At 65.0% G+C, this 41,021-nt stretch carries 45 protein-coding genes and 1 tRNA gene (1 of these 46 cut by a window edge); 30 read left to right on the forward strand and 16 right to left on the reverse strand.

Features of this window, described 5'->3' with window-relative positions; all coding sequences use genetic code 11:
• The 3 genes from J7396_RS12245 to J7396_RS12255 all read left to right on the forward strand — a co-directional run.
• Positions 1 to 353 carry the 3' portion of a DUF47 family protein gene (locus tag J7396_RS12245; RefSeq protein WP_008571222.1) on the forward strand. 274 nt of this gene lie to the left of the window's left edge, so the window shows 353 of its 627 coding nt (coding positions 275-627); its start codon lies beyond the left edge, outside the window; it ends in the stop codon at positions 351 to 353.
• 9 nt (positions 354 to 362) lie between these two features.
• Positions 363 to 1,490, forward strand: coding sequence for an inorganic phosphate transporter (locus J7396_RS12250; protein ID WP_209261511.1), 1,128 nt, complete (start codon positions 363 to 365; stop codon positions 1,488 to 1,490).
• Positions 1,491 to 1,596: 106 nt separating this feature from the next.
• A complete protein-coding gene (locus J7396_RS12255; RefSeq protein ID WP_008571224.1) occupies positions 1,597 to 2,358 on the forward strand; it encodes a YdcF family protein in 762 nt (253 codons plus the stop codon).
• A gap of 193 nt (positions 2,359 to 2,551) precedes the next feature.
• Here J7396_RS12255 and J7396_RS12260 read toward each other — a convergent pair whose 3' ends face one another.
• Entirely contained in the window at positions 2,552 to 4,051 is a 1,500-nt protein-coding gene (locus tag J7396_RS12260) for a S10 family peptidase (protein ID WP_209261512.1), read from the reverse strand.
• 369 nt (positions 4,052 to 4,420) lie between these two features.
• Positions 4,421 to 6,310, reverse strand: a complete 1,890-nt coding sequence (gene parE / locus J7396_RS12265; protein WP_003481816.1) for a DNA topoisomerase IV subunit B — start codon at positions 6,308 to 6,310, stop codon at positions 4,421 to 4,423.
• Positions 6,311 to 6,474: 164 nt separating this feature from the next.
• On the opposite strand from parE, the gene J7396_RS12270 reads away from it, so the two are divergent.
• From J7396_RS12270 to truD, 9 genes are all read left to right on the forward strand, one after another.
• Positions 6,475 to 6,717 (forward strand): hypothetical protein, encoded by a 243-nt coding sequence (locus J7396_RS12270; protein ID WP_008571226.1) that lies wholly within the window; start codon positions 6,475 to 6,477, stop codon positions 6,715 to 6,717.
• Positions 6,718 to 7,031: 314 nt separating this feature from the next.
• Entirely contained in the window at positions 7,032 to 8,696 is a 1,665-nt protein-coding gene (locus J7396_RS12275; protein ID WP_008571227.1) for a CTP synthase, read from the forward strand.
• A gap of 220 nt (positions 8,697 to 8,916) precedes the next feature.
• Positions 8,917 to 9,747, forward strand: coding sequence for a 3-deoxy-8-phosphooctulonate synthase (kdsA, locus tag J7396_RS12280; RefSeq protein WP_003481823.1), 831 nt, complete (start codon positions 8,917 to 8,919; stop codon positions 9,745 to 9,747).
• 116 nt (positions 9,748 to 9,863) lie between these two features.
• Positions 9,864 to 10,106 carry a hypothetical protein gene (locus J7396_RS12285; protein WP_041470058.1) on the forward strand — a complete coding sequence of 81 codons (243 nt, stop codon included), beginning with the start codon at positions 9,864 to 9,866 and terminating at the stop codon, positions 10,104 to 10,106.
• Between the two features lie 124 nt (positions 10,107 to 10,230).
• Entirely contained in the window at positions 10,231 to 11,523 is a 1,293-nt protein-coding gene (eno, locus tag J7396_RS12290; RefSeq protein WP_071118464.1) for a phosphopyruvate hydratase, read from the forward strand.
• Positions 11,524 to 11,526: 3 nt separating this feature from the next.
• Positions 11,527 to 11,892, forward strand: a complete 366-nt coding sequence (gene ftsB, locus J7396_RS12295; RefSeq protein ID WP_008577317.1) for a cell division protein FtsB — start codon at positions 11,527 to 11,529, stop codon at positions 11,890 to 11,892.
• Positions 11,889 to 12,683, forward strand: coding sequence for a 2-C-methyl-D-erythritol 4-phosphate cytidylyltransferase (gene ispD / locus J7396_RS12300; RefSeq protein WP_011347101.1), 795 nt, complete (start codon positions 11,889 to 11,891; stop codon positions 12,681 to 12,683). The genes ftsB and ispD overlap by 4 nt, the downstream gene beginning before the upstream one ends.
• 3 nt (positions 12,684 to 12,686) lie before the next feature.
• On the forward strand, positions 12,687 to 13,187 hold the full coding sequence (gene ispF / locus J7396_RS12305) for a 2-C-methyl-D-erythritol 2,4-cyclodiphosphate synthase (RefSeq protein ID WP_071118462.1): 501 nt from the start codon (positions 12,687 to 12,689) through the stop codon (positions 13,185 to 13,187).
• A 113-nt stretch (positions 13,188 to 13,300) separates the two neighbouring features.
• Positions 13,301 to 14,410, forward strand: a complete 1,110-nt coding sequence (gene truD / locus J7396_RS12310) for a tRNA pseudouridine(13) synthase TruD (RefSeq protein ID WP_008577321.1) — start codon at positions 13,301 to 13,303, stop codon at positions 14,408 to 14,410.
• A 249-nt stretch (positions 14,411 to 14,659) separates the two neighbouring features.
• Here the strand turns inward: truD and J7396_RS12315 are convergent, their stop codons facing one another.
• Complete coding sequence (locus J7396_RS12315) at positions 14,660 to 15,202, reverse strand: Smr/MutS family protein (protein WP_011347103.1); 543 nt, start codon at positions 15,200 to 15,202, stop codon at positions 14,660 to 14,662.
• A 99-nt stretch (positions 15,203 to 15,301) separates the two neighbouring features.
• Here J7396_RS12315 and surE point away from each other — a divergent pair, with 99 nt between their 5' ends.
• Genes surE through J7396_RS12335 form a run of 4 tightly spaced genes read left to right on the forward strand, consistent with a single transcriptional unit; the run spans position 15,302 to position 18,164 of the window.
• On the forward strand, positions 15,302 to 16,081 hold the full coding sequence (gene surE, locus J7396_RS12320) for a 5'/3'-nucleotidase SurE (protein WP_011347104.1): 780 nt from the start codon (positions 15,302 to 15,304) through the stop codon (positions 16,079 to 16,081).
• The gene (locus J7396_RS12325; protein ID WP_127167516.1) at positions 16,078 to 16,755 is read left to right on the forward strand and encodes a protein-L-isoaspartate(D-aspartate) O-methyltransferase; all 678 of its coding nucleotides are present in this window, start codon (positions 16,078 to 16,080) and stop codon (positions 16,753 to 16,755) included. Before surE ends, J7396_RS12325 begins: the two co-directional genes overlap by 4 nt.
• A gap of 18 nt (positions 16,756 to 16,773) precedes the next feature.
• Positions 16,774 to 17,388 carry a YqaA family protein gene (locus tag J7396_RS12330; RefSeq protein ID WP_003481846.1) on the forward strand — a complete coding sequence of 205 codons (615 nt, stop codon included), beginning with the start codon at positions 16,774 to 16,776 and terminating at the stop codon, positions 17,386 to 17,388.
• Positions 17,385 to 18,164: a peptidoglycan DD-metalloendopeptidase family protein gene (locus J7396_RS12335; protein ID WP_029819211.1), complete on the forward strand. Its 780-nt coding sequence runs from the start codon at positions 17,385 to 17,387 to the stop codon at positions 18,162 to 18,164. The genes J7396_RS12330 and J7396_RS12335 overlap by 4 nt, the downstream gene beginning before the upstream one ends.
• A 190-nt stretch (positions 18,165 to 18,354) precedes the next feature.
• On the opposite strand, the gene J7396_RS12340 is transcribed toward J7396_RS12335, so the two are convergent.
• On the reverse strand, positions 18,355 to 18,729 hold the full coding sequence (locus J7396_RS12340) for an Mth938-like domain-containing protein (protein WP_029819212.1): 375 nt from the start codon (positions 18,727 to 18,729) through the stop codon (positions 18,355 to 18,357).
• A 15-nt stretch (positions 18,730 to 18,744) separates the two neighbouring features.
• Complete coding sequence (gene yhbY, locus J7396_RS12345; RefSeq protein ID WP_005915020.1) at positions 18,745 to 19,050, reverse strand: ribosome assembly RNA-binding protein YhbY; 306 nt, start codon at positions 19,048 to 19,050, stop codon at positions 18,745 to 18,747.
• A gap of 65 nt (positions 19,051 to 19,115) precedes the next feature.
• Here yhbY and rlmE point away from each other — a divergent pair, with 65 nt between their 5' ends.
• From rlmE to recA, 10 genes are all read left to right on the forward strand, one after another.
• On the forward strand, positions 19,116 to 19,748 hold the full coding sequence (gene rlmE, locus J7396_RS12350) for a 23S rRNA (uridine(2552)-2'-O)-methyltransferase RlmE (RefSeq protein ID WP_005915021.1): 633 nt from the start codon (positions 19,116 to 19,118) through the stop codon (positions 19,746 to 19,748).
• 60 nt (positions 19,749 to 19,808) lie between these two features.
• Positions 19,809 to 21,749, forward strand: a complete 1,941-nt coding sequence (gene ftsH, locus J7396_RS12355) for an ATP-dependent zinc metalloprotease FtsH (RefSeq protein WP_014089977.1) — start codon at positions 19,809 to 19,811, stop codon at positions 21,747 to 21,749.
• Positions 21,750 to 21,875: 126 nt separating this feature from the next.
• Positions 21,876 to 22,778, forward strand: a complete 903-nt coding sequence (gene folP, locus J7396_RS12360) for a dihydropteroate synthase (protein WP_209261513.1) — start codon at positions 21,876 to 21,878, stop codon at positions 22,776 to 22,778.
• The gene (miaA, locus tag J7396_RS12365; RefSeq protein WP_029819215.1) at positions 22,778 to 23,761 is read left to right on the forward strand and encodes a tRNA (adenosine(37)-N6)-dimethylallyltransferase MiaA; all 984 of its coding nucleotides are present in this window, start codon (positions 22,778 to 22,780) and stop codon (positions 23,759 to 23,761) included. The genes folP and miaA overlap by 1 nt, the downstream gene beginning before the upstream one ends.
• A gap of 77 nt (positions 23,762 to 23,838) precedes the next feature.
• Positions 23,839 to 24,117 (forward strand): RNA chaperone Hfq, encoded by a 279-nt coding sequence (gene hfq, locus J7396_RS12370; RefSeq protein WP_005915027.1) that lies wholly within the window; start codon positions 23,839 to 23,841, stop codon positions 24,115 to 24,117.
• 11 nt (positions 24,118 to 24,128) lie between these two features.
• On the forward strand, positions 24,129 to 25,448 hold the full coding sequence (gene hflX / locus J7396_RS12375) for a ribosome rescue GTPase HflX (protein ID WP_071118459.1): 1,320 nt from the start codon (positions 24,129 to 24,131) through the stop codon (positions 25,446 to 25,448).
• A gap of 427 nt (positions 25,449 to 25,875) precedes the next feature.
• Positions 25,876 to 26,370, forward strand: coding sequence for a CinA family protein (locus J7396_RS12380; RefSeq protein WP_008574640.1), 495 nt, complete (start codon positions 25,876 to 25,878; stop codon positions 26,368 to 26,370).
• A 467-nt stretch (positions 26,371 to 26,837) separates the two neighbouring features.
• Positions 26,838 to 28,514, forward strand: coding sequence for a 2-polyprenylphenol 6-hydroxylase (ubiB, locus tag J7396_RS12385; RefSeq protein ID WP_209261514.1), 1,677 nt, complete (start codon positions 26,838 to 26,840; stop codon positions 28,512 to 28,514).
• Between the two features lie 87 nt (positions 28,515 to 28,601).
• Positions 28,602 to 29,243, forward strand: a complete 642-nt coding sequence (gene lexA, locus J7396_RS12390) for a transcriptional repressor LexA (RefSeq protein ID WP_008574637.1) — start codon at positions 28,602 to 28,604, stop codon at positions 29,241 to 29,243.
• A gap of 172 nt (positions 29,244 to 29,415) precedes the next feature.
• Positions 29,416 to 30,450, forward strand: coding sequence for a recombinase RecA (recA, locus tag J7396_RS12395; protein ID WP_008574635.1), 1,035 nt, complete (start codon positions 29,416 to 29,418; stop codon positions 30,448 to 30,450).
• A 17-nt stretch (positions 30,451 to 30,467) separates the two neighbouring features.
• Here the strand turns inward: recA and J7396_RS12400 are convergent, their stop codons facing one another.
• Positions 30,468 to 30,731, reverse strand: coding sequence for a hypothetical protein (locus J7396_RS12400; protein ID WP_008574633.1), 264 nt, complete (start codon positions 30,729 to 30,731; stop codon positions 30,468 to 30,470).
• 16 nt (positions 30,732 to 30,747) lie between these two features.
• Between J7396_RS12400 and recX the strand changes: the two genes are divergently transcribed.
• From recX to J7396_RS12420, 4 genes are all read left to right on the forward strand, one after another.
• Positions 30,748 to 31,236, forward strand: a complete 489-nt coding sequence (recX, locus tag J7396_RS12405) for a recombination regulator RecX (RefSeq protein WP_057681521.1) — start codon at positions 30,748 to 30,750, stop codon at positions 31,234 to 31,236.
• A 101-nt stretch (positions 31,237 to 31,337) separates the two neighbouring features.
• Complete coding sequence (gene alaS / locus J7396_RS12410) at positions 31,338 to 33,986, forward strand: alanine--tRNA ligase (protein WP_008574630.1); 2,649 nt, start codon at positions 31,338 to 31,340, stop codon at positions 33,984 to 33,986.
• A gap of 139 nt (positions 33,987 to 34,125) precedes the next feature.
• Positions 34,126 to 34,338, forward strand: a complete 213-nt coding sequence (csrA, locus tag J7396_RS12415; RefSeq protein ID WP_003481884.1) for a carbon storage regulator CsrA — start codon at positions 34,126 to 34,128, stop codon at positions 34,336 to 34,338.
• Between the two features lie 83 nt (positions 34,339 to 34,421).
• Positions 34,422 to 34,514, forward strand: a tRNA-Ser gene (locus J7396_RS12420).
• Between the two features lie 44 nt (positions 34,515 to 34,558).
• Here the strand turns inward: J7396_RS12420 and J7396_RS12425 are convergent.
• From J7396_RS12425 to J7396_RS12470, 10 genes are all read right to left on the reverse strand, one after another.
• On the reverse strand, positions 34,559 to 34,783 hold the full coding sequence (locus J7396_RS12425) for an AlpA family phage regulatory protein (RefSeq protein ID WP_033482667.1): 225 nt from the start codon (positions 34,781 to 34,783) through the stop codon (positions 34,559 to 34,561).
• Positions 34,770 to 35,132 carry a hypothetical protein gene (locus tag J7396_RS22560; protein WP_244669635.1) on the reverse strand — a complete coding sequence of 121 codons (363 nt, stop codon included), beginning with the start codon at positions 35,130 to 35,132 and terminating at the stop codon, positions 34,770 to 34,772. The genes J7396_RS12425 and J7396_RS22560 overlap by 14 nt, the downstream gene beginning before the upstream one ends.
• Complete coding sequence (locus tag J7396_RS12435) at positions 35,125 to 35,337, reverse strand: hypothetical protein (RefSeq protein WP_209261515.1); 213 nt, start codon at positions 35,335 to 35,337, stop codon at positions 35,125 to 35,127. Before J7396_RS12435 ends, J7396_RS22560 begins: the two co-directional genes overlap by 8 nt.
• Positions 35,337 to 35,777: a hypothetical protein gene (locus J7396_RS12440; protein WP_209261516.1), complete on the reverse strand. Its 441-nt coding sequence runs from the start codon at positions 35,775 to 35,777 to the stop codon at positions 35,337 to 35,339. Before J7396_RS12440 ends, J7396_RS12435 begins: the two co-directional genes overlap by 1 nt.
• Entirely contained in the window at positions 35,774 to 36,991 is a 1,218-nt protein-coding gene (locus tag J7396_RS12445; RefSeq protein ID WP_209261517.1) for a hypothetical protein, read from the reverse strand. Before J7396_RS12445 ends, J7396_RS12440 begins: the two co-directional genes overlap by 4 nt.
• A 3-nt stretch (positions 36,992 to 36,994) precedes the next feature.
• Positions 36,995 to 37,903 carry a recombination-associated protein RdgC gene (locus J7396_RS12450; protein WP_209261518.1) on the reverse strand — a complete coding sequence of 303 codons (909 nt, stop codon included), beginning with the start codon at positions 37,901 to 37,903 and terminating at the stop codon, positions 36,995 to 36,997.
• A gap of 2 nt (positions 37,904 to 37,905) precedes the next feature.
• Entirely contained in the window at positions 37,906 to 38,175 is a 270-nt protein-coding gene (locus J7396_RS12455; RefSeq protein WP_343237465.1) for a hypothetical protein, read from the reverse strand.
• A complete protein-coding gene (locus tag J7396_RS12460) occupies positions 38,172 to 40,688 on the reverse strand; it encodes a DNA methyltransferase (protein ID WP_209261519.1) in 2,517 nt (838 codons plus the stop codon). The genes J7396_RS12455 and J7396_RS12460 overlap by 4 nt, the downstream gene beginning before the upstream one ends.
• Positions 40,681 to 40,830 carry a hypothetical protein gene (locus J7396_RS12465; protein ID WP_209261520.1) on the reverse strand — a complete coding sequence of 50 codons (150 nt, stop codon included), beginning with the start codon at positions 40,828 to 40,830 and terminating at the stop codon, positions 40,681 to 40,683. The genes J7396_RS12460 and J7396_RS12465 overlap by 8 nt, the downstream gene beginning before the upstream one ends.
• Before the next feature lie 2 nt (positions 40,831 to 40,832).
• Positions 40,833 to 41,021 (reverse strand): hypothetical protein (locus J7396_RS12470; RefSeq protein WP_209261521.1); only part of this gene is annotated, 189 nt, incomplete at its 5' end.

Below are 41,021 nucleotides of genomic sequence, written 5' to 3' on the forward strand. Positions count from 1 at the left end.
AGGTCGAGAAATTCGCCGACCGCTACTCGCTGGCGACCAAGCACCTGGAACACATCGACTTCGCTCCGCGCGCGGCGATGCTGGAGCAGGCCGCCGCGGTGGTGGTGGAGATGGTGGCCGACCTGCCGCACATGAACATCGACCGCATGACCGCGCTCAACGACAAGCTGCGCATGCTCGAAAACGAAGCCGACCGGCTGATGCTGGAGCTGTATCGCGACATCTATTCCGGCCGGCTGGACACGTTGCAGATGTTCCTGCTCAAGGAGTTCTTCGAGATTCTGGAAAAGGCCATCGACCGCTGCCGCGAGGCCGGTGTGGTGGTCTACCAGATCGTGCTGAAGAACAGCTGAGGTCGCCGCGTGCTTACCTTAGTTCTGGTGGTGATCCTGGCCGCGTTGGTGTTCGAGTTCATCAACGGCTTCCACGACACCGCCAACTCCATCGCCACCGTGGTCGCCACCAAGGTGCTCTCGCCCGGTTGGGCGGTGATGCTGGCCGCCGGCATGAACCTGATCGGCGCGCTGACCGGCACCGCCGTGGCGCTGACGATTGCTTCCGGCCTGCTCAACACCAACGTGGTCGACGTCACTCCGCAGGTGATCCTGTGCGCCCTGCTGGGCGGCATCATCTGGAACCTGATCACCTGGTGGAAGGGCCTGCCGTCGTCGTCCTCGCATGCCTTGATCGGTGGCTTGTGCGGCGCCGGCCTGGCCGCGGCGCACAACAACTGGGACGCGCTGATCTGGTCGGAAAACATCGGCAACTGGGCCAAGAACAAGGGCCTGTTGTGGAAGGTGTTCGTCCCGATGATCACCTCGCCGATCGCCGGTTTCGTGCTCGGCATCGTGGTGATGGTGCTGCTGTGGGCGATCATCGCCGGCATGTCCAAACTCGGCGGCCCGATCGGGCGGCTGGCGCGCCCGCGCTGGGTCAATGCGTTCTTCGGCAAGGCGCAGATCGCCTCGGCCGCGTACATGGGCTACGCGCACGGCCACAACGACGCGCAGAAGACCATGGGCATCATCGCCATGACCCTGATCGGCGCGCAGTCGGCCGGTGCGCTGGACGATTTGCCGAGCTGGTTGTCGTTCCTGCATCCGGGCACCGGCCTTGCCGCCGGCGCCGGTATCCCGATGTGGATCGTGCTGACCTGCGCGGTGGTGATGGCCGCAGGGACGGCGTCGGGCGGCTGGAAGATCATCAAGACGCTCGGCCACAAGATGGTCAAGCTGCATCCTATCCACGGCTTTGCCGCAGAAACCAGCTCGGCGACGGTGCTCACCGTGGCGGCGCATTTCGGCATGCCGGTATCCACCACGCACAGCATTTCCACCGCCATCATGGGGGTGGGTTTTGCCAAGAACCCGCGTTCGCTGCGGCTGGGGGTGGTCGAGCGCATCGTCTGGGCCTGGATTCTCACCATCCCGGCCGCTGGCGGCGTGGCGTATCTGATCCTGACGCTGTTCGAGCTGTTCGGCTGGACCTGAGCGATGCCGCGGTGCGCTCACGCACCGTCGGCAGACTGCGCCGCCGTTGCCGTATCGACCTGTTTGCGGCAGGTTGCCCGCATGCCATGAGTGAGACCCTTTCCCGATGATGCTTGCCCTGGTGTGCGTGTTGTTCGGGTTTGCCTGGTTGATCGACCGCCGCGGATTGCGGCGGTTCTCCCGCGTGCTGGGCCTGGCCAGCTTACTGCTGGTGTTCGCGGTGGGCTGCGGTCCGTTGCCCTCCTGGATGCTGCAACACCTGCAACGCACCGGGGTCAATGATTTCAACGCGTGGGGCGCGCGCAACGTCATCGTGCTGCTGGGTGCCGGCACCGTGCGCCCGGAAGGCCGCGATGCGGTGGCCGAAGCCAATCTGTTCGCCTACGGCCGCATCGTCGAATCGGCACGGCTGTACTGGCAATGCCGGCACAGCGGGGGCGATTGCAAGATCGAGATCAGCGGCGGCGATGCACGCGGCCTGGGCCTGTCCGAAGCGGTGGTCTACCAGCGTGTCTTGCTGGGCCTGGGCATTCCGCGGGCAGATCTGATCATGGAGCCGTCGAGCATGAACACCTGGCAGAACGCGCAGTTCAGCCAGCCCTTGCTGCGCGCCTACCGGCCCGATCGCATTGCGCTGGTGTCCTCGGCCACGCATCTGCGTCGCGCCGAATTGTATTTTCGCCATTTCGGCATCGATGCCACACCGGTGCGCGCCGATTGGCTGACCGCCACCTGGTCGATCCTGCCGCAGAGCTACAACTTCACGCTGGCCGATGTGGCCCTGCACGAATACCTGGGCATTGCGCGCTATCAGGTCTACCAGTGGTTGGGGTGGAACGTGAAGGCTAGCGAGCCTGGTGCGTTGTGATTGGGGAGCCGGGATTTGGGATTGGGGATTGGTAACAGCTGGTGCGCTGCTAGATCTGCTTGGCTGATGTACTTGCGACGGTGCTTGCCAGTTCCAGATTGACGATGGCAACGCAGATGCGCGGCACTCGGAAACGATGGTGCTGCCCGACGGCTTGGTCGCCGGCCGCGTGTGCGGCCGGCGCTGGCTGCGCTCAGCGCGTTTCGTACATCGCCTTGACGTCGTCACGGAACGCGGCCTGGCTGTCGGGGCGGTTGTAGAACATGTGGCCGCCGGGATATTCGCGTACCTGCACGCGTTTGCTGTCGCTGCCCATGGCCGGCATCTGGTCCACCGTCAGGACCGAACCCATGAACGGGCAGGAGAGGTCGTTCCAGCCGTGCGCGATCAACACGCGCAGCTTCGGATCGATCGCCACCGACTGACGCAGCTGGGTCACTGCGCCTTTGCGAAGCTCGTCGTTCCAGTCCCAGAGCTTGTTCACGTCGTAGTTGAGCGCGCGATACTGCGCATCGATCTTCCAGCCGACCACGCGGGTGACGAAGTCCACCATTGCGGTGGTGGTGGGCGCAATGATGCTGTCCAGCAGCGGGTCGTTGGCGCGTTGTTCGGCATCGTTGGGAAACGGGTCGAAGGCGGTCACGTTGGAATCGTAACGGCTGCCCAATTCGCCCTTGTCACGAAACACTTCGCGCAGATAGGCCTGGGTTTCCAGGCGTCCACCGGAGCGCCGCACATATGCCGGGTCCAGCCCGGTCATGCGGGTGACCTGCTGCAGCATCGCTTCGGTGGCCTGCGGGTCGGTGCGTCCTTTCATCAGCGCCACCGCGTAATCGCCGCGGGTGTAGTCGATCACCTGGCGCATCGCGCTGTCGCTGAGCTGGCCCTGGCGCTCCAGGTGCGCAGCGGCGATCGAGGGAAGCGTCAGCATCCATGCCAGGGGCGACACATCGCCGTTGTCGTCCAGGGTCGGGTTGAGATACGGCGACACCAGCACCACGCCGTTCATCGCCACGCCTAGCTGCGTCTGCAGGTAATGGGTAATGCGCGGGCCGCGGAAGCCGCCATAGCTTTCGCCGACCAGATACTTGCGCGCCTGCAGGCGGCGGTTCTTGAGCAGCCAGTCGTAGATCACCCGCGAGAGATATTCCACATCCGCCTGCGGATTGTAGAACTGCTTCTTGGCATCGTCGTCGCCGATCAGCGCGCGGCTGAAGCCGGTGCCCACCGGGTCGATGAAGACCAGGTCGGTGAAGTCCAGCCACGTGCCCGGGTTGTCGCGCAGTGTGGCCGGTGCCGACGCACTGTCGCCCTCGGCGCCGAAACCGACGATCTTCGGCCCGATCGCGCCCATGTTGAGATACACCGATGCGGCGCCCGGCCCACCGTTCAAGGCGAAGGTCACCGGGCGGTCCTTGCCATCGACGGTATAGGCGGTGAATACCACTTCCCCCGTGGTCTTGCCTTGCGCATCGCGCACCGGCAACGTGCCGACCGTGGCGGTATAGCTCAGGTTGCGGCCAGCCACGCGTGTGCTCTGGCGCACGCTGGCGTCTGCCGGCAATGGCGCCTGTTTGGCGGCAGCGGCATCGGGTTTGGCATCGCTTTTATCGGTTTTGTCTGGCGCTTCGGCCAGCGCTGTCCCGCTGAACAGCACGCAGGCCAGCAGGCCGGCACGGAGAAAGAAGGGCATGGGCATCGACGTGATTGCAGGGAAGCGCCGATGCTAGGCTGCTGCAGAGCCCGGTGGATGTGCAGGAAGGCATGGATGTCGCGCGGACCGAGGTGGTACGCAAAGGCAGGTGTGTGCGGCCCGCCGAAATGAGCGCCCATGCAAGGCGCTTCCTTCTCCCGTCGAGACATTGTCCCGCCTGATGCGGACGGTGCTCCGAAGGGGAATGAGGGTGCGGGCGAAGCCTCGTGCTACTCACTTCGCAAGTGCATACGCCCGTACCCAAACGCCGCGCTGCGCCCCGCCCTCGCTTGCGGCGCGGGCGCTCGAAGGCGCGCGCAGGCCGTGCCTTCTCGCCTGGGTGGGAGAGGGGCTATCGGTTTCCAGCACTCAGACTTCAAGCGAGGCCAGATCGCCCTTGGTCTCCAGCCACTGCTTGCGGTCGCTTGCGCGTTTTTTGGCCAGCAGCATGTCCATCAACGAACGCGTCTGCTCGCCGTCGTCGATGGTCAGCTGCACCAGTCGACGCGTGTCCGGGTGGATGGTGGATTCGCGCAGCTGCTGCGGATTCATTTCGCCCAGGCCCTTGAAGCGGGTGACGCTGATCTGGCCCTTCATCTTTTCGCGCGCGATCTTGTCCAGCAGCGTGGTCTTTTCTTCTTCGTCCAGCGCATAGAACACCTGCTTGCCCACATCGACGCGGAACAAGGGCGGCATCGCCACGAACACGTGGCCGGCGGCCACCAGCGCGGGGAAATGCTGCAGGAACAGCGCCGTCAGCAGCGTGGCGATATGCAGGCCATCGGAGTCGGCGTCGGCCAGGATCACCACCTTGCCGTAGCGCAGCCCGGTGATGTCGTCCTTGCCCGGGTCGCAACCGATCGCGATCGCCAGGTTATGCACTTCCTCGGAGGCCAATACGCTGCCGGAAGCCACTTCCCAGGTGTTGAGGATCTTGCCGCGCAGCGGCAGGATGGCCTGGAAATCCTTGTCGCGCGCCTGCTTGGCAGAGCCGCCGGCCGAATCGCCTTCGACCAGGAACAGTTCGGTACGCGACAGATCCTGGCTGATGCAATCGGCCAGCTTGCCGGGCAGGGCAGGGCCCTGGGTGACCTTCTTGCGGACGATCTGCTTTTCGGTCTTCAACCGTGCGCTGGCGCGATCGATGGCGATCTGCGCGATCTTCTCGCCGATCTCCACGTTCTGGTTGAGATACAGGCTGAAGGCATCGTGCGCAGCACCTTCGATGAAGCCGGCAGCCTGGCGCGAGGACAGGCGTTCCTTGGTCTGACCGGAAAACTGCGGATCGGTCATCTTCAGGCTGAGCACGAAGGTCACCCGGTCCCAGACATCTTCCGGTGCCAGCTTGACGCCGCGCGGCAGCAGATTGCGGAAATCGCAGAACTCGCGCAGCGCATCGGTCAGGCCCGAACGCAGGCCATTGACGTGGGTGCCATGCTGCGCGGTGGGGATCAGGTTGACGTAGCTTTCCTGCACCAGCTCGCCTTCCGGCACCCAGGCCGCGGCCCAGTCGACGATTTCGGTGTCTTTTTTCAGGCTACCGACGAATAGGTCGGCCGGCAGCAGCTCGTGCTCGGCCATCTCACCCTTCAGGTAATCGCGCAGGCCGTTTTCGAAATACCAGCTGTCCTGCTCGCCGGTTGCCTCGTCGTGCAATTTGACGGTCAGGCCGGGGCACAGCACCGCCTTGGCGCGCAGCAGGTGCCGCAACGCACGCACATTGAATTTGGGCGTATCGAAATACTTGGGGTCGGCCCAGAAACGCAGCCGCGTGCCGGTATTTTTCTTGCCGACGGTACCCACCACTTCCAGCTTGGACGCGGCGTTGCCATCGCGAAACTCCATGCGGTGCTCGCTGCCTTCGCGCTTGATGAACAGTTCGACCTTGGTCGACAGCGCGTTGACCACGCTCACGCCTACACCGTGCAAGCCACCGGAGAAGGTGTAGTTGCGGTTGCTGAACTTGCCGCCGGCATGCAGCCGGGTCAGGATCAGCTCCACGCCCGGAATCTTCTCTTCCGGATGGATGTCCACCGGCATGCCGCGGCCGTCGTCGGACACTTCGCAGCTACCGTCCTTGTACAGCGTGACTTCGACCTGCTTGGCGTGGCCGGCCAGCGCCTCGTCGACAGAGTTGTCGATCACTTCCTGCGCCAGATGGTTCGGGCGCGCGGTGTCGGTATACATGCCGGGGCGGCGTTTGACCGGGTCCAGGCCCGACAGCACTTCAATATCGGCGGCGTTATAACGGGTGTTCATGCATCTCGTTGGCACGTGAAACGACGCGCAAGTGTGGGGGCTGAGCCGATTTTTTGCACGCGACCGGCGTTCAGTGGGGGGCCGGGCAGCATTGGCTACCCTGGCGTTGGTTTCGCAATCAAACGTCCCCACCTGAGGATGTCACCGAAGCCAAAGAGGACGCCATGAAGTTCAAGCACATCCTGATGCTCACCCTCGGTGCGGCCGCAGTCGCAGCGCTTCCCGCCATGGCCCAGGCCGCTCCGCAGCAGACCGGACAGGGCGCCGCAGCTCAAAAGGCCGATGACGCGAAGGCCAAGACCGAAGCCGAACGCAAGGCCGAACGCCGCGCTGCCGCCGCTGCGCAGAAGCCCAAGGCCGACAGCGCCCCGCGCGAGGAAGAGGAAGAAGAAAAGCCTGCACGCTGATCGCGCGGCCTAGCGGCCAGGTGCCACCGACGCCCCGGCATTGCCGGGGCGTTCGCTTTTGGGGCAGCTATGTAAGACCACGCAGCATTCGCCCTGTTGGCGTAGCCGGTGCCTGGGGCTGGCATGTAACGCGCATGCATTCCGGCCCCCGCAGAGAGCCCGCAATCGCCTGGCCACTGCCCGTCATGTCTGCCAGCCGCTCAGGCCTGCACGACATGCACTGTTTCAACGTGTGATGACCTCGTCGTCACGCAACCCTTGGGCATTCGCCCATCACCCGCTAAACTATGGCTTTCCGGGAGGCTTCAAGCCCCATGACCCCCCTGATTTTCGTTACCGGCGGCGTAGTGTCCTCGCTAGGCAAGGGCATTGCCGCCGCTTCGCTTGCGTCCATTCTTGAAGCGCGTGGCCTGAAGGTCACGATGATGAAGCTGGACCCGTACATCAACGTGGACCCGGGCACGATGAGCCCGTTCCAGCATGGCGAGGTCTACGTCACCGACGACGGTGCCGAAACCGACCTGGATCTGGGCCACTACGAGCGCTACGTGCGCACACGCCTGTCGCGCAAGAATTCGGTCACCACTGGCCGCATCTACGAGAACGTGATCCGCAAGGAGCGTCGCGGCGATTATCTGGGCGCCACCGTGCAGGTGATTCCGCATATTACCGACGAGATCCGCCGTTGCATCGACGAGGCCACGGCCGGCTTCGATGTCGCGTTGATCGAAATCGGCGGCACCGTCGGCGACATCGAATCGCTGCCGTTCCTGGAAGCGATTCGCCAGGTGCGCACCGAGCGCGGCGCCGAAAAGGCCATGTTCATGCATCTCACGCTGGTGCCGTACATCGCGGCGGCCGGTGAGCTGAAGACCAAGCCGACCCAACATTCGGTCAAGGAACTGCGCTCGATCGGCATCCAGCCGGACGTGCTGCTGTGCCGGTCCGAGCAGGCGGTGCCGGATTCGGAGCGTCGCAAGATCGCACTGTTCACCAATGTCTCCGAGCGTGCGGTGATCAGCTGCCCGGATATCGACGTGCTGTACGGCATGCCGCTGGAATTGCTGCGCCAAGGCCTGGACGAACTGGTCATCGAGCAGTTCAAGCTGCGCGACAAGGTCGCCGCGGCCGACCTGTCCGAATGGGCGGCGGTGGTGGATGCGGTCAAGCATCCGCTGGACGAGGTCAACATCGCCGTGGTCGGCAAGTACGTCGATCACCAGGACGCCTACAAGTCGGTGGCAGAAGCGTTGCGTCACGGTGGCCTGCGTCAGCGCACCAAGGTCAACCTGAAGTGGCTGGAAGCGCAGGATCTGGAGGGCAGCGACATGTCTGCCTTGCAAGACATCGACGGCATCCTGGTGCCGGGCGGTTTCGGCGACCGCGGTTTCGAAGGCAAGGTGCAGACCTCCAAGTTCGCGCGTGAGCACAAGGTGCCGTATTTCGGTATCTGCTACGGCATGCAGGCGGCCGTGGTGGACTATGCCCGCCACGTCGCCGACCTGGATGCAGCCAACAGCACCGAGAACGATCGCCAGTCGCCGCACCCGGTGATCGGCCTGATCACCGAATGGCGCACCGCCACCGGTGAAGTCGAAAAGCGCGACGAAAAATCCGACCTGGGCGGCACCATGCGTCTGGGCCTGCAGGAGCAGCGCCTGAAGCCCGGTACGCTGGCGCGCGAGGTCTATGGCAAGGATGTGGTGGCCGAGCGGCACCGTCACCGTTACGAGTTCAACAACCGCTATCGCACGCAGTTGGAAGACGCCGGCCTGGTGATCTCCGGCAAGTCGATGGACGACACCCTGGTGGAAGTGGTGGAGTTGCCGCGCGACACGCACCCGTGGTTTTTGGCCTGCCAGGCGCATCCGGAATTCCTGTCCACCCCGCGCGACGGCCATCCGCTGTTCATCGGCTTCGTGCGTGCGGCGCGCGAGAAGAAGGCTGGCGGCAAGTTGCTCAAAGAAGCGCGTGCGTGAGTTCCTTCTCCCATCGGGACCTCGGTCCCCTTCATGGGAGAAGGGGACCCGTAGGCGGATGAGAGGGGCACCGCAACGCACTGGAAGATGGCAGCTGTGATGAACGCGTCGCCACGCGCCAGCCAGGGCAAACCATCTGGCCTTACAAGCGCTTGCAACCCGTACCCTCACCCCAACCCCTCTCCCGACGGGAGAGGGGCTTAATTACTTAGGTGACCTGATGAAACTGTGTGACTTCGAAGTCGGCCTCGACCAGCCGCTGTTCCTGATTGCCGGCCCCTGCGTGATCGAATCGATGCAGCTGCAGCTCGACGTGGCCGGCAAGCTCAAGGAGATCACCGGCAAGCTCGGCGTCAACTTCATCTTCAAGTCGAGTTTCGACAAGGCCAATCGCACCTCCGGCACCAGCTTCCGTGGCCCGGGCCTGGAAGAGGGTTTGAAGGTGCTGGATGCGGTGAAGAAGCAGATCGGCGTGCCGGTGCTCACCGACGTGCACGAATACACCCCGATGAACGAGGTCGCGGCCGTCGTCGACGTGCTGCAGACCCCGGCATTTTTGGTGCGCCAGACCGACTTCATCAAGAACGTCTGCGCCGCCGGCAAGCCGGTCAACATCAAGAAGGGCCAGTTCCTGGCGCCATGGGACATGAAGCCGGTGGTGGACAAGGCCAAATCCACCGGCAACGAGCAGATCATGGTCTGCGAGCGTGGCGCCTCGTTCGGCTACAACAACCTGGTCAGCGACATGCGCTCGCTGAGCGTAATGCGCGACACCGGCTGTCCGGTGGTGTTCGACGCCACCCATTCGGTGCAGTTGCCGGGCGGGCAGGGCAGCAGCTCCGGTGGTCAGCGCGAGTTCGTGCCGGTGCTGGCGCGCGCGGCGGTGGCGGTCGGGATTTCCGGCCTGTTCGCCGAAACCCACCCGGATCCGTCCAAGGCGCTGTCCGATGGTCCCAATGCGTGGCCGCTGGATCGCATGGAAGAACTGCTCGAAACCCTGATGGAGCTGGACACCGTCACCAAGAAGCACGGGTTTGCGCGCTTTGCGTGAGTTCTGATCAGCGCGCGGCCGCTGCAGCGCGCCGCCGGGAGCGGCGGTGGCGCCAGTGGCCCTGGGGCTGGTGGGCACTGGCCGCGTCGATCGCGGCGTGGGCATGCATGGCGGTCATGGCCGTTCTGTTTACCGCCAGCATCGGCATGCCGGGCGATGGCGACCATGCCATGCAAGCCACGCAGCTGCCGATGCGCATCACGCTGATCATGGCCACCATGGCCGTTGTCAGTAGCCTGGCCACGGGCTCGGCTGCATTGCGGCTGAGTCGCCAGCCTGGTGCGGCGATCGCCGCGCTGATCCTGCTGTTGGTCTTGCTGCTGCTGTCTGGTTTGTCGCTGTTGGGCTTGATGGCGTAGCGGTCCGCCCGCGACGTGCTGTGTGTAGCGGCGACATGCGATTTGGCAATGGACCGGTGTGCAGCGATAATCCGGCAGCTTGTTTCCGGTGTACTTCCCCCCTTACTGGTAACCGAACGGACCTATGACCACTATCGCCAAGATCCTCGCCCGCGAAATCCTCGACTCCCGCGGCAATCCCACGCTGGAGGCCGAAGTCACGCTGGACGACGGTTCGTTCGGCCGCGCGGCCGTGCCGTCGGGTGCCTCGACCGGTACCAAGGAAGCGGTGGAGCTGCGTGATGGCGACAAGACCCGCTACCTGGGCAAGGGCGTGCGCCACGCGGTGGACAACGTCAACGGGACCATCGCCGAGACGCTGAAGAACTTCGATGCGGCCGACCAGCAGGGCCTGGACCGTCGCCTGATCGATCTGGACGGCACCGAGAACAAGGGCCGCCTGGGCGCCAACGCGCTGCTGGGTGTTTCGCTGGCCGCCGCGCATGCCGTAGCCGCCTCGCGCAAGCAGCCGTTGTGGCAGTACCTGTCCACCATCACCGAATCCGACGTGGCGCTGCCGGTGCCGATGATGAACATCATCAACGGCGGCGCGCATGCCGACAACAACGTCGATTTCCAGGAGTTCATGGTGCTGCCGGTCGGTTGCAGCTCGTTCTCCGAAGCGCTGCGCGCCGGTACGGAAATCTTCCATTCGCTCAAGTCGGTGCTCAAGGGCCATGGCCTGAGCACGGCGGTGGGCGACGAAGGCGGCTTTGCGCCGGACTTCCGCAGCAACGTCGAAGCGCTGGACACCATCCTCGAAGCGATCGGCAAGGCCGGCTACACCGCGGGCGAAGACATCCTGCTGGGCCTGGACGTGGCCTCCAGCGAGTTCTACGACAACGGCAAGTACAACCTGGTCGGCGAGAACAAGCGCCTGACCAGCGAGCAGTTCGTCGACTTCCTGGCCGACTGGGTGGCGCAGTACCCGATCATCAGCATCGAAGATGGCCTGGCCGAGGACGACTGGGCCGGTTGGAAGCTGCTGACCGAGCGCGTCGGCAAGAAGGTGCAGTTGGTGGGCGACGATCTGTTCGTCACCAACCCGAAGATCTTCAAGCAGGGCATCGATTCGGGCACCGCCAACGCGATCCTGATCAAGGTCAACCAGATCGGCACGCTGACCGAAACGCTGGAAGCCATCGCGATGGCGCACGCGGCCAACTACGCCTCGATCGTGTCGCACCGTTCCGGCGAAACAGAAGACACCACCATCGCCGACATTGCCGTGGCCACCACCGCCACCCAGATCAAGACCGGCTCGCTGTGCCGCAGCGACCGCGTGGCCAAGTACAACCAGTTGCTGCGCATCGAGCAGGCGCTGGGCTCCGGCGCGCGCTACGCCGGTCGCGACGCGTTCGTGTCGCTCAAGCGATAAGCCGTGCGCAACTGGCGCTGGCTACTGCTGGTGCTGGCGGTACTGCTGGCTTGGCTGCAGTACCGCTTCTGGTTCGGGCCTGGGAATTCCGGCGAGGTGATGATGCTGGAAGCCCAGGTCGCGCATCAGACACAGGACAACGAAGGTCTGCGCCAACGCAACCAGGCGTTGGCAGCAGAGGTGAAGGATTTGAAGGACGGCGAGGCGGCAATCGAGGAACGCGCGCGCAGCGAGCTGGGCATGATCAAGCCGGGCGAGACGTTCTATCGCGTGGTCGAGGATGCGCCGCTGCCGGCACCTGCATCGCCTGAGGCTCCGGCCCCCCCACAGCAAGCGCCTGAGCCGATCGATCCGGTGGATCACCCATGACCGGGTCCATCTGGGCAATCGTGCCGGCCGCCGGGCGCGGCACCCGTTTTGGCGGGCCGCTTCCCAAACAGTATTTGCCGGCCGGCGGTCAGCCACTGATGGCGTATACGTTAGCTGCGCTGGCGGCGCATCCGGCGCTGGCCGGCATCATGGTGGCAATCGCCCCCGGCGATGCCGATTGGCCCGGCTGGACCGCGGTGCAGTCCACGCCCGTGCTGACCTGCCTGGGGGGTGCGAGTCGCGCAGCCTCGGTGCTGGCTGGCTTGCTGGCCTTGCCCGAGAGCGTACGTGCCGACGATTTCGTGCTGGTCCACGATGCCGCGCGGCCGAATCTGGCCCTGGCCGATCTGGACCGCCTGCTGGAAATCGGCCGTGGCGACCCGGTCGGCGCCATCCTGGCTGCACCGGTGCGCGATACGCTCAAGCGTGCCGGCGACGATGGAGGTATCGACGGCACCGAACCGCGCGAACGCCTGTGGCGCGCACTCACCCCGCAGCTGTTTCGTCGCCATCAACTGATCCGTGGACTCACCGAGGCCGCGGCGGCCGGTGTCGAGGTCACCGATGAAGCGATGGCGATGGAGCGGATGGGGCTGCGCCCCTTGCTGGTGGAAGGCGCCGAAGACAACTTCAAGGTGACGACCCCTGCGGATCTGGCGCGCTTCGAATTTGAACTGGTCAACCGGGGGCTCGGAGCCCGGGACCCGGAAAGCGCACATCCCCAGTCGTCCGTTCTGGCTTCTGCTTTCTCCGGCCCGGGGTCCCGGGTTTCCGGGCCCGAAGAGATCTAATCCATGTCCTTCAAATTCCGAATCGGCCAAGGCTACGACGTGCATGCGTTCGGCCCTGGCGACCACGTGATGCTTGGCGGTGTGCGCGTGGCGCACAGCCACGGCGTGCTCGCCCATAGCGATGGCGATGTGGTGTTGCACGCCCTGTGCGATGCGATGCTGGGCGCGCTGGCGCTGGGCGATATCGGCCAGCATTTCCCGCCTTCCGATGCGCGTTGGAAAGACGCCGACAGCGCACAGTTCCTGCAGCATTGCGATGGCTTGCTGCGCGAGCGCGGATGGCGCGTCGGCAATGCCGACATCACCGTGATCTGCGAGCGCCCCAAGGTCGGCCCGCATGCGGTGGCCATGCGCGAGCGCATTGCCGGCCTGCTGGCGATCGAACTCGATGCGGTCAGCGTCAAGGCCACCACCAGCGAACAGTTGGGTTTCACCGGCCGCGGCGAAGGGATCGCTGCACAGGCCGCGGTGTTGCTGGGCAGGACCGCTGTGCCTCATCAATAGCGACACAGGCAGCGCTTGGGGCCGGAGCCGGCGCCGATGCTGCCCGACGCAATCACCGCGCCGAATCATTCGGCGCACAGCGCGCCACGTCCGGCGCGAAGGCGAACCACACCATGAGCGAGACCTCTTTGCTGCCGCGTGCGCATGGCGCTGCCGTGCTCAGCGCGGCGATGCGCAGCACCCCGGACGATTTCCAGGTCGACGAGCTGCCGGCATTCGAGCCCTCCGGCGAAGGCGAGCATCTGCTGCTCACCGTGCGCAAGCGTGGCCAGAACACCGCGTATATCGCCAAACAGCTTGCGCACTGGGCCGGCATCGCCGAGATGGGCGTCAGCTATGCGGGTCTGAAAGATCGCCATGCAGTGACCACCCAGCGCTTCAGCGTGCATCTGCCCAAGCGCATCGCGCCGGATATCGCCGCGCTGGATGATGCGCAGATGCAGGTGGTCCAGAGCGCCTGGCACAACCGCAAGCTGCAACGCGGTGCGCTGCACGGGAACCGCTTCGTGCTGACGCTGCGCCAGGTGCAGGGCGAGCGCGAGGCGATCGAGCAACGGCTGCAGGCGATTGCTGCGCGTGGCATTCCCAATTGGTTCGGCGAACAACGCTTCGGTCGCGATGGCGCAAATGTGGCGGCTGCGCTGGCGATGTTCGGTCATGTGCAAGCTGAGGACGGAACGTTGCTGCCGGCGCCCACATCCAGGCGGCGGCTGCGCAACGATCAGCGCTCGATGTTGCTGTCGGCAGCGCGTTCGGTCCTGTTCAATCGCGTGCTTGGCGCACGCGTGGCGCAGGGCAGTTGGGATAGCGCACTGCAGGGCGAGGCGTGGATGCTGGACGGCTCGCGCAGCGTCTTCGGCCCGGAGCCGTGGAGCGAGGCCCTGGCAGAGCGATTGGCACGTTTCGATATCCATCCCAGCGGGCCGTTGTGGGGCATTGGCGCGTTGCGCTCGACCGATCAAGCGGCAGCGCTGGAGCAGGGCGCGTTGTCCGATCCGCAATCCGAAGCATTGCGCCAAGGCCTGGAAGCAGCGGGGCTGAAGCAGGAGCGCCGCGCGCTGCGCTTGCGCCCGCAGGGTCTGGACTATCGATGGCTGGAGGCACAGACCCTGCAATTGGAGTTCGCGCTGCCGCCTGGCTGTTATGCCACCGCGGTGCTGTGGGAACTGGGAGATGTCACCGACGCCGGTCGCTTCAACGTCGGCATGCGCGCCGACGCATGATCGCGCACAAACGCCGGCCGATCGCGCGGGGCAGCATGGACGGTCCAATCATGCGATGCGCGCAAAAGCGGCCTCGGCGGTCGCTGAGGCGATAGTGGCCGGTCGCGGCGCCACGAGCGATGGCCAGCTGCACAAGGCGCGCAACAGGAATCGGCTCGTGTCCGACGAGCATGCGCGACAGACGTTCCAGACAACACGTCGCCATGCGCAATGGCTGCCGTTTAGCATCACTCGCGCGTAATCATCGGCCTATCGCCGCCGCGCCAGCAACACCAGCAGCGCCCCGGTACCGCCCTGCGTCGGCGGCGCCGAATGAAACGCCAGCACATCGTTGCGTTGACGCAGCAGCCGGTCCATGAGGTTCTTCAGCACGGGCGCACCGGTGTCCGATTGCAGTCCCTTGCCGTGGATGATGCGCACGCAACCATGTTCGTGCGCGTGTGCGTCCAGCAGGAACTGGCGCAGCAACGATTCGGCCTGCGCTGCGGTGGCGCCGTGCAGATCCAGTTCGTCCTGCACCGAGAATTGCCCGCGCTTGAGCCGTTGAAACAAGCGGGTGGGAAGATTCTCGCGCCGATAGCTGGCGGTATCGCCCGCTTCCAACGGCGCGCTGTCGCGCAGCAGGCGCGCAAATTCGGTATGCGCTTGGGCGTCGTCGCGCTCGGCCATGCGCGCGCGCGGCTTGGGGCGTGGCTTGGCGTTGGCCGGTGGGGCGACTTCACGAATCGGCTTGACCGCGCCGATCGCTGCGCGGAACAACGCGCCGTCGTCTTCGTCTTCAGGATGCGACATCTGCACAGCGTACCCGGTCCAAGCGCAGACGCACGCGAAGATCAAGCGCGAAGGCGCGGGACGCATCCGGTATCATGGCCCGGTTTTCCGAGGAGTCCCATGCGCGTACTGGTTAGCAACGACGACGGTGTCGACGCCCCCGGCATCCAGATTTTGGCCGAGGCGCTGCGCCATGCCGGTCATGAAGTGATGGTGGTCGCGCCCGACCGCGATCGCTCCGGCGCCAGCAATTCGCTGACGCTGGATGTGCCGATCCGCACCCGCCGCGTCGATGCGCAGACCTGCGCAGTGGCCGGCACGCCGACCGACTGCGTGCATCTGGCACTCACCGGTATGCTCGATTACGACCCGGACATCGTGGTCTCCGGGATCAATAATTCGGCCAATCTGGGCGACGACGTGATCTATTCGGGCACCGTGTCGGCCGCCATGGAAGGCCGCTTCCTCGGCTTGCCGGCGGTGGCGGTGTCGTTGGTCACGCACAATCACCAGGCGCATCACTACGACACCGCCGCGCGCGCAGCGGTGGAAATCGTGGCGCGGCTGAAGGCCGACCCGTTGCCCGCCGACACCATCCTCAACGTCAACGTGCCGGATCTGGCATGGTCGGATGTGCTCGGTTTCGAAGTCACCCGGCTCGGCAACCGCCACCGGTCCGAGCCGTGCGTGCCGCAGCGCGATCCGCGCGGCCGCACCGTGTACTGGATCGGCCCGGCCGGTCCCGAGCAGGACGCTGGCGCCGGTACCGATTTCCACGCTGTGCGTACCGGGCATATCTCGATCACGCCGATCCACGTCGATCTCACCCGCTACCAGGCACTGGACACCGTTGCCGGCTGGGTGGGTGGGCTGACCGCAGCGCTGGACGGCCCGGCATGACGCCGAGGCTGCGCCTGCAACCGGAGTCGGTCGGGATCGGCATGACCTCGCAACGCGTGCGCGACCGCCTGGTCGAGCGCTTGCGCGAGGCGGGCATCCAGGACGAGGCCACGCTCAACGCGATGCGCACCGTGCCGCGGCATCTGTTCATCGATGAAGCGCTGGCCTCGCGCGCCTACGAAGACACTGCGCTGCCGATCGGCCATGGCCAGACCATCTCCCAGCCCTGGGTGGTGGCGCGCATGACCGAAGCGGTGCTGCAGGTGACCCCGACCAAGGTGCTCGAAGTGGGCACCGGCTCCGGCTACCAAGGCGCGATCCTGGCGGCGCTGGGGCTGGAGGTCTACACCGTCGAGCGCATCGGCGACCTGCTGCGGCAGGCGCGCAAGCGCTTCCGGCACCTGGGCATGAATGTGCGCAGCAAGCACGACGACGGCCGCATCGGCTGGCCCGAACACGGGCCGTACGACGCCATCGTGGTGACCGCTGCCGCACCGGCGTTGGTCGATGCATTGGTCGACCAGCTGGCGGTCGGCGGGCGCCTGGTCGCGCCGGTCGGAGGGCCTTCCTCGCAATCGTTGGTGCAACTCACCCGCGGGGCCGATGGCGCCATCGAACAACAGGTTCTGGCGCCGGTCACGTTCGTCCCGCTGTTGTCGGGCATGCTGGATTGAATCCATGAGAGTTCTTCGATGAAGATTTTTGGGCCGTTGTACGACGTGGCCATCCGTTGGTCGCGCCATCGCCGCGCACCCGCGCTGCTGACCGGTCTCAGCTTCGTTGAGGGCTTCATTTTCCCGGTACCGCCGGAAGTGATGTTGGCACCGATGTCGCTGGCCGAGCCCAAGCGCTCGCTCTGGTTTGCGACCTTGAGCCTGATCGGCTCGATCTGCGGCGCCCTGGTCGGTTATCTGCTTGGCCATTTCGCCTTCGCCGCGCTGCAGCCGCTGATCGAATGGCTGGGCTGGAGCGCGAAGATCCAGCAGCAGATCGAAACCCTGCGCACGCTGGTGGCCGATTCGCCGTGGAAGGCGTTCTGGGCGCTGGTCCTGGTCGGGTTCACCCCGATCCCGCTGAAGATCTTTACCTGGGCCTCGGGCGTGGTCGGCGTGCCGATCCTGCCATTCATCGCCAGCATGTTGGTCGGGCGCGGCAAGCGCGTGTATCTGGTGGCCGGCGCGATCCGCCTGGGCGGTGCGCGGGCCGAAGCGGCGCTGCATCGCTGGATCGAGCCGCTGGGCTGGGTTGCAATGGCGGTGCTGGCGGTCGGTGCGGGCTGGTTGGTGTGGAAGACAACGAACGGATGAGCAAGACGCAGATGAATTCGGCACGCAAGACAGCAGTCATGCTCGCAATGGCCATCGGACTGACCGCCTGCAGCAGCGCAACGGTGGTGCGTTCGCCCGGAGCGAGCGGTGGCGGGTCGTCGTCGCGCCCCAGCGCCGCGCCGCGTCCTTCGGTGCCGCGTCCGGGTGCCACGGTCACCGTGCAGCGCGGCGACACCCTGTACGCGATCTCGCGCCGGACCAATATCACCGCCGCGGATCTGGCCGCCTGGAATGGCCTGTCTTCCCCAAACACCATCTATCCCGGCCAGACGCTCAAGTTGTATCCGCCCGGTACCAGCAAGCCGGGTGGCAGCGCGCCGGTGGCTGTTGGCACCGTGGCCGCGCCGCGCCCCGCCGCGCCGATCGCCGCACCGGTCAGTAGCGGATTTTCGTGGCGTTGGCCGGCCGATGGCGTCGTGGTGGGCACCTTCGTCACTGGCGAAACCACCAAGCAGGGCGTGGACATCGCCGGCACCAGCGGTCAGGCCGTGCGTGCCGCCGCCGATGGCGTGGTGGTGTATTCCGGCGCCGGCCTGGTCGGCTACGGCGAGCTGATCATCATCAAGCACAACGACCAGTGGCTATCCGCGTACGGCCACAATCGCAAGCGCCTGCTCAACGAGGGCCAGAGCGTCAAGGCGGGGCAGCAAATTGCCGAAATGGGCCGCAGCGGCGCCTCCCGCGACATGTTGCACTTCGAGATCCGCTACAACGGCAAGCCGGTCGATCCGCTGCTGTATTTGCCGAAGAAATGAGATTGGGGAGTTGGGATTCGGGATTCGCAACGGCCCTGGGCTGTTCGTATCCGGACAGAGAGTGGGTTCTTCGGACTCACCACTTGGACCAATTGACGCTCTAGCCTGGTTTGGCGATTGAAGGCGCAGCTTGCGGAAGCCCGCTCTTACGAATCCCCAATCCCGATTCCCGAATCCCGTCCCAAGCCAATCAGCCCGGCAACACCATCGCCAAGGCCACCCGCCGGCCTTCGCTGGCCAGCACGTTGTAGGTGCGTGCGGCGGCGGCATTGGTCATCGCCTCCAGGCCGATGCCGCGGGTCAGGCAGGCCGCCAGCACGTCGGTCTTGGGGAATAACTGGCGTTCGCCGGTGCCGAGCAGGATCACGGCCGGGTTGAGCGCCAGCACCGCCTCCATGTGACTGGCCTGGAGTTGCTCCAGCGTCTGGACCGGCCAGTGCTCCACCAGCTCATCCGGCATCAGGATGAAGCTCTGCTGCAGGATCTGCTCGTTCACCTTGGCATGGCGGCCGTCGGCCGCGCGCAGCGCGTAGGCGTAATCGGGGTGTTCCTGACTTAAAGGCATGACGAACTCGCTGGCTCAGCCGCGCGGCAGCACGATCTGGCGCTTTTCCTTGCTGGGGCGGTACAGGATGGCGACGTGGCCGATGCGCTGTACCAACGCACTGCCGGTTTGTTCGATCAGCTCGGCAATCAGCGCATCACGTGTCTCGCGATCCTCCGATGCCACCTTCACCTTGACCAGTTCGTGGCGCTCGAGCACTTCCTCGAGTTCAGCCAGAAATGCCGGCGTGACCCCTTTGCCGCCGGTCTGCAGCAAGGCTTTGAGGTCGTGGGCCTGACCGCGCAGGAAACGGTTCTGGGCGGAGGTGAGAACAATGGACATGCAGGATCGAAGGGAAGCAAAGGGTGTTCAGGGTATCATGGCGACCCGTTCGGACCCCTTTGCCAATGCCTTCCCGCAGTAAAAGCAGCCAGCGCTGGCTCAAGGAACACTTCGCCGACCCTTACGTGAAGAAGGCCCAGGCCGAGGGCATGCGCTCGCGCGCGGCCTACAAGCTGGAAGAGTTGCTGCAGCGCGACCGCCTGCTCAAGCCCGGCATGGTGGTGGTCGATCTGGGCGCGGCCCCGGGCGGGTGGTCGCAACAGGTGCGCAAATCCATGGGCGACAGCGGCCGGGTGGTGGCGCTGGATATCCTGGACATGCCGGCACTGGCAGGCGTGGAGTTCCTTCACGGCGACTTCAGGGAGCAGGCCGTCCTATCCCAATTCGAAGCGATGCTGGGCGATGTGCCGGTGGACCTTGTGCTGTCGGATATGGCCCCCAATAAGAGTGGCATGGATGCGGTCGACCAACCGCGGATGATGCACCTGGCGGAACTGGCCATGGAATTTGCCGACACCCACCTCAAGCCGGGCGGGGCATTTCTGATCAAGCTGTTCCAGGGTGTCGGGTCTGACGACTACATTCGCGAGCTTCGCCGCCGCTATGAGAAGGTGACGATTCGCAAGCCGGCGGCCTCGCGCAAGCGCTCCCCGGAAGTTTATGCGCTCGGTCAGGGCAAGCGTGTCCAGATCAAGTAAGCTGCCAATGACCATCGTATTTCAAGCATCGAAGAGTAGAGGGCACCGGAGCCAATGAGGATGAACGACTTGACCAAGAATCTGCTGCTGTGGGTGGTCGTCGCAGTTGTGCTGATGGTTGTCTTCCAGAGCTTCTCGCCGCGGATGGCGGGCGGCGTCGGTGCCGACTCGATCACCTATACCCAGTTCCTGAAGGAAGTGGACTCCGGGCGCGTCAAATCGGTGGATTACACCGATGAAACCAACCTGGCCGTCAACGCGATCCGCTTCAAGCGCACCGACGGCAGCGAAGCCACAGTCTACGGTCCGCGCGACGACAAGTTGGTCGACGTGCTGTACAGCAAGAACATCGAAATGACCCGCCAGAAGCCCTCGACCGGGCCTGGCTTCTGGTCGTTGGTACTCAATTTCCTCCCGGTCATCCTGATCATCGGCTTCTGGCTGTTCATCATGCGCCAGATGCAGGGCGGTGGCGGCGGTGCCAAGGGGGCGATGAGCTTCGGCAAGTCGCGCGCCAAGCTGCAGGGCGAAGACCAGATCAAGATCACCTTTGCCGACGTTGCCGGTTGCGACGAGGCCAAGGAAGAAGTCGGCGAACTGGTGGACTTCCTGCGCGACCCGACCAAGTTCACCAAGCTGGGCGGCAAGATTCCGCGCGGCGTGCTGATGGTCGGCCCGCCGGGTACCGGTAAGACCCTGCTCGCCAAGGCGATCGCCGGCGAGGCCAAGGTGCCGTTCTTCAGCATCTCCGGCTCGGACTTCGTGGAAATGTTCGTCGGCGTGGGTGCCAGCCGCGTGCGCGACATGTTCGAGCAGGCCAAGAAGCACGCGCCGTGCATCATCTTCATCGACGAAATCGATGCGGTGGGCCGTCATCGCGGTGCCGGTCTCGGCGGCGGGCATGACGAGCGCGAGCAGACCCTGAATCAGTTGCTGGTCGAAATGGACGGTTTCGAAGGCGGCGAAGGTGTGATCGTGATCGCGGCAACCAACCGGCCGGACGTGTTGGATCCGGCGCTGCTGCGTCCTGGCCGTTTCGACCGCCAGGTCGTGGTCGGCCTGCCGGACGTCAAGGGTCGCGAACAGATCCTGCGCGTGCACATGCGCAAGCTGCCGTTGGCCGAGGATGTCGTGCCGATGGTCATCGCCCGCGGTACCCCGGGTTTCTCTGGCGCCGACTTGGCTAACCTGTGCAACGAAGCAGCGTTGTTCGCGGCGCGTGGCAGCGAGAAGGAAGTCCGCATGGACCACTTCGACCGTGCCCGCGACAAGATTCTGATGGGTGCCGAGCGCCGCTCGATGGCCATGAGCGAGGACGAGAAGACCCTCACCGCGTATCACGAGGCAGGCCACGCCATCGTCGGCCGCCTGGTGCCGGAGCACGACCCGGTCTACAAGGTCACCATCATTCCGCGCGGCCGCGCCCTCGGCGTGACGATGTATCTGCCGGAAGGCGACCGCTATTCGATGAACCGCGTGGCGATCGAATCGCAGCTGTGCTCGCTGTACGGTGGTCGCGTTGCCGAAGAGCTGATCTTCGGTGGCGACAAGGTCACCACCGGTGCGTCCAACGACATCGAGCGGGCCACCAAGATGGCGCGCAACATGGTGACCAAGTGGGGGCTGTCCGACGAGCTTGGCCCGGTGGCCTATGGCGAGGAAGAGGATGAGGTGTTCCTGGGCCGTTCGGTGACCCAGCACAAGAACGTCTCCGACGAAACCGCGCGCAAGATCGACGAAGTCGTGCGCTCGATCCTGGACAAGGCCTACAGCAAGACCAAGACCATCCTCACCGAGAATCTGGACAAGCTGCACGCGATGTCGCAGTTGTTGCTGCAGTACGAGACCATCGACGTGCCTCAGATCGACGCCATCATGGAAGGCCGCGAGCCGCCGCCGCCGGCGGGTTGGGGCAAGTCCGATAAGGACGGTGGCAACAACAACGACAAGGGTAGCCCGCGTCCATTGCCGCCCATCGCCGGACCCGCCGAGCAACTCTAAGCCGGCCATGCGCTGATCTGCGAGGCATCCATCAAGGCCGGGGAGCAATTCCCGGCCTTGATGCGTTATCGGGCCGCATCGATGCCCACGTATGGGCGACCATCACCAACCCAGGAGACACTGCCGATGTTCGATACCACCCTGACACTGGATTGCGCCGGCCGCAGCCTGCGACTGGATGCACCGCAGGTGATGGGTATCGTCAATGTCACACCCGATTCGTTCTCCGACGGCGGCCAGCATGCGACCTGCGAAGCGGCGATCGCGCATGGGCTGGCGTTGGTGGAGCAGGGCGCTGCGGTGCTGGATGTCGGTGGTGAATCCACCCGCCCGGGCGCTGCGGCGGTCTCGGTTGAAGAAGAATTGCAGCGGGTCATTCCGGTCATCGAGGCGCTGGCCCAGCGCACCAGCGTGCCGATCAGCGTGGATACGTTCAAACCGGAGGTCATGCGCGCGGCGGTCGCGGCCGGCGCCGGCATAGTCAACGACGTCTATGCCCTGCGTTCGCCCGGTGCGCTGGAAGCGGCGTCGGACCTGCGCGTGCCTGTGGTCTTGATGCATGCGCGCAGCGCGCCGCACGCCATGCAGGATGCGCCGCACTACGACGATATCGTGGGTGAAGTGCACCGGTTTCTGGCCGAGCGCATCTTCGCTGCCGAGATGGCCGGCATCGACAAGTGCCGGCTGGTCCTGGACCCGGGCTTTGGATTCGATAAGACCACCCCGCACAACCTCACCCTGCTTGCGCAGCTGCAGCGGCTGCAGGAATTCGGTTTGCCGGTGCTGGCCGGGCTGTCGCGCAAACGCAGCATCGGCGAACTGACCGGGCGCCAGATCGCCGCCGAACGTGTGCACGGCTCGGTGGCCGCGCATCTGATCGCCGCACAACATGGCGCGCTGCTGCTGCGCGTGCACGATGTGGCGGCAACCGTGGATGCGTTGAAGGTATGGACGGCGATGGCGGCGATTCCCGTACCGCGTGTCAGCGCGCCCGCCGCGCCCACGATTCGTTGGCCGGACGAGGACTGATGCCTGTCGACCAACGCCCGCTGGCGATCGCCGTGATGGGCCCCACCGCCAGCGGCAAGACGGCGCTGGCGCTGGAAGCTGCGGAGCGCTGGAACGGGGAAATCGTCAGCGTCGATTCGGCGCTGGTGTATCGCGGCCTGGAGATCGGTGCGGCCAAGCCGGACGGGCCAATGCGCGCGGCGGTGCCGCATCATCTGCTCGACCTGCGCGATCCCTGGCAGGTGTATTCGGCAGCGGAGTTCGCCACCGATGCACGCCAGGCGATCGCGCAAATCGTGGCGCGCGGCAAATTGCCGATTCTGGCCGGCGGCACCGGGCTGTATTTTCGTGCACTGCTGGAAGGTTTGTCGCACCTGCCCGAGGCCGACCAAACGGTGCGTGCATCCATCGCGGCCGAAGCTCAGCATATCGGTTGGGCCGGCTTGCACGCACAACTGGCACGTGTGGACCCGGTTGCGGCAGCGCGCATTCATGCGACCGACCCGCAGCGGATCCAGCGGGCGCTGGAGGTCTACCGCATCAGCGGGCGGCCGATCAGCGCGTGGCAGGCGCTACCGCCAGGGCCGCGCCTGCCGGTACGCGTGTTGAAGGTGGTCTTGGCCCCACGCGAGCGCGCGGTGCTGCATGCACGGATCGCACACCGGCTGGATGCGATGTTGGCGCAGGATTTTCTGGGGGAAGTGCAGCGTCTGCGGGCGCTGCCGCAGATGCAGGCGGTGGCGGCGCCGCTGGATTTGCCGGCCGTGCGCGCGGTCGGCTACCGCCAGGCCTGGCAGTACCTGGACGGGGCTGGCGGCCTGGCCGAGTTCCGCGACAAGGCGATCCAGGCGACCCGGCAACTGGCCAAGCGGCAGCTCACCTGGCTGCGCGGCGAGCTGGACGCGCGCTGGTTCGACCCGGAGCGTGACCGCCATCAATTGGAGGACGCAATTGTCGGCTTCCTCGCTGATCGTCCCGCTGTACGGCAGGCTTCAGGCGTGTAACATCCCGTTTCCGGGACCGGCTGGGGATAGCAGGTGTCGACCGGAACAATAAGAACAATAATGAAGAGGATTTTTCGATGGCTAAGGGGCAATCTTTACAGGACCCATTCCTCAATGCGCTGCGGCGCGAGCGGGTGCCCGTGTCGGTGTATCTGGTCAATGGCATCAAGCTGCAGGGCACGATCGAGTCGTTCGACCAATTCGTGGTCCTGCTGCGCAATACCGTGAGTCAGATGGTGTACAAGCACGCCATTTCCACGGTGGTGCCGGCGCGCAATGTGCGCGTGGGGCCTGGTGGTGGGTATGTGCAATCCAATGAAGGCAATCAGGCGGAAGATGACGACGTCGAGCAGTAACGGAGCAGTGCGTGTTTGATCGGTCCCGCAAGGGTGAACACGCGTTATTGATACAGACCCACTCCGGCGGGCCTGCCGAAGACGATGTGATGGAGGAGTTCGCCGACCTTGCAAAGTCGGCGGGCGCCACGGTGGCCGCCACGCTCACCGCGCGCATCGATAAGCCCAGCCCGTCGACCTTGATCGGTAGCGGCAAGCTGGAAGAGGTCAAGGCCGCAGCCGAGGCCACCGGTGCCGATCTGGTGTTGGTCAACCACACCTTGTCGCCCGGCCAGGAGCGCAACCTGGAGCGGTATCTGGAGCGGCGTGTGATCGACCGCACTGGGTTGATCCTGGACATCTTCGCGCAACGTGCGCGCAGCCACGAAGGCAAGCTGCAGGTGGAGCTGGCGCAGTTGCGTCACATGGCCACGCGGCTGGTGCGTGGCTGGACGCACTTGGAGCGTCAGCGCGGTGGCTCCATCGGCCTGCGCGGCCCCGGCGAAACCCAGCTGGAAACCGACCGCCGCCTGCTGCAAAAACGCGTCGAACAGTTGCAGCAGCGGCTGGAAAAGGTCGAGGTGCAGCGCACCCAGATGCGTCGTGCGCGGATGCGCAGCGAATTGCCACGGATTGCACTGGTCGGCTACACCAATGCCGGCAAGTCGACATTGTTCAATGTGTTGACCGGTGCAGAGGCCTACGTGGCAGATCAATTGTTCGCCACGCTCGACCCCACCGTGCGACGCATTGCGTTGCCGGGTGGAAGTGCGATTCTTGCCGACACGGTCGGCTTCGTGCGCGATCTTCCGCACGAGCTGGTCGCCGCATTCCGCTCCACGCTGTCGGAGGCGCGCGATGCCGATCTGTTGCTGCACGTCGTCGATGCAGCAGACCCGTTGCGCGAAGAACGCATCCTGCAGGTCGATGAAGTGTTGCAGGCCGTCGGTGCCGGCGATCTGCCGCAGCTGCTGGTATTCAACAAGATCGACAAGATCGAGGGCGCCGAAGTGCGCCACGACGCGCAGGACGGCATTCCTGACCCGGCACGCCGCGAGCGTGTCTGGGTGTCGGCGCGCGACGGACGCGGGCTGGAAGAATTGCAGCATGCGCTCGGCCAGCGGCTGGATCTGCGCCACCTGACCGGCCAGCTACGGTTACCACCGTCTGCCGGTCGCCTGCGTTCCAGGCTGCATCAGCTGGAAGTGGTGCGCAGTGAGCAATCCGACGAAGATGGTTGGTTGCTCGAGGTCGATCTGCCGATGGTCGAGGCCGAGCGGTTGGCCGCCGGGCAGGACGGTGCGCCGCTGCGCGCGATGCTGCCGGATCGTCGCGAAGACTGGGAAGCGTGATAGGCGCGGCACGGTCGGTCGCACACGACCGTGCTGCTGCTTCAAGGCGAATGGGGCAGGGTGGAGCGCGTCGCTGTGCGGCAGTTGCCAGGCCTCGTCCCGGCCAGCCGGAACTCACAGAAAATCAATATGAGCAGTGGGTGCTGCGCAAGAGTGCAGTGGTGCGCTCATGTGGCGCATCACACCTGTGATCAGGAATGACGCCCTGGGTGCGGTGATTCGGTGCTTGGAGGCGGCGCTGCACGTTGACCACGTGCGGCCGGCACAGCGGCGCACATGCAAGCCCGTCCAGACCCGCCGTACCGCATATTGGCCGCACATCGCCACTGAACCCTGGCCACCTCGCGCCCAGCCGGAATCGGCGCCAGCGGCAGACAGGCGCGACGAATTGGGCTAAAACGTCCGCTGCCCCCTCCTTGCCGTGCCCATGTCTTTTTCCGCCGATTCCGAACTGCAGCAGCTGGCCGAAGCCCTCGGGCAGCAATTGCTTGCCGCGCGCGAGCGCCTGGTCACTGCCGAGAGTTGTACGGGTGGCTGGATCGCCAAGGCGGTGACCGATGTCGCCGGCTCCTCGCACTGGTTCGATTGCGGCATGGCCGCCTATAGCTACGAGGCCAAGCAGGCGCTGCTCGGTGTCCGCCCACAGACCTTGGAAGTGCACGGGGCGGTCAGTCGCGAAACGGTGATCGAAATGGTCTCTGGCGCCCTGGTGAATTCCGGCGCAAGCATCGCGGTGGCGGTGACCGGCATCGCCGGGCCCGGCGGCGGCAGTGAGGACAAGCCGGTCGGCACGGTCTGGATCGGCTGGAAACGCCGTGGCGGTTATGCCACCGCACAACTGTTCCAGTTCAATGGCGACCGCGATGCGGTGCGTCGTCAGACCGTCGTCGCAGCATTGCGCGGGTTGAGCGCGCTGCTCTAGCGGTCGTCCGGTTCGCTGATGGCGTTCGGCAGCAGATCCGCGGCGCCCCATTTCCGGCGCAATCTCGCACAGCCTGGAAACCCAAGGCCGTGACCGAGCGCCGTCCCAAGAACTGGCTGGGCCTCGTTGTCGACACGCCGCTGCAGCACGCTGCGCGGACGCGTTACTTGGCACATCCGGCAACGAGGCTGCGAAGCGACAATGGCGCAACCCGGGTGCAGGCAGCTCATCAGCGAACGCTGCCTGTTGCGCATGTACCGCGCGCGCCTTGCAACCTGCGCTGAGCTTGGACGAGGCGAGAGCGCGACAGCGGAGGGCAGATCGGCTACAAACAAGGTCCGCTCACCGCCCCGCGTGCCAATGCATTCGTTTCTTGCTCCTGTCCCATCGATCGCCGCGTTGCAGGCTGCTATCTACTGCAGTGTCACGCAGCGCCTGAGCGCAACGCGCTGGCAGGCGGTGCGCTGATGTGGGAAGCACTCGGCACGGTACGTGATCTTGGGCGGCTGCAGGAAATCGCCTCGGTCCTGATCCGCTACGGCTTCGGCGATGTGGTGCGTCGTATCGGCATGGCCGATGTGCTTGAGCGCGCCGGCAGGCTGTTGCATTGGCAGAACGCCGAGGGCCGGTTGCGCATGTCCGCAGCGATGCGCGTGCGGCGTGCACTGGAAGAGCTCGGACCCACCTTCGTCAAACTGGGCCAGGTGCTGGCCACGCGTGTGGATCTGCTGCCACCGGAGTGGATCGAAGAATTGAGCGAGCTGCAGAACGCGGTGCCGGCGCTGCCGTTCGAGCAGATTCGCCCACAGCTGGTTGCTGCGCTGAGCATGGAGCCGGAAACCGTCTTCGCGCGACTGGACGAACAACCGCTGGCGGCCGCCTCGCTGGCACAGACCCATCGCGCGTGGTTGGTCGATGGCACGCCGGTGGTATTGAAGATTCGTCGTCCCGATATCGGTGACACCATCGACGCGGATCTGCGCCTGCTCGCCCGGCTTGCTGAAATCGTCGAAACCCGCGCACCGGATCTCAAGCGCTACCGTCCTTCCGAGGTGGTGCAGCAATTTACCGTCTCGCTGCGACGCGAGCTGGACTTCGCTGCGGAGGGGCGCAACGCCGAACGCATCGCCGCCAACTTCGCGCACGATACGCAGGTGGTGGTGCCGGCGGTGTACTGGGAGTGGACCTGCGAGTCGCTCAACGTGCAGGAATTCATCGATGGAATTCCGGGGCGCGATCTGCTCGCCGTCGATGCGGCCGGCCTGGATCGCAGGGCGCTCGCACGTGCCGGTGCCGGCATCGTGCTCAAGATGGTGTTGCAGGATGGCTGCTTCCACGCCGACCCGCATCCGGGGAACATTTTTTACCTGCGCGACGGGCGCATCGCGGTCATCGATTTCGGCATGGTCGGGCGCGTCTCCGAGCAGCGTCGGTTTCAGGTCGCACAACTGCTGCACGGCATGGTCAGCTACGACGCCGAAGCAGTGATCGACGTCTTGCTGGAATGGGCGGGCACCAGCCTGGAGATCGACGAGGCGCGTTTGCAGCAAGACATCGGCGCGTTCGTCGACGAGTATCGCGGCGTGCCGCTGAAAGAATTGCGTATTGGCGCAATGCTTGGCGACGTCACTTCCATCCTGCGCGATCACGGGCTGACGCTGCCATCGGATCTGGCGCTGATGATCAAGGCCTTTCTCACCCTGGAAGGCATGGGGCGTCAGCTCGATCCGGATTTCGACATGGCCACCGAGGCGCGCCCGTATCTGGAACGCGTGGTGTTGCAGCGCTATGCGCCGCGCGCCATCGTGCGGCGCGGCCGGCGGACCGTGACTGGCGCGATCGACCTGATCGGCGATCTGCCGCGCGACCTCAAGCGCCTGTTGCAAGCCGCACGCCGCGGCAAGCTGCAGCTTCAGATCGAAACACGCGCATTGCGCGAGTTCGGCGAGCAGGTCGACCGCGCGGCCAATCGCCTCACGATGGGGATCGTGACTGCCGCGTTGGTGATCGGCTCCTCCATCGTCATGAACAGCGTCGGCGGGAGCGCCAGCCGCTGGTTGCTCGCGCTGGGCGTGGGCGGTTTCATCGGCGCGGCGCTATGCGGCATCTGGATTCTGTTTTCGATCTGGAGAAGCCGGCGCTAGCGCGCGACGCGCGGGCATCGTGGTGGCGTGCGGGCACGGCGCGGTGAACACTTGCGCAGGCGCTCGTTAGTAGTAATACTACTAACCATGGACCTGACCGACACCCAGCAAGCAATCCTGGCCTTGATCGCCGAGCGCATCGATGCCGATGGTGTTCCGCCGTCGCAGACCGAGATCGCGCGCGCGTTCGGCTTCAAGGGCGTCCGCGCGGCGCAATATCACCTGGAAGCGCTGGAGCATGCGGGGGCGATCCGCCGCGTTCCAGGCCAGGCGCGCGGGATACGGCTGGCCGGGCAGGGTGCGCAGACACGCACGGCTCCGGTGAGCGAGGCCGCCCGCGACGATGTGCTGCGCCTGCCGGTGCTGGGCCGCGTCGCGGCGGGTTTGCCGATCGGTGCCGATATCGGCTCGGACGACTTCGTTGTACTGGATCGTGTGTTTTTCTCGCCCTCGCCGGATTATCTGCTCAAGGTGCAAGGCGATTCGATGCGCGACGAAGGCATCTTCAATGGCGATCTGATCGGCGTGCACCGTACCCGCGACGCGCGCTCGGGGCAGATCGTGGTGGCGCGGATCGATGAGGAAATCACGGTAAAGCTGCTGAAGATCGGCAAGGACCGTATTCGGCTGTTGCCGCGCAATCCAGACTACGCGCCCATTGAGGTGCTACCGGATCAGGATTTCGCGATTGAAGGACTGTATTGCGGACTGTTGAGGCCTAACCGCTGAGGTCTGTGCCGATGGCCGTGCCGGCGTTTCTCCGAGCTGGCACCGCAGGATTTCCCGCTGCCACGGGACCTTCCGCCTCCCTAATCTGAGTGTGTCGCCTGCAGTCTCAGCCTGTGCGATACACCGCCGCTACATTAGCCCCATACCGAAATCACTGACGAGGATCACCCAGATGGACGAGAACAAGAAGCGCGCCCTTTCCGCCGCACTGAGCCAGATCGAAAAGCAATTCGGCAAGGGTTCGGTCATGCGCATGGGCGACCGCGTCATCGAGGCAGTCGAAGTCATCCCGACCGGCTCGCTGATGCTGGATATCGCCCTGGGGATCGGCGGCCTGCCGAAGGGCCGCGTGGTCGAAATCTACGGCCCGGAATCCTCCGGCAAGACCACCTTGACCCTGCAAGCCATCGCCCAGTGCCAGAAGAACGGCGGCACCGCTGCCTTCATCGACGCCGAGCACGCGCTGGACCCGATTTATGCGGCCAAGCTGGGCGTCAACGTCGACGACCTGCTGCTGTCGCAGCCCGATACCGGTGAGCAGGCACTGGAAATTGCCGACATGCTGGTGCGCTCGGGTTCGGTTGATATCGTGGTGGTCGACTCGGTTGCCGCACTGACGCCAAAGGCGGAAATCGAAGGCGAGATGGGCGACCAGTTGCCTGGTTTGCAGGCTCGCCTGATGAGCCAGGCGCTGCGCAAGCTCACCGGCAATATCAAGCGCTCCAATACGCTGGTGGTCTTCATCAATCAGCTGCGCATGAAGATCGGCGTCATGATGCCGGGCCAGAGCCCGGAAGTGACCACCGGCGGCAACGCGCTGAAGTTCTACGCCTCGGTGCGTCTGGATATTCGCCGTATCGGTGCGATCAAGAAGGGCGACGAGATCATCGGCAACCAGACCAAGATCAAGGTGGTCAAGAACAAGCTGGCGCCTCCGTTCAAGCAGGTCGTGACCGAAATCCTGTATGGCGAAGGCATCAGCCGCGAGGGCGAATTGATCGACATGGGCGTGGAAGCCAAGCTGGTCGACAAGGCCGGCGCCTGGTACAGCTACGGCGATGAGCGCATCGGGCAGGGCAAGGACAACGCACGGACCTACCTGCGCGACAACCCGCAGGTTGCGACCCGGCTGGAAGCCGAGTTGCGTGAGAAGTTCCAGCCTGCCGAAGCACCGCGCGAGGCCGGCGACGACGAAGACAAGGAATAAGTTGCAGCCTCACAACATCACCAGTCGCCGGAGTCGGTTTGCCGGGAGTCGGTGACGGTGATGCTATTGGTGAGCGGTGGGCGGAACCTCGCACGGTACGCCACCGCTCCATTGCCGCCCACGTCCGCCCGGCGCTGGGGCAGCAGGTTCGAGCGTGTTTGAAGTTTTTCTATCGCGGGGACGGCGGAGTCAGTGCCGTCGCTTCTCGCGGTAGATCTATCGAAGGCCAGGAGGGCAGGCGCCATGGACGGCGCATTGATGTCGTAACTGATCTTGGCCATTCGGGACACCTCAACGATGGACGAGCAAGAGCCCGCACCAAAGCGGGGGCGCCGGTTCAAGGAACAGACGCCGGTCCAGCGTGCACTCGGCCTATTGGTGCGGCGCGAACATTCGCGCAAGGAATTGAACCGCAAGCTGCTGGCTCGCGGAATCGAGCCAGATGCGGCGCAGGCGGCCGTCGATCGGCTCACGGACGAGGGGTGGCAGGACGACACCCGCTTCGCTGCTGCAGTGGTGCGCAATCGCGCCGGTTCTGGTTATGGCCCGCTGCATATTCGTGCCGAGCTCGGGACCCATGGCCTGGATAGCGAGGCCATCAGTGCCGCCTTGGCGACCTTCGAAGGGGATTGGGCCGAAAACGCGCGCGACCTGATCCGCCGTCGGTTCGGCGAACAAGGCCCAACCGACCTTCCGCAGCGGCGCAAGGCCGCCGATCTGCTGGCCCGGCGGGGTTTCGACGGCAACAGCATTCGCGCCGCCACGCGCTTCGACCTTGAGGACTGAGGGCGTCAGGCCTGCTACCCTTCGTGGTTTCAGGTTGTTCCGCTCATCTGCGCCCACATGTCATTGGGTGACCGGGACTGCCGCCCGCCCAATGCCAGCACATGAACGCACCCGCCAAATTCAGCACTTCCCAGATTCGTAGTGACTTCCTCGCGTTCTTCGAGGGGAAGGGCCACACCATCGTGCCATCCGCGCCGCTGGTGCCGGGCAACGACCCCACCTTGCTGTTTACCAACTCCGGCATGGTCCAGTTCAAGGACGTCTTCCTTGGCGCGGAGAAGCGCAGCTACGTCCGTGCCGCAGACGTGCAGCGCTGCCTGCGTGCCGGTGGCAAGCACAACGATCTGGACTCGGTTGGCTACACCGCACGCCACCACACCTTCTTCGAAATGCTCGGCAACTGGTCGTTCGGCGACTATTTCAAGAAGGACGCCATCGCCTGGGCATGGGAACTGTTGACCCAGGTCTGGAAGCTGCCGGCCGACCGCCTGCTGGTCACCGTCTATCACACCGACGAAGAAGCCTTCGCGTTGTGGCGCGACATGATCGGCATCCCGGAAAGCCGCATCGTACGCATTGGCGACAACAAGGGTGCGCCCTACGCGTCGGACAATTTCTGGCAGATGGCCGATACCGGCCCCTGCGGCCCGTGTACCGAAATCTTCTTCGACCACGGCGATCACATCGCCGGTGGTCCACCGGGGTCCCCGGATGAAGACGGCGACCGCTTCATCGAGATCTGGAACCTGGTCTTCATGCAGTTCGATCGCCAGCCCGACGGCACCCTGGTGCCGCTGCCGGCGCCGTGCGTGGACACAGGCATGGGCTTGGAGCGTCTGGCTGCGATCCTGCAGCACGTCCATACCAACTATGAAATCGACCTGTTCCAGGCGTTGATCGGCAAGGCCAGTGCGCTGACCGGCATCACCGATCTGGAGAATAAGTCGCTGCGGGTAATCGCCGATCACATCCGCGCCTGTTCTTTCCTCATCGTCGATGGCGTGTTGCCCTCCAACGAAGGCCGCGGCTATGTGCTGCGCCGGATCATCCGGCGTGCGCTGCGCCATGGTTGGATGTTGGGCGTGCGCCAGCCGTTCTTCAGCAAGATGGTGCCCACGCTGGTGGAGCTGATGGGCGAAGCCTATCCCGAACTGGTGGTGGCGCAGGACACTGTGGCGCGCGCGCTGTTGGCCGAAGAAGAGCGCTTTGCCGAGACGCTGGACGCCGGCATGAAGATCTTCGACGAGGTCGCATCGCGCTCGCAGGACATCATCCCGGGCGCCGACGCGTTTCGGCTGTACGACACTTACGGCTTCCCGGTCGACCTGACTGCCGACATCGCGCGCGAGCGCGGCATGCGCGTGGACATGGAGGGCTTCGAGTTCGCGATGGAGCGCCAGCGCGAGACGGCGCGCGCGGCTGGCAAGTTCGGCGGTGGCGTCGCATTGCCGGCGGACCTGGTCGCCAGCATGTCGCCGACCGTGTTCCTGGGCTACGAAGCGTACGATGCCGATGCCCTCAAGGTCGTGGCACTGCTCAAGCAGGGCCGTCCGGTCGAACGTGCGGAAGCGGGCGATGAGGTGATCGTGTTCACCGACCGCACGCCGTTCTATGCCGAGTCGGGCGGCCAGGTCGGCGACAGCGGCCAGCTGAGCGGCCCCGGCGTGTCGATCAACGTTACCGATACGCAGAAGTTCGCAGGCCAGTTCCACGGGCATGTGGGGCGCATCAGCGAAGGCGCGCTCGCGCTTGGCGATGTGCTTGCCGGCGGGATCGACACGCAACGTCGCGGCAAGACCATCCTCAACCACTCGGCCACCCATCTACTTCACGCCGCCCTGCGCGAAGTCCTGGGAACGCATGTGCAACAGAAGGGTTCGCTGGTCGCGCCTGATCGTCTGCGCTTTGACTTCTCGCACTTCCAGCCGATCACTGCCGACGAGCTCGCTGTGATCGAGCGCAAGGTCAACGCCGAAGTGCGCGCCAACCATGGCGTGGAAGTGCACAACATGGCCATGCAGGAGGCGCTGGATTTCGGCGCGATGGCGCTGTTCGGCGAGAAGTACGGAGAAAACGTCCGCGTGCTCAAGATGGGCGGCTATTCCACTGAGCTGTGTGGCGGTACCCACGTCACCCGCACCGGCGACATCGGCTTGTTCAAGATCACCTCCGAAGGCGGCGTGTCGTCGGGCGTGCGTCGTATCGAAGCGGTGACCGGGCAGGGCGCGCTGGACTATGTGGCTGACGAGGAACGTCGCCTGCTGGAAGCGGCCAATCTGCTCGGCGGCAACACCAGCGAGGTGGTGGACAAGGTGCGCGCACTGACCGAGCGCCAGAAGCGGCTGGAGCGCGAGCTGGAATCGCTCAAGGCCAAGTTGGCGTCGGGTGCGACTGCCGATTTGGGCGCTAGCGCGATCGATGTTGTCGGAGTCAAGGTTGTCGCGGTGCGTCTGGAGGGCTTCGATGCCAAGGCGCTGCGCGATGCGATGGATCGCCTGAAGCAGCAGCTCGGCGATTCGGTCATCGTGCTGGCTGGCGCTTCGGGCGGCAAGGTGGCGCTCGTCGCCGGTGTGAACGGCAGCCCAACTGGCAAGGTGAAGGCAGGGGAACTCCTCGGTCACATCGCCAGTCAGATCGGCGGCAAGGGCGGCGGCCGTCCGGATCTCGCCCAGGGTGGTGGCGAGGACGGGCCCGCCCTTGCGACCGCACTCGACGGTGTGCCCCTCTGGGTCAAGCAACACTTGGGCTGAACACTTGTCCTGCTATGCCTTGCTGGCTAGCAGGATGTCCCGCTACCATTTCTGGTCTATTCCCTTTACGTAGGGCGCGTCTCAGTCAGGAGGCCGTCGATGCTGGTGGGAAATCCACCGGTTCCAGGAGATTTGCAAAATGTTGATCCTCACTCGCCGGGTAGGCGAAACCTTGATGATCGGCGACTCGGTCACCGTGACCGTTCTCGGCGTCAAGGGCAATCAGGTGCGCATCGGTATCACCGCACCTAAGGATGTGGCTGTGCATCGCGAAGAAATCTATCAGCGCATCCAGCGTGGGGATGAGCCGGTCGCTTCCGGCGCACATCACGGTGACGATTCTTCGAATTGATCGTTGTCAAGGGTTTACGTTAGCCCCTCTTACCCGGTATTCTTCGCGGCCTGCCACGGACATCGCGGCAGGCAGCAAAAACTGGAGCGATGCCCGAGCGGCTGAAGGGGCTCCCCTGCTAAGGGAGTATAGGGTCAAAAGCTCTATCGAGGGTTCGAATCCCTCTCGCTCCGCCAGTGTCAAGAAGAAAGCCCCCGTAAAACGGGGCTTTTTTCATTTTCTAGGCCGCGTGCCCCATGTTCTGCCCCACACTTGGCGAAGTGGTCTGCTGCACGATCCATTCGTCCACCTGTGTGGATAGCCACAGCGATCGCGAGCAAACCTTGTGCGGCTTTGGAAATTTTCCGACCTGCACCTGACGGTAGATGGTCGCAGGGCTCAGCCCTACCTTCGCACGCACGTCCTTCATGGCGAGTAGGCGCAGGTCGCTATCAGTCTCGGGCATTGGGGTTTTCCTCCAGCAGGTATTTCGTATCGATGGCCCAGCCAGCTTCGCGCGCGCCGAGCAGTCGCAGCTCGGCGGCGTCGAACTCGTCCAGGCGCAGGAAAGTGATTGCCGCCTCAATATGGCCAGGAGCCAAGGCGCATGCGCTGCAGAACCGGCCATAGACGTTCTGCTTGCAGCACTGCCAGGGTTCGGCCAGGTCGTGCATGCGCTTGCCCTCTTCGCGAAGGTGGCGCTTCAGCAGCTGCCGCACGGTGGCTTTGCCGACCGGCACGCGGATCGGCCGACCGCCCACGGCGAGCCCGTTGTTGCGTGCCTGGCGGGGTAGGGGCCGGGAGCCGTCAGCCATTGCGCACCTCCCGATCCGGGGCGATGCGCACGCCTGCCTCGGCCAGGTGCTGCATCTCTCCATCCCGGCTCTCGCCCTTCTCCGCAGTTAGGAAGATGTAGCCGCGCGTCCGCGGATTGGCCAGCCTGTAAGTCCTTGATCCGTGCCACACCTTCATCGCATGGCTGCGCTCGACCTCAATGTCATCGACGAAGTATTTCGGCATCACTGCACCTCCGGCTTGGCCTGCTGGTCGATGAGGTTGCTCGCTGCCCACTGGCGCATTCGAGACCATCGTTGCTCTGGGGTTTCGTTGTAGAACCAGGCCTCGTCGTTCATGTAGACAACCTCCTTTGCCAGCGGCTCGGCAATGTCCAGGCGAGCAGCGGCCCGATCAGCCTCGAAATCGTAGTCCGTTCCTCCATTCACACCCTGATCCAGGTCTGTCCCGCGCAGATGCGCAACTGCACCGAGCGCGCAGAAGCACCCATCCTGCTCAACTGTGTGGGCGATCAGCTTCTTCTCTGGCAGCGCATCCAACGCGGTGATCAGATCCCGCAGCAAACTCTGCCCACGCTTCCCGCGCATGGCTGATGCCACTCGTCCGCGCCAGCGCCCGAAGGCCAAGATGTCTTCCATATCGTCGCTGTATCCGGAGCGGCTCACGCATCACCATCCTTCGCCGCGGTCGGCTGGGGGGGGGTGGCGAGTAACCGGCGCAGCGCCCAACGCGCTTTCGCGGCCGCCTCCATGACATAGCCAGGCTGGTCGGCAGGAAGGGCGTCCAGCTTGTCCAGACAGCGCGAAAGCTTATCGAATCCCAAGCGATCGACGGTCAGCGCGTCACCGTTGTCTTCTGCGTCTTCGGCAAGGCTCCACGCAGCAAAAGCCAATTGCAGAAGCGCTTCGATTGCATCGGTTTCGCCATCAACCGGCACAGCAGCAGGCGCGGGCTGTCCTCCGTCGTAAAGCAGGCAGCTTCGTGCAACCAGAGCCGCGTAGGACCGCACAACGGCCTGCACGTGCGACGGTCCTGCCAACGTGCCGATCAGCTCAACGGACTGCACCGCGCGTTCGGCAAGTGCGCGTGCGCTCTCCGCTGTGTGGCGCTCCACCCCCACCGGCTGGCGGGCGGCGATTGCTTCGGGCTCCGGTCGCAGTGCCATCGGGCGGACGAACCACGCATAGGGGCCGTCCTCGGTGTCGCCTTTCCATGCGAGCCGCCAGTCGCCCTCCGGGGCTTCCGGATTCCACGCGCGCATTTCCTGCCAGTACAGCTCGTCGCCGTCCTCGATAGCCTCCTCGGTGAATTCTCCGGCAACAACCTGGAAGTCAAAGCCCTGGGCGCGCACCAACTTATCCAGCGCGTCTTCCCGATCGTCGGGCCAGCTCGGCAGATCCGGGTGATACAGGTCGCCATCGCCGTTGGCACGCAGGCGTTCCGCGCGATAAAGCCCACGCCACGGGTCAGTAACGTCGATGAGCGCATCCCGCGCGCCCTGCCGCTCGACAGGCGCTGCTTGATGCATGGGGGCGGCAGGCGCTGCGGCGAGCATGGCGCGGTAGGCTGGCGCCATCGTCGCGATCGTTGCCGCGAGCAAGTCCTTCGTCATCCCGGGGCCGAGGTCGAACGCTGTACCCAGAACGATGTCGGCCGCTTTGCGGGCCATTTCGATATCGGCTGGAGACGCGCAAGGCCATGCAGCCATAGCTGCGCCTGCAATGATCTCGGCGGTGGGCTCACGCGGCACCGACACCCAGCCATCCGGCACGCCGGCGGCAGGAAGTGCCAACTGTTCGGAATCTCCGAATGGTTCGTTCAGACCGGCGGCTGCGCTGCGCTGCTGCAACTGTCCGGAATTGCGGGAATGTTCGTTCATGGCTCAGCCCTCCACCTTCGACAGGCGCAGCGCCTGCTCGAGCACCAGGAACAGGCGGCGCATCTCGGCCGACTGCAGCGCGAAGCGCGCATCCAGCTCCGCGCGCGCTCCGTCGCCCTCGACGTCGTCGAGCTGGTCCAGCGCGCCATCCAGGAACTTGAGCTTCCGGATCACCAGGTCATCGCCCAGAACGAAAGACAGGTTGTCGTCCAGCACCAGCGCCAGCTTGGTGACCTGCTTGCCGGCCTCCAGGTGCTTGTCGATCTCGTCGCCGCGCAGCTCTTGGTGCTGGCACTTCACGATGGCGCCGCCCTCGATCGGGTCGCGCAGCTCGGCCTCCTCGCCGATGCTCAGCGATTCCGGCAGCGGCTCGCCGGCGATCCATCCGGTGAGCACGGCGCGCGGCGCCACCTCGGCGTTGAGTGGCAGGGCCGGGAAGCTGCCGAGCATGCCGCGGATCTCCGACACGACACTTTCGCCGACCTTGCGGCTGGATGTGTCGACGATGGCCAAGCCGTTCGCCAGGTCGAGGATCACGTCGGTGCGCGAGTTGCGCACGAAGGCTTTGGGCAGCAGCTCGTGGATGATGTCGTCCTTCAGGCGCTTGCGCGCGTTGCCGCCCGGCCGGCGGCCTTCGCGCTTCTCGATCTCGGCGCACTTCTGCTCGTGCGCGTCATTGATGACCGCGCCGGGCAGCATCTTGTGCTGACCGCCGACGGCCAGCCAGAGGAAGTCGCCCAGCCGGTGGCTGAGCTGCTCGGTCTCCTCGCGGCCGAACGGGGAGACGAAGCCGCGGGAGGCCATCTCCAGCGGGCCGACTGGCTTGAGCGTGCACTGGGGCAGCAGCTCCTCGACGGCGGACAGGTCGAGGGAGGTGGGGAAGCGGAACATGGTGAGGTTGCGAAAGAACATGGTCACTCCGAATCGGTGTGGGCCGCCGCGAAGTGCTGCGGCAGCTGTGTGAGGTCTGGGCGCTGGCCGTTGCGCCAGGCGGTCTGGTAGTTGCGGCCGAACTGCTCGCGCAGCTGGTCGATCTCGCGGGCTTCTGGCGAGAGCTGGGCCCGGCGCAGCTGGCAGGCGCACTCGTAGCGGTGCAGGCGCGCGGCGCCGGTGATCTGGCGCGGCATGCCGGCGAGGTCGTGCTGCAGGATGGCGTCGAGGCCGCGGCCGAGGAGGGCGATCACGCTGCCTGCTCCTGCGGCTGGGGTTCCATCGTTGCGAACAGATCCGGCATCGCCATTTCGCGCTCGGCGGCCTGCAGGTACTTCACCCCGTCCATGAAATAAGCCGTGGACAGCTCGGCGGCGCGCCCCTGGCGGCCCAGCTTCAGTGCCCGATACGGCACGGTGAACAGGCCGCCGAACGGATCGAACACGAGCTCGCCGGCGTTGCTGAAGCGCTGGATCAGGCGGTCGACGATGTCGAACTGCAGCGGGCAGATGTGGTTCTCCAGGCCGCGCCGGGTCTGCTCGCCGTTGAGCGTGAGCATGCGGTTGACGTCGTGCCACACGTCCGGGTCATGGCTGCCAGGCGCCAGCGACATGAAGGTCGACGGCAGCGCGCCGCGAGCCTCCAGCTCCTCACCGATGCGTACGTGGGTCTCGTAGTCGTAGACCTCGCGCAGCGAGTACTCGGTGAACAGCTTGGCCAGCTTGTCCGGGCCCAGCTGCGCCAGCTCGTCGGCGGTCAGCTGCCGGCGGCCACTCGATCGCCAGAACGCATGCGCATCGACCTGCCAGCGTGCCCTCGTGTAATCCGCCTTTTGCTTCCGCACCGGCTCGTCGGCATAGCCACGGCTGCGATCGGTCTGCGGCTTGTGCAGCAGCACGATGTACTCCGGTGAGCCGACGCCCATCTTCGTGCCGTCCTTGCACTGTTCCGACCAGCCCAGGCGGTAGGTCTGGTTGTTCTCGCGCACCACGTCGGTCACGACCGTGATCAGACCCATGTAGTCGAACCCGTGCGAGCGGTAGTGGAAGATCGCCTCGGCATGGAACGGGCTGACGGTCGGTACGCCGGCGCCGGTCACCGCGCCGAACTGGATCCGATCTTTCACGTGGATGGCGGCGATGCGGCCGGGCTTGAGGATCCGCAGCAACTGCGTGCTGAGGTGATCCATCTGCGCCCAGAAGTGCGCGTTGTCGTCGGTGTGCCCGAAGTCGTTGTAGCTCGGGCTGTACTCGTAGTGGTTGGCGAACGGGATCGAGGTCACGATCAGGTCGACGCTGTTGTCGGCCATGCCGCGCGTCTCCACCACGCAGTCGTTGTTAGCGACGGTCCAGCCGGTACCGGTGGCCTCGATCCGCTCCACCCCGATCGAGCGCTGCAGCACCTGCGCCATCGCGGCCTTGCTTAAGCCGTATTCCCTGATGATCTCGCTCATTTTCTCTACCATCTCCTCGTGGCGCGTCCACTTCGCCTGCAGGTTGGCCAGCACCTCGCGCTCGCTCTCGGCGTAGACGATCCACACCTCCACCGGGTGCGCTTGTTGGTACCGCTGGATGCGGTGAATGGACTGAATGAAGTCGTTGAACTTGAAGCCGATGCCGGCATAGACCGACAGGTGGCAATGCCGCTGGAAGTTGCAGCCGCTGCCGGCGATGACTGGCTTCGCCGATAGGATCGGAATCACGCCTTCGCTGAAGTCGATGACCGCCTGTTCCCGCTCGTCGAGTTCCTGATCGCCATAGATGCTTACCGCTGCCGGGATGGCCGCCTGCAGCGCATGCCGCTCGGCTTCCAGGTCGTGCCAGATCAGCCAGTGATCATTGGGTCGCGCGGCGATGACCTGCTGCACCGCCTGCACGCGCGCGGCCAGCGTGTCGCGCTTTTCCTTCGCGGCATCCTTCAGGCCCATCGCTGCATCTCGGAACAGCTTGCCCTGGCCGTCTCGCTCGGCACCGGCGCTGGCGTGGTCCACCGGCACCTCAACGTAGTGCACGGTCAGTTCCGGCAGGTCATAGCCCTCATCGCTGTAGCCCAGGTCAGATGGCTTCTGCAGGAACAGCGCCCAGCTCGCGACCCATAGCCAGAACTCCCGCTCCTTGTGCGGGTACAGCGTCAGGTTGTTGGCCTGAGTGCTGTCGCGCTTGAACCAGCGGGTTAGGGCCTGGCCGGTGTCCATGACGCCCAGGAAGCCGGCGTAATGGATCAGCTCTTTGTATCGGTTCGGGCTGGGGGTCGCCGTTGCAACGAACCGGTACCGGACCTCATCGAAGAGCGTCAGAAACTGCTGGTAGGTCTTCGACCCGAAGCTGCGCAGCACCGACGCCTCGTCCAGGCTCGCGGCGGTGAAGAGGTTGGGATCGAGCTTGCCGTCTCGCACGCTCTCGTAATTGGTCAGGTGGATGCCATCGAAGTCCTGATCCACCTCGGCGCTCGTGCGCACGAAGCGCGTCTCCAGGCCCAGCTTGCCGGCGTCGCGGCGGAACTCCTGCCGCACGCCCAGCGGCACCACGATTCCGACGGCACCGCCGGCATGCGCGCGGGCCAGACGCATGATCTCTAGCTGCTGCATGCTTTTGCCGAGGCCGAAGCGCTGGAAGAGGGCGCGGCGTCCGCCAGAGCACGCCCATACAACGCTGTCGCGCTGGTGCGGCTTGAGGATCGGGTGCACGTCGTCTGGCGACACGTCGAAGCCGAGCGACGGGGCAACGCGCACCTTGCGCTCCAGGAACTCGCGGTAGGGGTCAGCCACCGCGAGCCTCCCGCTGCGCTTCGTCGCGAAGTTCCTGCAGGGCGGGCACGTGCGTCAGCCGCACCAGCTCGTCGGACTTGCCGGCTTCACGTGCGCGCGCCAGAGCCCAATCCAGGGCAGCAAGCCTATCGGTCGGATGCATACTCATCGGGTGATCAACCTGGTGGTGTAGGGGGCGATGGTTTCGGCGCGACGCGCGACGGCGCGCTCCTGGTTTGCGGTGCCTTGCCAGATGCGCCACGGGTGCGCGCCGGGCTTCTTGGCGCGGGCAAGGGCGGCGCGCTGTTCCGGTGTCTGCGTGGTGCTCATGCGCGCGCGCGCTGTGCGTACGGC

Source organism: Xanthomonas sp. A1809 (genome assembly GCF_017746015.1).
Taxonomy (GTDB): Bacteria; Pseudomonadota; Gammaproteobacteria; order Xanthomonadales; family Xanthomonadaceae; genus Xanthomonas; species Xanthomonas euvesicatoria.

Excerpts from the sequence above, each read along its gene's own strand:
- ispD (WP_011347101.1), top strand. The coding sequence starts at position 11,889 with ATGACCGGGTCCATCTGGGCAATCGTGCCGGCCGCCGGGCGCGGCACC.
- lexA (WP_008574637.1), top strand. The coding sequence starts at position 28,602 with ATGGACCTGACCGACACCCAGCAAGCAATCCTGGCCTTGATCGCCGAG.
- J7396_RS12465 (WP_209261520.1), bottom strand. The coding sequence starts at position 40,830 with ATGCATCCGACCGATAGGCTTGCTGCCCTGGATTGGGCTCTGGCGCGC.
- J7396_RS12340 (WP_029819212.1), bottom strand. The coding sequence starts at position 18,729 with ATGCCTTTAAGTCAGGAACACCCCGATTACGCCTACGCGCTGCGCGCG.
- J7396_RS12285 (WP_041470058.1), top strand. The coding sequence starts at position 9,864 with ATGGCCGTTCTGTTTACCGCCAGCATCGGCATGCCGGGCGATGGCGAC.
- J7396_RS12445 (WP_209261517.1), bottom strand. The coding sequence starts at position 36,991 with ATGAACGAACATTCCCGCAATTCCGGACAGTTGCAGCAGCGCAGCGCA.
- recA (WP_008574635.1), top strand. The coding sequence starts at position 29,416 with ATGGACGAGAACAAGAAGCGCGCCCTTTCCGCCGCACTGAGCCAGATC.
- J7396_RS12255 (WP_008571224.1), top strand. The coding sequence starts at position 1,597 with ATGATGCTTGCCCTGGTGTGCGTGTTGTTCGGGTTTGCCTGGTTGATC.
- J7396_RS12335 (WP_029819211.1), top strand. The coding sequence starts at position 17,385 with ATGAGCAAGACGCAGATGAATTCGGCACGCAAGACAGCAGTCATGCTC.
- folP (WP_209261513.1), top strand. The coding sequence starts at position 21,876 with ATGTTCGATACCACCCTGACACTGGATTGCGCCGGCCGCAGCCTGCGA.
- ubiB (WP_209261514.1), top strand. The coding sequence starts at position 26,838 with ATGTGGGAAGCACTCGGCACGGTACGTGATCTTGGGCGGCTGCAGGAA.
- yhbY (WP_005915020.1), bottom strand. The coding sequence starts at position 19,050 with ATGTCCATTGTTCTCACCTCCGCCCAGAACCGTTTCCTGCGCGGTCAG.
- rlmE (WP_005915021.1), top strand. The coding sequence starts at position 19,116 with ATGCCTTCCCGCAGTAAAAGCAGCCAGCGCTGGCTCAAGGAACACTTC.
- J7396_RS12380 (WP_008574640.1), top strand. The coding sequence starts at position 25,876 with ATGTCTTTTTCCGCCGATTCCGAACTGCAGCAGCTGGCCGAAGCCCTC.
- J7396_RS12275 (WP_008571227.1), top strand. The coding sequence starts at position 7,032 with ATGACCCCCCTGATTTTCGTTACCGGCGGCGTAGTGTCCTCGCTAGGC.
- J7396_RS12325 (WP_127167516.1), top strand. The coding sequence starts at position 16,078 with ATGACGCCGAGGCTGCGCCTGCAACCGGAGTCGGTCGGGATCGGCATG.
- miaA (WP_029819215.1), top strand. The coding sequence starts at position 22,778 with ATGCCTGTCGACCAACGCCCGCTGGCGATCGCCGTGATGGGCCCCACC.
- J7396_RS12270 (WP_008571226.1), top strand. The coding sequence starts at position 6,475 with ATGAAGTTCAAGCACATCCTGATGCTCACCCTCGGTGCGGCCGCAGTC.
- eno (WP_071118464.1), top strand. The coding sequence starts at position 10,231 with ATGACCACTATCGCCAAGATCCTCGCCCGCGAAATCCTCGACTCCCGC.
- csrA (WP_003481884.1), top strand. The coding sequence starts at position 34,126 with ATGTTGATCCTCACTCGCCGGGTAGGCGAAACCTTGATGATCGGCGAC.
- truD (WP_008577321.1), top strand. The coding sequence starts at position 13,301 with ATGAGCGAGACCTCTTTGCTGCCGCGTGCGCATGGCGCTGCCGTGCTC.
- parE (WP_003481816.1), bottom strand. The coding sequence starts at position 6,310 with ATGAACACCCGTTATAACGCCGCCGATATTGAAGTGCTGTCGGGCCTG.
- ftsH (WP_014089977.1), top strand. The coding sequence starts at position 19,809 with ATGAACGACTTGACCAAGAATCTGCTGCTGTGGGTGGTCGTCGCAGTT.
- ispF (WP_071118462.1), top strand. The coding sequence starts at position 12,687 with ATGTCCTTCAAATTCCGAATCGGCCAAGGCTACGACGTGCATGCGTTC.
- J7396_RS12330 (WP_003481846.1), top strand. The coding sequence starts at position 16,774 with ATGAAGATTTTTGGGCCGTTGTACGACGTGGCCATCCGTTGGTCGCGC.
- surE (WP_011347104.1), top strand. The coding sequence starts at position 15,302 with ATGCGCGTACTGGTTAGCAACGACGACGGTGTCGACGCCCCCGGCATC.
- kdsA (WP_003481823.1), top strand. The coding sequence starts at position 8,917 with ATGAAACTGTGTGACTTCGAAGTCGGCCTCGACCAGCCGCTGTTCCTG.
- J7396_RS12435 (WP_209261515.1), bottom strand. The coding sequence starts at position 35,337 with ATGCCGAAATACTTCGTCGATGACATTGAGGTCGAGCGCAGCCATGCG.
- J7396_RS22560 (WP_244669635.1), bottom strand. The coding sequence starts at position 35,132 with ATGGCTGACGGCTCCCGGCCCCTACCCCGCCAGGCACGCAACAACGGG.
- J7396_RS12260 (WP_209261512.1), bottom strand. The coding sequence starts at position 4,051 with ATGCCCTTCTTTCTCCGTGCCGGCCTGCTGGCCTGCGTGCTGTTCAGC.
- J7396_RS12425 (WP_033482667.1), bottom strand. The coding sequence starts at position 34,783 with ATGCCCGAGACTGATAGCGACCTGCGCCTACTCGCCATGAAGGACGTG.
- alaS (WP_008574630.1), top strand. The coding sequence starts at position 31,338 with ATGAACGCACCCGCCAAATTCAGCACTTCCCAGATTCGTAGTGACTTC.
- J7396_RS12315 (WP_011347103.1), bottom strand. The coding sequence starts at position 15,202 with ATGTCGCATCCTGAAGACGAAGACGACGGCGCGTTGTTCCGCGCAGCG.
- recX (WP_057681521.1), top strand. The coding sequence starts at position 30,748 with ATGGACGAGCAAGAGCCCGCACCAAAGCGGGGGCGCCGGTTCAAGGAA.
- J7396_RS12400 (WP_008574633.1), bottom strand. The coding sequence starts at position 30,731 with ATGGCCAAGATCAGTTACGACATCAATGCGCCGTCCATGGCGCCTGCC.
- J7396_RS12450 (WP_209261518.1), bottom strand. The coding sequence starts at position 37,903 with ATGTTCTTTCGCAACCTCACCATGTTCCGCTTCCCCACCTCCCTCGAC.
- hfq (WP_005915027.1), top strand. The coding sequence starts at position 23,839 with ATGGCTAAGGGGCAATCTTTACAGGACCCATTCCTCAATGCGCTGCGG.